The 56,431-nt window shown below is 64.9% G+C and carries 53 protein-coding genes (1 of these 53 cut by a window edge); 12 read left to right on the top strand and 41 right to left on the bottom strand.

What is annotated here, in order from left to right; all coding sequences use genetic code 11:
* The 8 genes from I6F24_RS33485 to I6F24_RS33520 all read right to left on the bottom strand — a co-directional run.
* Positions 1-1,149: Gfo/Idh/MocA family oxidoreductase (locus I6F24_RS33485; RefSeq protein ID WP_225156567.1), on the bottom strand; the 1,149-nt coding region annotated here is incomplete at its 3' end.
* Between the two features lie 113 nt (positions 1,150-1,262).
* Positions 1,263-2,108 (bottom strand): CmcJ/NvfI family oxidoreductase, encoded by an 846-nt coding sequence (locus tag I6F24_RS33490; protein WP_225150318.1) that lies wholly within the window; start codon positions 2,106-2,108, stop codon positions 1,263-1,265.
* Between the two features lie 332 nt (positions 2,109-2,440).
* Positions 2,441-3,379: an ABC transporter substrate-binding protein gene (locus tag I6F24_RS33495; protein ID WP_036006740.1), complete on the bottom strand. Its 939-nt coding sequence runs from the start codon at positions 3,377-3,379 to the stop codon at positions 2,441-2,443.
* Complete coding sequence (locus I6F24_RS33500; RefSeq protein WP_225141634.1) at positions 3,376-4,476, bottom strand: LLM class flavin-dependent oxidoreductase; 1,101 nt, start codon at positions 4,474-4,476, stop codon at positions 3,376-3,378. The genes I6F24_RS33495 and I6F24_RS33500 overlap by 4 nt, the downstream gene beginning before the upstream one ends.
* A gap of 20 nt (positions 4,477-4,496) precedes the next feature.
* Entirely contained in the window at positions 4,497-5,669 is a 1,173-nt protein-coding gene (locus I6F24_RS33505) for an acyl-CoA dehydrogenase family protein (protein ID WP_074448139.1), read from the bottom strand.
* Entirely contained in the window at positions 5,663-6,460 is a 798-nt protein-coding gene (locus tag I6F24_RS33510) for an ABC transporter ATP-binding protein (protein WP_109144910.1), read from the bottom strand. The genes I6F24_RS33505 and I6F24_RS33510 overlap by 7 nt, the downstream gene beginning before the upstream one ends.
* A complete protein-coding gene (locus I6F24_RS33515) occupies positions 6,454-7,476 on the bottom strand; it encodes an ABC transporter permease subunit (RefSeq protein WP_109144911.1) in 1,023 nt (340 codons plus the stop codon). Before I6F24_RS33515 ends, I6F24_RS33510 begins: the two co-directional genes overlap by 7 nt.
* Positions 7,454-8,554 (bottom strand): ABC transporter substrate-binding protein, encoded by a 1,101-nt coding sequence (locus I6F24_RS33520; RefSeq protein WP_036006711.1) that lies wholly within the window; start codon positions 8,552-8,554, stop codon positions 7,454-7,456. The genes I6F24_RS33515 and I6F24_RS33520 overlap by 23 nt, the downstream gene beginning before the upstream one ends.
* Before the next feature lie 476 nt (positions 8,555-9,030).
* On the opposite strand from I6F24_RS33520, the gene I6F24_RS33525 reads away from it, so the two are divergent.
* Positions 9,031-10,011: an ABC transporter substrate-binding protein gene (locus I6F24_RS33525; protein ID WP_225150316.1), complete on the top strand. Its 981-nt coding sequence runs from the start codon at positions 9,031-9,033 to the stop codon at positions 10,009-10,011.
* 318 nt (positions 10,012-10,329) lie between these two features.
* On the opposite strand, the gene I6F24_RS33530 is transcribed toward I6F24_RS33525, so the two are convergent.
* Positions 10,330-10,788 carry a hypothetical protein gene (locus I6F24_RS33530; protein ID WP_036006709.1) on the bottom strand — a complete coding sequence of 153 codons (459 nt, stop codon included), beginning with the start codon at positions 10,786-10,788 and terminating at the stop codon, positions 10,330-10,332.
* Between the two features lie 341 nt (positions 10,789-11,129).
* On the opposite strand from I6F24_RS33530, the gene glgC reads away from it, so the two are divergent.
* From glgC to I6F24_RS33545, 3 genes are all read left to right on the top strand, one after another.
* Positions 11,130-12,392, top strand: a complete 1,263-nt coding sequence (glgC, locus tag I6F24_RS33535; RefSeq protein ID WP_036006706.1) for a glucose-1-phosphate adenylyltransferase — start codon at positions 11,130-11,132, stop codon at positions 12,390-12,392.
* The gene (glgA, locus tag I6F24_RS33540) at positions 12,389-13,843 is read left to right on the top strand and encodes a glycogen synthase GlgA (protein WP_036025034.1); all 1,455 of its coding nucleotides are present in this window, start codon (positions 12,389-12,391) and stop codon (positions 13,841-13,843) included. The genes glgC and glgA overlap by 4 nt, the downstream gene beginning before the upstream one ends.
* A gap of 221 nt (positions 13,844-14,064) precedes the next feature.
* Positions 14,065-14,325: a SemiSWEET transporter gene (locus tag I6F24_RS33545; RefSeq protein WP_025037992.1), complete on the top strand. Its 261-nt coding sequence runs from the start codon at positions 14,065-14,067 to the stop codon at positions 14,323-14,325.
* Positions 14,326-14,499: 174 nt separating this feature from the next.
* Here I6F24_RS33545 and I6F24_RS33550 read toward each other — a convergent pair whose 3' ends face one another.
* The gene (locus I6F24_RS33550; protein ID WP_036006697.1) at positions 14,500-15,294 is read right to left on the bottom strand and encodes a class III extradiol ring-cleavage dioxygenase; all 795 of its coding nucleotides are present in this window, start codon (positions 15,292-15,294) and stop codon (positions 14,500-14,502) included.
* A gap of 154 nt (positions 15,295-15,448) precedes the next feature.
* On the opposite strand from I6F24_RS33550, the gene I6F24_RS33555 reads away from it, so the two are divergent.
* Positions 15,449-15,628, top strand: a complete 180-nt coding sequence (locus tag I6F24_RS33555; protein WP_036006694.1) for a hypothetical protein — start codon at positions 15,449-15,451, stop codon at positions 15,626-15,628.
* A 7-nt stretch (positions 15,629-15,635) separates the two neighbouring features.
* Here the strand turns inward: I6F24_RS33555 and I6F24_RS33560 are convergent, their stop codons facing one another.
* Positions 15,636-17,120 carry a carboxylesterase family protein gene (locus I6F24_RS33560; protein WP_036025044.1) on the bottom strand — a complete coding sequence of 495 codons (1,485 nt, stop codon included), beginning with the start codon at positions 17,118-17,120 and terminating at the stop codon, positions 15,636-15,638.
* Between the two features lie 79 nt (positions 17,121-17,199).
* Positions 17,200-17,448 (bottom strand): hypothetical protein, encoded by a 249-nt coding sequence (locus I6F24_RS33565; protein ID WP_036025032.1) that lies wholly within the window; start codon positions 17,446-17,448, stop codon positions 17,200-17,202.
* Positions 17,449-17,639: 191 nt separating this feature from the next.
* Between I6F24_RS33565 and I6F24_RS33570 the strand changes: the two genes are divergently transcribed.
* From I6F24_RS33570 to I6F24_RS33580, 3 genes are all read left to right on the top strand, one after another.
* Positions 17,640-20,327, top strand: a complete 2,688-nt coding sequence (locus I6F24_RS33570; protein ID WP_036025030.1) for an alpha/beta hydrolase fold domain-containing protein — start codon at positions 17,640-17,642, stop codon at positions 20,325-20,327.
* Between the two features lie 135 nt (positions 20,328-20,462).
* Positions 20,463-20,735, top strand: a complete 273-nt coding sequence (locus tag I6F24_RS33575; protein ID WP_036006682.1) for a hypothetical protein — start codon at positions 20,463-20,465, stop codon at positions 20,733-20,735.
* A gap of 84 nt (positions 20,736-20,819) precedes the next feature.
* The gene (locus I6F24_RS33580; protein WP_036006679.1) at positions 20,820-21,140 is read left to right on the top strand and encodes a hypothetical protein; all 321 of its coding nucleotides are present in this window, start codon (positions 20,820-20,822) and stop codon (positions 21,138-21,140) included.
* Positions 21,141-21,459: 319 nt separating this feature from the next.
* Here the strand turns inward: I6F24_RS33580 and I6F24_RS33585 are convergent, their stop codons facing one another.
* The 15 genes from I6F24_RS33585 to I6F24_RS33655 all read right to left on the bottom strand — a co-directional run bounded on the left by I6F24_RS33585 (position 21,460) and on the right by I6F24_RS33655 (position 37,635).
* Positions 21,460-21,615 (bottom strand): hypothetical protein, encoded by a 156-nt coding sequence (locus tag I6F24_RS33585; RefSeq protein WP_167361678.1) that lies wholly within the window; start codon positions 21,613-21,615, stop codon positions 21,460-21,462.
* 103 nt (positions 21,616-21,718) lie between these two features.
* Entirely contained in the window at positions 21,719-22,237 is a 519-nt protein-coding gene (locus tag I6F24_RS33590) for a septal ring lytic transglycosylase RlpA family protein (RefSeq protein ID WP_036025042.1), read from the bottom strand.
* 200 nt (positions 22,238-22,437) lie between these two features.
* The gene (locus I6F24_RS33595; protein WP_074448138.1) at positions 22,438-24,090 is read right to left on the bottom strand and encodes an NAD-dependent malic enzyme; all 1,653 of its coding nucleotides are present in this window, start codon (positions 24,088-24,090) and stop codon (positions 22,438-22,440) included.
* A 204-nt stretch (positions 24,091-24,294) separates the two neighbouring features.
* On the bottom strand, positions 24,295-26,619 hold the full coding sequence (locus I6F24_RS33600; RefSeq protein ID WP_036025029.1) for a mechanosensitive ion channel domain-containing protein: 2,325 nt from the start codon (positions 26,617-26,619) through the stop codon (positions 24,295-24,297).
* A gap of 768 nt (positions 26,620-27,387) precedes the next feature.
* Positions 27,388-28,425, bottom strand: a complete 1,038-nt coding sequence (locus I6F24_RS33605) for a patatin-like phospholipase family protein (RefSeq protein ID WP_036025026.1) — start codon at positions 28,423-28,425, stop codon at positions 27,388-27,390.
* Entirely contained in the window at positions 28,422-29,351 is a 930-nt protein-coding gene (locus I6F24_RS33610) for a polyphosphate kinase 2 family protein (protein WP_074448137.1), read from the bottom strand. The genes I6F24_RS33605 and I6F24_RS33610 overlap by 4 nt, the downstream gene beginning before the upstream one ends.
* Complete coding sequence (locus tag I6F24_RS33615; RefSeq protein ID WP_036025024.1) at positions 29,311-30,330, bottom strand: branched-chain amino acid ABC transporter permease; 1,020 nt, start codon at positions 30,328-30,330, stop codon at positions 29,311-29,313. The genes I6F24_RS33610 and I6F24_RS33615 overlap by 41 nt, the downstream gene beginning before the upstream one ends.
* The gene (locus I6F24_RS33620; RefSeq protein WP_036025021.1) at positions 30,327-31,208 is read right to left on the bottom strand and encodes a branched-chain amino acid ABC transporter permease; all 882 of its coding nucleotides are present in this window, start codon (positions 31,206-31,208) and stop codon (positions 30,327-30,329) included. Before I6F24_RS33620 ends, I6F24_RS33615 begins: the two co-directional genes overlap by 4 nt.
* 5 nt (positions 31,209-31,213) lie before the next feature.
* Positions 31,214-31,918, bottom strand: coding sequence for an ABC transporter ATP-binding protein (locus tag I6F24_RS33625; RefSeq protein WP_036025019.1), 705 nt, complete (start codon positions 31,916-31,918; stop codon positions 31,214-31,216).
* A 3-nt stretch (positions 31,919-31,921) separates the two neighbouring features.
* A complete protein-coding gene (locus I6F24_RS33630; protein ID WP_036037489.1) occupies positions 31,922-32,689 on the bottom strand; it encodes an ABC transporter ATP-binding protein in 768 nt (255 codons plus the stop codon).
* A gap of 12 nt (positions 32,690-32,701) precedes the next feature.
* Positions 32,702-34,024 carry an ABC transporter substrate-binding protein gene (locus I6F24_RS33635; RefSeq protein ID WP_036006653.1) on the bottom strand — a complete coding sequence of 441 codons (1,323 nt, stop codon included), beginning with the start codon at positions 34,022-34,024 and terminating at the stop codon, positions 32,702-32,704.
* 93 nt (positions 34,025-34,117) lie between these two features.
* The gene (locus I6F24_RS33640) at positions 34,118-34,822 is read right to left on the bottom strand and encodes an NUDIX hydrolase (RefSeq protein WP_225150314.1); all 705 of its coding nucleotides are present in this window, start codon (positions 34,820-34,822) and stop codon (positions 34,118-34,120) included.
* A 28-nt stretch (positions 34,823-34,850) separates the two neighbouring features.
* Positions 34,851-35,876, bottom strand: a complete 1,026-nt coding sequence (locus I6F24_RS33645) for an ABC transporter substrate-binding protein (RefSeq protein WP_036037483.1) — start codon at positions 35,874-35,876, stop codon at positions 34,851-34,853.
* Positions 35,877-36,028: 152 nt separating this feature from the next.
* Positions 36,029-36,817: an ABC transporter permease gene (locus I6F24_RS33650; protein ID WP_036006641.1), complete on the bottom strand. Its 789-nt coding sequence runs from the start codon at positions 36,815-36,817 to the stop codon at positions 36,029-36,031.
* Positions 36,817-37,635, bottom strand: a complete 819-nt coding sequence (locus I6F24_RS33655) for an ABC transporter ATP-binding protein (RefSeq protein ID WP_225150312.1) — start codon at positions 37,633-37,635, stop codon at positions 36,817-36,819. Before I6F24_RS33655 ends, I6F24_RS33650 begins: the two co-directional genes overlap by 1 nt.
* Positions 37,636-37,913: 278 nt before the next feature.
* Here I6F24_RS33655 and I6F24_RS33660 point away from each other — a divergent pair, with 278 nt between their 5' ends.
* Entirely contained in the window at positions 37,914-38,696 is a 783-nt protein-coding gene (locus I6F24_RS33660; RefSeq protein WP_109144921.1) for an ABC transporter ATP-binding protein, read from the top strand.
* On the top strand, positions 38,693-40,249 hold the full coding sequence (locus tag I6F24_RS33665) for an ABC transporter permease/substrate-binding protein (RefSeq protein ID WP_225150310.1): 1,557 nt from the start codon (positions 38,693-38,695) through the stop codon (positions 40,247-40,249). Before I6F24_RS33660 ends, I6F24_RS33665 begins: the two co-directional genes overlap by 4 nt.
* 70 nt (positions 40,250-40,319) lie before the next feature.
* Here I6F24_RS33665 and I6F24_RS33670 read toward each other — a convergent pair whose 3' ends face one another.
* Positions 40,320-42,032: a sulfatase-like hydrolase/transferase gene (locus I6F24_RS33670; protein WP_225127745.1), complete on the bottom strand. Its 1,713-nt coding sequence runs from the start codon at positions 42,030-42,032 to the stop codon at positions 40,320-40,322.
* A gap of 210 nt (positions 42,033-42,242) precedes the next feature.
* Positions 42,243-42,896, bottom strand: a complete 654-nt coding sequence (locus I6F24_RS33675) for a TetR/AcrR family transcriptional regulator (protein ID WP_036025007.1) — start codon at positions 42,894-42,896, stop codon at positions 42,243-42,245.
* A 105-nt stretch (positions 42,897-43,001) separates the two neighbouring features.
* Here I6F24_RS33675 and I6F24_RS33680 point away from each other — a divergent pair, with 105 nt between their 5' ends.
* The gene (locus I6F24_RS33680) at positions 43,002-43,622 is read left to right on the top strand and encodes a hypothetical protein (RefSeq protein WP_074448135.1); all 621 of its coding nucleotides are present in this window, start codon (positions 43,002-43,004) and stop codon (positions 43,620-43,622) included.
* Between the two features lie 226 nt (positions 43,623-43,848).
* On the opposite strand, the gene ilvC is transcribed toward I6F24_RS33680, so the two are convergent.
* The 8 genes from ilvC to miaA form a co-directional block, all read right to left on the bottom strand.
* Positions 43,849-44,868, bottom strand: coding sequence for a ketol-acid reductoisomerase (gene ilvC / locus I6F24_RS33685; protein ID WP_036006621.1), 1,020 nt, complete (start codon positions 44,866-44,868; stop codon positions 43,849-43,851).
* A gap of 133 nt (positions 44,869-45,001) precedes the next feature.
* The gene (locus I6F24_RS33690) at positions 45,002-45,604 is read right to left on the bottom strand and encodes a LysE family translocator (RefSeq protein WP_036006650.1); all 603 of its coding nucleotides are present in this window, start codon (positions 45,602-45,604) and stop codon (positions 45,002-45,004) included.
* Positions 45,605-45,612: 8 nt separating this feature from the next.
* Positions 45,613-46,488, bottom strand: a complete 876-nt coding sequence (locus tag I6F24_RS33695; RefSeq protein ID WP_036025003.1) for an EamA family transporter — start codon at positions 46,486-46,488, stop codon at positions 45,613-45,615.
* A gap of 49 nt (positions 46,489-46,537) precedes the next feature.
* Positions 46,538-47,233 (bottom strand): class I SAM-dependent methyltransferase, encoded by a 696-nt coding sequence (locus I6F24_RS33700; RefSeq protein WP_036006616.1) that lies wholly within the window; start codon positions 47,231-47,233, stop codon positions 46,538-46,540.
* 3 nt (positions 47,234-47,236) lie between these two features.
* Positions 47,237-47,779: an acetolactate synthase small subunit gene (ilvN, locus tag I6F24_RS33705; RefSeq protein ID WP_018640841.1), complete on the bottom strand. Its 543-nt coding sequence runs from the start codon at positions 47,777-47,779 to the stop codon at positions 47,237-47,239.
* Between the two features lie 22 nt (positions 47,780-47,801).
* The gene (locus I6F24_RS33710) at positions 47,802-48,773 is read right to left on the bottom strand and encodes a threonine dehydratase (protein ID WP_036006612.1); all 972 of its coding nucleotides are present in this window, start codon (positions 48,771-48,773) and stop codon (positions 47,802-47,804) included.
* Between the two features lie 4 nt (positions 48,774-48,777).
* Positions 48,778-50,553 (bottom strand): acetolactate synthase 3 large subunit, encoded by a 1,776-nt coding sequence (locus I6F24_RS33715; RefSeq protein WP_057026351.1) that lies wholly within the window; start codon positions 50,551-50,553, stop codon positions 48,778-48,780.
* A 327-nt stretch (positions 50,554-50,880) separates the two neighbouring features.
* Positions 50,881-51,822 (bottom strand): tRNA (adenosine(37)-N6)-dimethylallyltransferase MiaA, encoded by a 942-nt coding sequence (gene miaA, locus I6F24_RS33720; RefSeq protein ID WP_225137973.1) that lies wholly within the window; start codon positions 51,820-51,822, stop codon positions 50,881-50,883.
* A gap of 11 nt (positions 51,823-51,833) precedes the next feature.
* Here miaA and serB point away from each other — a divergent pair, with 11 nt between their 5' ends.
* Positions 51,834-52,739 carry a phosphoserine phosphatase SerB gene (serB, locus tag I6F24_RS33725; RefSeq protein WP_225137972.1) on the top strand — a complete coding sequence of 302 codons (906 nt, stop codon included), beginning with the start codon at positions 51,834-51,836 and terminating at the stop codon, positions 52,737-52,739.
* A gap of 143 nt (positions 52,740-52,882) precedes the next feature.
* Here serB and I6F24_RS33730 read toward each other — a convergent pair whose 3' ends face one another.
* The 4 genes from I6F24_RS33730 to hflK all read right to left on the bottom strand — a co-directional run.
* A complete protein-coding gene (locus I6F24_RS33730; protein ID WP_225147803.1) occupies positions 52,883-54,400 on the bottom strand; it encodes a Do family serine endopeptidase in 1,518 nt (505 codons plus the stop codon).
* 144 nt (positions 54,401-54,544) lie between these two features.
* Positions 54,545-54,751, bottom strand: a complete 207-nt coding sequence (locus I6F24_RS33735) for a DUF2065 domain-containing protein (protein WP_225147804.1) — start codon at positions 54,749-54,751, stop codon at positions 54,545-54,547.
* 72 nt (positions 54,752-54,823) lie between these two features.
* Positions 54,824-55,720: a protease modulator HflC gene (locus tag I6F24_RS33740; protein ID WP_036037453.1), complete on the bottom strand. Its 897-nt coding sequence runs from the start codon at positions 55,718-55,720 to the stop codon at positions 54,824-54,826.
* Positions 55,717-56,431 carry the 3' portion of an FtsH protease activity modulator HflK gene (gene hflK, locus I6F24_RS33745; protein WP_036024980.1) on the bottom strand. The gene runs 422 nt beyond the window's last position, so 715 of the gene's 1,137 nt are visible here — the last part of the coding sequence; the start codon falls outside the window, past its right edge; it ends in the stop codon at positions 55,717-55,719. Before hflK ends, I6F24_RS33740 begins: the two co-directional genes overlap by 4 nt.

Genomic DNA, 56,431 nt, shown 5'->3' on the forward strand with positions numbered 1-56,431 from the left:
CTCCTCCGCCGCCCAATATCCTGCGTAGTTCACCTTGATCGTCTCATAGGCCAGCGCGAGGTCCGACAGCGGCTGGCGGCCCGTCGCGACGCATTCCATGAAGTCCTGGATCTCCTGCAAATAGCCGCGCGTCCATTCCTCCTCGAGGCAGACATATTGCCAGCCGGTTTTGCGGTCGACCTTCTCGGTGATGTAGACGGAAGCGAGCTTCTCCTCGCTGGTCTGATAGCTCATCAGATGATTGTTGGGCGTGATGTTGGCAAACAGCGAGCCGCCGCTCGTATAGGTCTCGATCAGATTGCGCACGCCGCCCATGATCATGTCGCCGGAGAACACCGTCGCCTTGGTGCCGTCCGAGAAAGTGGCGGTGAGCGTGCCCCAGTCCTCGACATCGACGGGATTGGCCTTGATGTAGCTGCGCTCCTCCGGCTTGAGCCCGGCGGTGACGTTGCCGACATCGCCGGTGACGCTGGCCACATGGATGCGCTCGCCGCGCGCCTTGGCTTCGACCTGCTTCAGATACAGCACGGCCGAGAGGGGATGGCAGCCCATGCGGATCAGCGAGCCGCCGCCGGTCATCGCCCATTGCGCGGCATGCGCGGCGTGCGAGCCGGAATGGCTCTCCTCGCCCTTCATGAACAGAATCTTGTCCTTGGTCGCCTTGATGATCTCGGCGGTCTTGGTTACGGCCGGCGCGTAGATCCAGTCCTCGGCATACATGAAGAGCTTGCCCGTGCGCTCGATCGCGGCCCGCGTCCTGTCCATCTCTTCGATCACGCGTTCATACATCAGCGCCTTCGGCACGTGCTTGCCGATCGGCTGCTGATCGCCTTCGCGGCCGAAATAGCCGGCGAACGGCTTTTCGCAGATGACGTGCTTGCCGGACTGCATGGCGGCGACGATCATCTCGGCGTGAAGATTGGGCGGGGTGCAGATGTCGACGACGTCGAGATCGCGGTCGGCGATCAGCTCGGCGAAGCTGCGGTAAACACGCGGGATATTGTGATGCCCGGCAAACGCGACAACCTTGTCGCCGCGGGAAGCAACCGCCGCGACCTCGACGTCAACGCCATAGACGCGCCGGAACGCATACATGTGCAGCTCCGACACGAAGCCGCAGCCGACGAGTCCTACCCTGATCCTTGTCATAGCGCCCCCTTTGCATTGGGCGGCACTATAGCGCGCTCGGACGCCTAATCCACCGAGACCTGAACGACGCCCGCGCCCATGATGCATGGACCCGGCAGGGCCATCACACGTTGTTACTGCCGGTGGAACACCAGCGTGCGGACTTCGATGCTCTCGCGGGGCGCAGCATCGGCCGGCGTGGTCGGATCGACGAATGCGGTATGCGGCCCGAAACGGGTCCGGCCGTCGGTTGCGGAATCGTAGCACTTCAGCAGCAGCGCCTCATCCGGCGTCATCTCCGGGAAATAGAACCAGCGGTGGTTCGGATTGTATTTCACCGAATAGGTCTCGCCGCGGCGGTTGGGATAGATCAGGTCGGAAGCGACGAGGTCTTCCGGCTTGACCGTGGTGCCGTCGGCCATGGCGAGCGGTGAATCCCGCAAGGGACCGCGGATCGGCCGCCACAGATTGATCACCTGCACGCGCCCCTTCAGCAGCTCGTCGGCTTCATCAGGCAGATGCTCGCGGACGCGGTTGGTGCCGGACGCGATGGTCTGGTCGACATGGACGCGCGTGGCCGGCTGACGCGGGCCGCCGTCGCGCATATCAGGCGCGCCCGCGACACGCTTGCGCACAGTGTGGTCGAAGATGACGACACGGTCGGCCTTCAGCGTCGCGCGCAGAAAGGCTTCCACGGCGGGATAATAGACCGCCCTCACCTCGTCCTCGTTGTAGAAGTCCTTCACCTGCGTCGGGTGACGCACCAACGCAAAACCCTCTCGATCCAGCGAGAAGTTCTGCGCGATCAGCCGCGCATCGAAGATCGGCACCTTGTGCGGCTCCGGCAGCGAAGTGCTCTTGGGCTCACCCGGCGGCGGATCGAACGCGTAGGTACGGGGCTTGCCGTCGATCGGTGCGAGATAGTTGAGTTCGGCAGTGACGAAGGGAAGCGATTCGATTCTTGTTTCTTGCAGGCCCATGGCCGGTCTCCCGATGTGGTCGTCGGATTGATCTTTGCGGGAGTGCGCCGTGCCGCAAGAGCTGCGGTGCAAATAGCAATAAGGGTGTTGTCGCGAGCGCTATGGGCAGGAGGATTGTTTCGAGGAACGCGATCAAGTTGGAAGTTGTCTTCCTGCTTCACGGATGCTTGAGCGCTTGAGAGGTCTCGTGCCCCGGACGCAGCGCATCACGAAGTGGTGCGCTGCTGAGCCGGGGCCCATCTAACCAAACGCAATCGGTGCGCCATGGGGCCGGCTCAGCGCAGCAGCGTTTCACGCTGCAGCGCGTCCGGGACACGAGAGTTGCGTAAAGGCTACAACCCCACCTTCGCGATCGCGTCCGTGAACGAGCGATCGACGATCTCCGCGGCATCCAGCTTCTGCTTGATCAGGCCCCAGCGGAAATAGAGGTCGATCGTCGCCTGCTCGTCTTTGACCACGCCGTCATCGATCGGCGCGATCCTGATCTTGGCGCGTGACAGCCAGTTCTGCGGCACGGCGGTGGGGATGTTCATCAACCTGCCCCAGGTCGCGGCATAGCTGTCGATATTGTTTAGCGACCAGGCCCGCGCCGCGGTGAGGCGGCGGATGAAATCGGTCAGCTCGGCGCGCTTGTCCCTGATCGCGTCGGGCCGCGCTACCTGGAAGCTCAGCCCCGGCGTCAGCCCTTCCGAGGTGATGACGCGCCGCGACTTGAACAGCACCTCCTCCTGGCTCACATACGGCTCCCAGGTCGACCATGCATCGACCGAGCCTTGCGTGTAGGCGATCTTGGCGTCGGACGGCGCCAGGAACGCGATCTGGACGTCGTTCGCGCTCCAGCCGTTCTTCTCCAGCGCAGCAAGGATCAGCTGATGGCCGATCGAGCCGCGGCCGGTCGCGATCTTCTTACCCCGGAGATCGGCAAAGCTCTTGATCGGCGAATTCTCGGGCACGAGGATGGCGAGCCCCTCGCGCGTCTGCCGGATAGCAGCGATCGCCTTCACCGGCGCGCCCGACGCGGCGGCGAAGGTGAAGGGCGCATCGCCAACGAGGCCGGTCTCGATCGCGCCGGCGCTGAGCGCTTCCAGAAGCGGCGCGGCCGCCGGAAACTCCCTCCACTCGATCTTGTAGGGCACATCCTTGAGCACGCCGGCCGCTTCCATCACGGCCTGCGCATTGCCCTTCTGGTCCCCGACACGGAGCGTGGTTTGCGCAGCTGCGACTTCGAACGAAGCGAACAGCAGCGCGCCGGCCAACATGAGGCGGATCATTCTGCGGCCTCGCCGCGAACGGCCTGGCGCTTGGCGACCAGCTCGCGTGTCAGCGGGATCAGCTCCCGGCCGTATTCGATGCTATCGATCAGCGGATCGAAGCCGCGGATTAGGAAATGGCTGATGCCGAGATCGTAATAGTCACCGAAGACCTCCGCAACCTGCTCGGGCGTGCCGACCAGTGCCGTGGTGTTGCTGTTGGCGCCGGTCAGCTTTGCGATCTCGGTCCAGAGCCGCTTGTCGATGCGGCTGCCCTGATCGGCAAGCGCGAGCAGGCGCCGTGCGCCGGCGGTGGCATGCCCGTCAGCGGGCTTGCGATAGCCGGTCTTGTCCTGGAGCGCGGTGGCGCGCGCGAGAATTTCCTCCGCCTTCTCCCAGGCCTGCTTCTCGGTCGGTGCAATGATCGGCCGCACCGACAGGCTGAAGCGCGGCGTCGGCCGCCCCTGCCGCACCGCGGCGTTGTGCACGCGCGAGGTGATATCGCGCACCTGCGCGTAGGATTCGCCCCACAGCGCAAAGGTGTCGGCATGCTTGCCAGCGACGTCGATCGCCGCATCCGAGGCGCCGCCGAAATAGACGCGGATGCCTTCGGGGCGATACGGCTTCACCTGCGAGAAGGCGTTCTCGACCTGGTAGTACCTGCCCTTGTAGCTGAACGGCTTGTCGCTGCTCCATTGCAGCTTGAGCACGTCGAGGAATTCAGAGGTGCGGGCATAGCGCTCGTCCTTGTCGTCGAGCGTGTTGCCGTCTTGCCGCAGTTCGGTGGCGTTGCCGCCGGTGATGACATGGAGCGCGACGCGGCCGCGGGAAAACTGGTCGAGCACGGCGAACTGCCGCGCCAGCAATGTCGGGGCGGTAAAGCCGGGCCGCTGCGCGATGAGCACGTTGAGCCTCTCGGTGTGATTGAGTACGTGCTGGGCGACCTGGAGCGCATCGGGCGAGGTCGAATGAAACGCCAGCAGCGCGCGGTCGAAGCCGGCATTCTCATGCGCCTTCGCCACCGTCTCGATATGGGTCGGATTGAGCACCGGTCCTTCCCGGACGATGGTCTCGGACGAATTGTTGTTGCTGATGAAGCCGATGAACTCGATCGACATGATCGTCTCCCTGTTGATCCCTAGAGGCCGAGTGCGAGGCGGCCGAGGCCGATGCGCGTGGAATCATCCTGCGGCGTGTGCACGCGGCCGCACAGCACGTCGCGATAATGCCGCTCCAGCGGATTGGCGCGGCTGAGCCCGTGGTTACCGGTCAACGACAGCGCGTCCTCGACGACGGCAACGGCGTTGTTGGTCACGGTCAGCTTGATGACGTTGGATTCACCGGCAGAGAGATCGACGCCATCGTCGAAGTCGCGGGCAGCCGTGTCGATCAAACGTGCGTTGACCGCAAGCCGCGCCTCGATGGCCCCGACGATCTCCTGCGCGCGGGCTAAGGTCGCCAGCGGCGCGCCGAGGCTGGCAGGCACGCGCTGCTTCAGGAAATTGATCAGCCAGTCGCGCGCGGCGCGGGCAACGCCGTCGTAGATCGCGGCGATGAAGACGGTGTGCACAGTCTGCTGCGTAACGTCGAGCGTGCGCCAGTCCGCCGGCTTGCGCAAATCGACCTCGGCGTCGAGCGGGACCACGACGTCGTCGAAGATGACGTCGTGGCTGCCGCTGGCGCGCAGGCCGTGATGGTCCCAGGTCTGGACGATGCGCGTGCCCGGCAGGCCCGCCGGCACCAGGAACTGGCCGACGCGCGGCTCCGCCTCGTCGGTGCGCGCCCAGACCAGGTACCATTTCAGGATCGGCGATCCCGTCGAGTAGATCTTGTGGCCGGAGAGGCGCCAGCCGGTTTCGGTGCGCCGCGCGATCGTCGCCGGCAACCCTCCACGCGCAGGCGAGCCGAGCTCCGGCTCCACGCGCAGGGCATTGATAAGGGCGATGCCCTCAACACTTTCGCGCGCGAGCTTGCGCGACAGTCGCGCCGGCCAGTTCGGACTGCGCGCCATCACGAGATGATTGATGTAGTGCATCGACAGCACCAGCGCGGTCGACGGATCGGCCTTGCCGAGAATGCCGAGCACGCGCGCGGCATAGCGCGCGCCGGCACCGGCGCCGCCATGAACCGCCGGCACCGTCAGAGACAGCAAGCCTGCCTCCGAGAGCTCGCGAAAATTCTCGAAGGGAAAGCTGCCGAGCCGGTCGTGCTCGGCCGCGCGCGCCGCAAAGCTTGTGGCAAGCGTCGCGGCGCGGGCGATGTAGTCGGGCTCGCTGTGAGCCGTGCGGCCCTTGGCTATGGAGGTCACCATGTGGCGTCCAGCCCCAACAGCCCGAGGATCTGGCGGCGCAGCTCAGCCAAATACGGATCGCCGCGATGGCGCGGATACGGACGATCGACGCGGATATCGGCCTTCACCCGCGCGGGACGATCGCTGAACACGATGACGCGGTTGGCGAGCACCAGCGCCTCCTCCGCATCATGCGTCACCAGCAGTGTGGTGAACCCCTTGCGCTGCCAGAGCGCGACGAGCTCGGCCTGCATGGTGATGCGGGTCAGCGAGTCCAGTTTCCCCAGGGGCTCATCCAGGATCAGGATCTTGGGATCGTTGACCAGCGCCCGCGCCAGCGCGACGCGCTGCGCCATGCCGCCGGAGAGCTGGTGCGGATAGGCGTTGCGGAACGGCGAAAGCCCGACGAGGTCAAGCGCGTCATCGACGCGCTGGCGCTGGCTCCTCAAAATGCCCTGGGCCTCAAGGCCCAGGGCGACATTGTCCCAGACCGACCGCCAGGGAAACAGGGTCGGATCCTGGAACACGACGACGCGCGAGGGATGCGGGTTCCTGATGCGCTCCTCGTCCTCCCGCAGCCTTCCCGCCTTCGGCTTGTCGAGGCCGGCGATCAGCCGCAGCAAGGTCGACTTGCCGCAGCCGGACGGGCCGAGCAGCGCGACGAACTCGCCGGGCTCGACCGAGATGCTGACGTCGCTCAGCACCGGCAGCTCGGTCCCGTCGATGTCGAAGGCGTGGCTGACCTGCTCGATATCGAGCGCGGCGCCGGTGGCCGGATGCGTGACCGCTTCGGCGAGAGCTGTGGCTACCATTTGACGGTCCCCTTCTGCCAGACCAGGAGGCGATCGCGGATCGCAAACAGCAGCGTGATCGCGCCGGAGCAGAGCAGCGACATCACGATCAGCGCTGCATACATGTTGGCGTAGGCGGCCCAGCCCTGCGCCCATTGCAGGTACCAGCCGAGCCCGGCCTTAACGCCGATCATCTCGGCGACGACGAGCACGGCAAAGGACGAGCCGAGCCCCATGAACAGGCCGACGAAGACGTGCGGCAACGCGGCCGGGATCGCGACCTTCAGCACCAGGAACGAAGGCTTTGCCCCCAGCGTGCGCGCGACGTCGTAATAGGCGTTGCTGACGCTCGCGACGCCCGACCAGGTCAGCACGGTAACCGGGAAGCCCGTTGCCAGCGCGATCAGGAAGGTCGAGGCGCTCCAGCTCGACGGAAAGGTGAAGAAGGCGATCGGCAGCCAGGCGGTCGCCGGCAGTGGGCCGATGAAGCGCAGCACCGGATGCACCCAATATCCGACCGCGCGCGACCAGCCGATCGAGACGCCGGTTAGAAAGCCAATCGTGGCGCCGATCAGATAGCCGCCGAGCTGGAGCTTGATCGAGGCAAGGACGCTGTCGAGCAGCTTCGGCAGATCGTCGGTATAGACCTCGATGATCGCCTGCGGCGGCGGGAAGAACGGCAGCGGCAGCCAGGCGAATTTTGCCGTCGCGACCTCCCACACCGTCAGGAACACCCCGAGCGCGACCAGCCATGGCGCGCGCTTGTGCAGCGCCTGTCCTGCCGATCCCAGATAGTCGGCCCCGACGGTGCCGAACAGCGCGAGCGCCGCGATGATGAAGGCGGCGATGCCGAGTGAATGCGTGCGCGACCAATCGCCGACATCCTGCCACCACAGGCAGGACAGGCCGAGGGCGATCCAGGCGACGCTGGCGAGAACGCCGGCGCCGGACTCCCGGATCCAGCTCGCCAGCAGCGGCACGCGCGAGGTGCGCGGCGCGCCCGAGGCAAGGCCGTCAGACAGCGAATACGTCGACATAGATGCGCTCCGCGAATTTGGCGGTGTCGGTGCTCTGCTTGAAGACCTGCACGCTCTTGAGGTCGTCGGCGTAGGCCTTGAGCTCGCGCTTCAAGATCTCGCCGACGGGATGATGATGGTGGGTGTGGTAGCGCACCATGCCCTCGATATCGGCGAGCGTCGCCGCCTTCGGCGCATAGGGCTGGAACGATTTCGCCGCGAGCGTCGCATTCTGCGCGGTGAACATCGCAGCATCGAGCAGCGCCTGGGTGATGGCGCGCGCGACTTGAGGCTCTTCGCGCACGAGCGAGCCGCGCAGGCCGAGGATGCAGCAGCTCTTCTCGCGGTACTCCCCATCGAGATTTGAGGCGACCTCCTTGTACTGTGTGTCCTTGAGCCAGAGATAGGCGAGCGGATCGGACGACAGGAACGCCTGCACCTCGCCCTTCTCCACGGCAACGTTGAGCAGATTGCCGGGATAGGCGCGCCAGTCGACGTCCTTCACCGGATCGATGCCGAGTTTGGCCAATTGGATCGAGAAGAAGTTCTTGTCGGGACCGGCGAGATCGCCGACCGCGACGATCTTGCCCTTGAGGTCGGTCAGCTTCGAGACGCCGGAATCGGTGCGCGACAGCACCCGCATGCAGCCGCCATGGGTGCCCGCGGCGATCTTGACGTCAAAACCCTGCTCCAGCGGCTTCAGCCAGCGCAGTGCCATGCCGAGACCGGCATCGCTTTTGCCTGTCGCGATGGCCTCGAGCAGCTGGTCGGTCGAGCCGGAATAGTTGACGAGCTCGACGTCGAGATTATGCTTCTTGAAGAAGCCGTGCTCGATCGCGACCGGCACCGGCGCGAGGCAGACGGCGCCGGCATTCCACGACAGCTTCAGCTTGCGCGGCGCGCCAGTGAGCGCGGGTGCGTCAGAGGCCGTGCGGCACAGCGGAAACTCGGGGAAGTCGACACCCGGCGCGATGGCGCGCGGTGCGAAGGCCTGCGCACCCAGCGCGCCGAGCGGCGCTGCGAAGGCCGCCGCAAGCCCTGCCTGAAGCAGGTGGCGCCGGTCGAGTTTCGACCCGCTGCGCTGGTTATCGTTGTTCATCGGCCTGGCTCCTGCGCTGGCACGGCTCCGCCGTGTACGCAACGGGTCGCGTTGCGCATGTTCCGTGCGGAGCTGCGTCTAAGAGAAAATTGTTCCGTCGGCGCTTGGCGCGCCGTGTTGATGCGATGCGCAAATCATGCGGCGCGTTCGCGGCATCGTCAATGAAATGGATTTTCGAATGTTGCGCGAAGGGAAGACATTCTCTCCATCCGCGAATGGGCAAGCGATGAAAGGATTTTCGCAGATGCATAGGCACGCAGGGTCAACCGCGACTCCATCGCCTGCTGCATCCCTGTGCAGCGTCTGCCGCGCACGCTGCGCATTCTCGAAAGCGCCGGCCCGCTGAAACGTCATTGCCTGAAGCACGCACAATACGGTTGGCCATTTCATTGACGGCGCACCGCGCGCTCATAGACTTGATCGTCTCGCTGCACCGTTCGCTCACGCATCGTGAGCAACGCAACAAGACGGATCCAATGAGCATCAACTCTCACGACCATTCCATCACACGCCGGCTCGCCACCTCGCTGCTCGCCGCCGCCATCACGCTATCGACCGCTGCCGCATCGCTCGCCGCCGACATTGTCGTGCTGCGCGTCGGCGACCAGAAGGGCGGCAATCGCTCGCTGCTCGAAATCTCCGGCTATGCGAAGGACCTGCCTTACAGAATCGAATGGTCGGAATTCCCCGCGGCCGCGCCGATCCTCGAAGCGCTCAATGCCGGCGCGCTCGACGTCGGCTACACCGGCGATCTCTCGTTCCTCTCGGTCTATGCCGCGGGCGCGCCGATCAAGGCGATCGGCGGCACGCGCTCGGATGCGAAGACGCAGGCTATCCTGGTGCGTCAGGATTCGCCGATCAAATCGGCGGCCGACCTCAAGGGCAAGCGGCTCGCCGGCACACGCGGCGGCTGGGGCCAGTTCCTGATCGATGCGACACTGGAGAAGGCAGCGATCAAGCTGGAGGATGCGACCTTCGCGCCGCTCGGCCCGGTCGATGCCAAGATCGCGCTGCTCGCCGGCTCTATCGACGCCTGGGCGGTGTGGGAGCCCTACGTCTCGTTCGCGACGTTGAAGGACAAGGCTCGCGTCATCGCCAACGGCGAAGGGCTGACGCCGACCATCACCTTCATCGTCGCCTCCGACAACGCCATCGCCACCAAGCGCGCGGCGGTGCAGGATCTGGTGCAGCGCTTGAACAAGGCGCGACTGTGGTCGCTGGACCATGTCGCCGAATACGCCAAGAACACGGCCGAATTGACCAAGCTGCCCGAGGACGTGCTGCTGTCGGCCTACACCGCGCAGCGCACCGGCCCGATCGTGATCGACGAGAACGTGGTCAAGGAGGTGCAGGAAGCCTCCGACCGCGCGACGCGCTACGGCATCCTGCCGAAGAAGCTCGACGTCAGCAAAGCCGTCGACCGCAGCTTCACGGCTGCGGCCGCGGGATCGAACTAAACGATATGACCTTCGAACGGAGCCGCGGTGCCCGCTTTACCTCTCCCGCTTGCGGGAGAGGTCGGCGCAACGCGCCGGGTGAGGGCTTTCTCCTCTGGGGGGTTCGCGCTCGCGGAAACAGCCTCTCCCCGACCCTCCCCCGCAAGCGGGGGAGGGAGAGCACCATGTTCACGGCCACAGGAAAATCCAACATGGCAAAGGGCCGCCGAATGCGCAGGCTTCGCCTCAGGCCAGGCCCATTGCATCTCGCCGCGATCCTGCTCATGCATGTTGCATGCATGAGCCTGATCGTGTGGCTGTCATTCTAGCCGCGCGGTCTCACCAGTAGCCGCGGTAGTAGGGACGGTAGACACCAAACGGGCGGTGATAAACCCGGTACGGCCGGTAATAGCCATAGCTGTAATACGGACGGTACGGCCGATAATATCGCGGATAGACCGGTGCGTAGCCGTAGCCGCCGTAATAGGCGGGGGCGTAACCATAGCCGTAGCCCGGATATCCATAGCCGTAGCCGCCATAATAGGGCCGGCCATAATAGCCGTAGCCGTAAGGAGACCCCGCGGCGATGGCGCCGCCGATGAGCGCGCCGGCTGCGAGACCGCCCAGGGCAAAGCCCCAGCCGCTGCCGCGCCAATGCACCGGTGTGACATTGTCACCGGCCGCAGCCTTCATCGTCGCAACGTTGGTCGGCATCGGGGCCGCCGTGGCCTGCCCGATCTGGGCCACCATGACCACCCCGGCCAATGAACAGGCAATCGCCGTCTTCCAGATCCTCATCGTCCTACTCCCTGTCTGACCTTTCGCTTGGAAAAAGGATCGCAGCGTCATGATCGGACATCCTTGCGCCAAGTCAAAGCGTTGAATTTCAAAGCCTGGAGTTTGCGTGCACCGCACAAGACGCTTGCCTCCGTTCTGATCAACCGGTGCCCGGCGACGTCATCGCCTGTGACAGCCGCGCGACGGTGGCTGAGGCCCGATCACCCCGGCAAGGCATTAAGCTTCCCGTGCATTCGCAACCAACAACCACCTTCACGATTTACTATTCGTGCCATTACTATCGGTTCCAATGTGCGCGGCCGGGAGGCTTCTCGCGAGCGCCAGAGTTGTGGGAGGATCACATGAGTGCCGCGAGACCCGAGCCGCTTGCCCGTCAGGCGCTGGCGTTTGTCCTGGCCGGAGGACGCGGCAGCCGCCTGCTGGAGCTGACCGACCGCCGCGCCAAGCCGGCGGTCTATTTCGGCGGAAAGTCCCGCATCATCGATTTCGCGCTGTCGAACGCGGTGAACTCCGGCATCCGCCGTATCGCGGTGGCGACCCAATACAAAGCGCACAGCCTGATCCGGCACCTTCAGATGGGCTGGAACTTCTTCCGCCCCGAACGCAACGAGAGTTTTGACATCCTGCCCGCCAGCCAGCGCGTCTCCGAGAGCATGTGGTATGTCGGCACGGCGGACGCGGTGTACCAGAACATCGACATCATCGAATCCCACGCCTGCCGCTTCATCGTCGTGCTGGCCGGAGACCACATCTACAAAATGGACTACGAGGTGATGCTGCGCCAGCACGTCGAGAGCGGCGCCGACGTCACCGTCGGCTGCCTGGAAATGCCGCGGACCGAATCTTCCGGTTTCGGCATCATGCATATCGACGAGAACGGCTGGATCCAGGAGTTCCTGGAGAAGCCGAAGGATCCGCCGCCGATGCCGGGCAAGCCGGACGTCTCGCTCGCCAGCATGGGCATCTACGTGTTCGACGCGAAATTCCTGTTCGATCAGCTCAAGCGCGATGCCGAGGACCCGAACTCGAACCACGATTTCGGCAAGGACATCATTCCCTACCTGGTCAAGAACGGCCGCGCGATGGCGCACCAGTACTCGACCTCCTGCGTCCGCTCCGGCAGCGACACTCGCGCCTATTGGCGCGACGTCGGCACGGTCGACGCCTATTGGGCCGCCAATATCGACCTCACCGACGTGGTGCCCGAGCTCGACCTGTTCGACCGCGCCTGGCCGATCTGGTCCTATGCTGAGATCACGCCGCCGGCGAAATTCGTCCATGACGAGGAGAGCCGGCGCGGCCAGGCGGTGAGCTCGCTGGTCTCCGGCGGCTGCATCATCTCCGGCGCGTCGCTGCGCCGCTCGCTGCTGTTCACCGGCGTGCGCATCAACTCCTACGCCAATGTCGAGAATGCCGTGATCATGCCTTACGTGAGTGTCGGCCGCGGCGCCCGCTTGAGGAACGTCGTGATCGACCGCGGCGTCGAGATCCCGGAAGGGCTCGTCGTCGGCGAGGATCCCGAGTTCGACGGAAAGCGCTTCCGCACCACCGAGCAGGGCATCTCGCTGATCACCCAGCCGATGATCGACAGGCTCAATACATGACGCCTGTTCGCGTCCTCGCGGTCGCCTCTGAAGTCTATCCCCTCGTCAAGACCGGCGGCCTCGCAGACGTCGCCGGCGCGCTCCCGGTTGCGCTGAAGGCCCATGGCGTCGAGATGCGCACCTTGCTGCCGGGCTATCCCGACGTGATGCGCCTTTTGTCCGGCACAGAGGAACTGCGGCGCTGGCCGGATTATTTCGGCGGCCCCGGCCGGCTGCTGGCGGGCTCGCATGCCGGGCTCGATCTGTTCGTGCTGGACGTGCCGCATCTCTATGCGCGGCCAGGCAACCCCTATGTCACCACTGACGGCGTCGACTGGGCAGACAACGGCGTGCGCTTCGCCGCGCTGTCGCGCGTGGCGGCCGATATCGGCCACGGCCTCGTGCCGGCCTTCGTGCCCGATGTCGTGCACGCCCACGATTGGCAGGCGGGGCTCGCGCCGGCCTATCTGCACTACGACAATCGTCCACGGCCCGGCACCGTGATGACCATCCACAACATGGCCTACCAGGGCAAGTTCGCCCCTGAGCTGATCGGATCGATCGGCCTGCCCTGGCATGCCTTCAACGTCAACGAACTGGAATATTTCGGCGGCATCAGCTTCTTGAAGGCCGGCTTGAGCCTTGCCGATCGTATCACCACGGTATCGCCGACCTACGCGAAGGAAATCCAGAGCGACGAAGGCGGCATGGGCCTCGGCGGCCTGCTTCGTGAACGATCCAACGTGCTGAGCGGCATCCTCAACGGCATCGACACCGAGGTCTGGAATCCGCAAACCGATCCCCACATCGCCTACCGCTTCGGCGCGGAAGACCTGACCTTCCGGGCCGCGAACAAGGCGGTGCTGCAGCAGCAGTTCAACCTCGATTCCTCGGACGAAGCGCCGCTGCTCGGCGTCATCAGCCGGCTGTCGTGGCAGAAGGGGCTCGATCTCCTGATGGAGGCCATCCCGACCATCCTGCGGGAAGGCATGCAGCTCGCGCTGCTCGGCAGCGGCGACCGCGATCTGCAGGATGGCTACCAGGCCGCGGCCCGCGCCAATCCAAGCCGGATCGGCGTCGTGATCGGCTATGACGAAATCCTGGCGCACCTGATCCAGGCCGGCTCGGACGCGCTGATCGTGCCGTCCCGCTTCGAGCCGTGCGGCCTAACCCAGCTCTGCGCGCTGCGCTATGGCGCCGTGCCGATCGTCTCGCGCGTCGGCGGCCTCGAAGACACCATCGTCGATATCGGCGAGGCCGACGCGTCCGGCCACGATGCCACCGGCTTCAAATTCGCCCCCGTGACGGCGGATGCCCTCGCCGGCACGCTGCGCAAGGCCAACACCGCCTTCCACGACAAGCTGACCTGGCGCCGCCTGCAACGCAGCGGCCTTGCGACCGACGTCTCCTGGCGTAATCGCGCCGGCGACTATGCCTCGCTGTACCGCAGCCTCATGGAGGCGCGCGCGTGAGTCTGCAAGCCGGTCGCGTTTGATAGTGGCTTTCGTAGCCTATCCTTCGAGACGCCCGCCTCCAGCGGGCTCCTCAGTATGAGGACGGAGAACGCGGCAACAAGTTCGGTCCTGCTGAGCCTCATCCTAAGGAGGCGCGCAAGCGCCGTCTCGAAGGACGAGGCGCGCGCAGACTGCCGCCCGAAGCGTGACCGTCGTCGAATCCATGCTATAGAGCGCGCATGGACCCGCTCATGATCAAGCTGATCGGCTTTGCCGCCGCCACCTGCACCACCGTCGCTTACGCGCCACAAGCCATCAAGGTATGGAAGACCCGCTCCACCGGCGATATCTCGCTCGGCATGTTCCTGGTGATGGTGCTGGGCCTCGCGCTCTGGCTCATCTACGGCCTGCTCTCGGGCGATGGCCCCCTGATCGCCTCGAACGCCGTCACCATGCTGCTCGCCGGCGGCATCCTGGTGATGAAGCTGAGATACGGGTGAAGTTGCGACGCTCCTCTTCCTTCTCCCCTTGTGGGAGAAGGTGGCGCGAAGCGCCGGATGAGGGGTTCGCTCCACGAGTTCATTGCGCGAGATTCCGGCGGAGAGAGACCCCTCACCCGTCTCGCCGCTTCGCGGCGATCCACCCTCTCCCACAAGGGGAGAGGGTAGAAGAATTCATCCAAACACATACGAGGCCATCGCCACATGCGCGACCTCGTCGACGAAGACGCGCCGTCCGACGTCGCTTCCCGCAGCACCGGCCGCCACCATCAGCGGCAGCAGATGGTCCTCGCGCGGATGTGCAAGGCGTGCGCTCGGCGCATTCTCCCAATCGACCAGCATGGCATTGCGGCGCGCCGCATCGGGGTTGCTGATCGCCTCGTTCAGATAGGCCTCGAAATCATACGAGACGGGCTTGGACTCCGGACGGTTGAAGCCGCGCATGTTGTGATAGGTCAGGCCGCTGCCGACGATCAGGATGCCTTCGTCGCGCAAGGATGCGATCGCCTGCCCCACCTTGACGTGCTCGGCCGCGTCATAGCTGGACTTCAGCGACAGCAGCACGATCGGCATGTCGGCATTCGGATACATCAGCCCGAGCGGAACGAACGTGCCGTGATCGAAACCCTGGTCGGGATCTTCGCGGCAATCGAGGCCGGCATGCGTGAGCAGCGCCTTCACTTGCGCGGCAAGCTCGGGCTTGCCCGGCGCCGGATATTTGATGTGGTAGGTATGCTCGGGGAAACCGTAATAATCGTAGACCATCGGTGGATGCGGCGAGGTCGACACCGTGAAGGCGTCGGCTTCCCAATGCCCGGTGATGACCAGCACGGCCTTCGGCCTCTCGGGCAGAAGCTGCGGCAAGTTCGCGAACGCCTCGGCGGTCTTGGCATATTGCACCCGCCTGTCCTCCATGAAGGGCCAGGGGCCGCCGCCATGCGACAGGAACAGGGTCGGAAGTCGCGTCATCGGCTCGTCTCGTTGACAACAGGCACGTGCGAGCGGTCCGCACGATCGGCGATGAGCATAGGCAAAGCGGCATGGTTAGCAAGTCGTTAACGATTTGCCGCCCAGAATCCCCGCTGGGCCGAAGCAGTCGGCCTGAAGACAAGTGAGACGTACGATGAGGAAGTTTGCGCTGGGGGACGTCGTCAACAGTGACAAGGGCCGCCGCGGTGTCGTCCGCGCCGCCTTCAAGTCGCGGGATGGCCAGCAGTTCTATGCCGTCGAGAAGGACGGCGCGATGGATTATCTGGAGGAAGACCGGCTCAGCCCGGCGCCGCGCGTCGAGCTCGCGGCTTAAATCCGCTTCATCTCCTGCCCTCATTTGCGAGCCGGTCGAGACGATCCGCGATCGGATCGTCGCCGCTCGCGATGCCGTCGTTCGTGATCAGCAGCAGGCGATCGCCGCTGGCTGCGTCCCAGCGTGGCAGGTCGGGACCATGTAGGTCGGGACCATTGGGATCGCCACTTCGGGCGAAGTTTATCCAATAGGCGCGCATGCGGCCTGCGACCTCGCGGTCGCGCCGCGACAGGATGCCCGCACCGGGCACGCCTTCCGTACCGAAGATGAACTGCAGCTCGCGCCCGTGGCCGACGTCCGGATTGGCGCGCCTGGCCTCCGGCACATAGGCGAAGCGGTAGCGAAAGGTCGGCGCGCCGCCTGCCGCGTGCAGACGTGCCAGCAGCCGCACCGGCTCGGAAAAGACCTTGTCGGTGTAGATTCTTGCCGCGAGATCCGAAGGTCTGGTGAGATCGGGATAGAGCTTGCGCAATTCGCCGTCGCCCGCGCCCGGCGGCGCAAGCTCCCCCTTGATCGCGGTCTCGTTCTCCAGGCCGGTCTCGTCCTCGTTCGAGCCGATGATCAGGGGAATGCGGCTCTGGCGTCCGGCCGCAAAGCCCGCGGCGAGGTCCTCGGTCGCGAGACGTCCATCCATCATCGGTGCAAAGCTGTGCGGCGATGTCTCCAGCAATTGTTTCTCGGCGGCCAGCAGGCGCCGCGGCTCGACCGCGCGCAGATCCGTCTTCGGCGAAAGCGCGGCCACGAAGAGCCGGCCGATGGCCTCCGCCTCTTCCGCCGAACGCAGGCGCGCGCGGCCGGGCACCGATTGCAGAATGGCCTTGTGGAACAGATTGCGCGCTTGCGCGGACAGCATCAGCAGCGCAATCGATGTCGCGCCTGCATCGCTGCCGAACAACGTGACGTTATCAGGATCGCCGCCGAACGCCGCGATATTGTCGTGCACCCAGTGCAGCGCGGCGATCTGGTCCATCAGGCCGAAATTGCCGGAGCCGGCGTCCGACAGCGCGGGATGCGAGAGCCAGCCGAGCGCGCCGAGGCGATAATTCACGGTGACCACGATGAGGCCCGCCTGCGCCAGCTTGGCGCCAACGAACAGCGCATCGTTCGCGGTGCCCGTGACGAACGCGCCGCCATGGATGAACACCATCACCGGCAACGGGCCGTCGACCCCGAAAGGACGAAACACGTTCAGCGTCAGGCAATCCTCGCTCGCCGCCGGCAGCGCCGGCTGAAGGCACGGCGCGCCGTATTCGTAGGCGGTGCGCATCTCCGAGCTTTCGGTCGTCGGCTGCGGCGGTTGCCAGCGCAGCGCGCCGAGCGGCGGCGCCGCGTAAGCCAGCCCCTTGAACGAGGCCACCTCGCCTTCCACGGCGCCGAGCATCTGCCCTTCACGCGTCAGCGCGAATGGAAACTGCCCGACCGACTGGGCGAGGGCCGGGCCGGCGCCACACAGGACTGCAATAGCCGCAACGAATGCAAGCAGGGCCCGCATCTTCGCAACGATCTCGATGAAGGGTTTTGGCAGGTTATGTCCGAAGCCGTCGGCGAGGCAACCCTCGCGCGCCTTGAGCCTAACCGCCTTTGCCAATCAGCTCCGCGAGCGCGTGGCGCGCGACGATGCCGAGCTCGCCCAGGGTGGAGTGGCCCGCCCGTGCCGCCTCGATCAGGCGCTCGGCGATGAACCTGCGGCTGTCGTGATCGCCGCCATGCGGCAGTTGCCGGCACGTCTGCTCGAGGACGACGTCCATGTTCGCTCTGGTTCGCTCACTCAACTCTGTCATGACGCCCGGGCGGTACGCGTGGCTTGTAAGCGCAAGCATACACAGAAGGACGATGGCTGATTACCCCGGGCGATCACGGCCATGGTGCATCGCGGTGCGTGTGGTGCCGCAACCTTCGCGCGGTCACGAAGCCGCCGCAAACGACCACCCTAAGATTGCACTCGCTGTAATGACAAGCTGAGCCTGCGGCGATAGCCTGCCGCCAAAACAAGACATCCGGGAGGAATACCATGCCTGACGCAATGGTTGCCACACGTGCTTCCGATGGGCGCGGAACCGCTCAGCAGGTCGATGTTGCCGTGGTCGGCGCCGGATTTGCCGGCCTCTACCTTCTCCATCGCCTGCGCAAGACGGGGTTCTCGGCAGTCGGGCTCGACGAGGCCGGCGATGTCGGCGGCACCTGGTATTGGAACCGCTATCCGGGCGCGCGCTGCGACATCCAGACCATCGATTACAGCTACACGTTCGATCCGGAGCTCGAGACCGCCTGGACTTGGTCGGAGAAATACGCGACCCAGCCCGAGATCCTGCGTTACCTCGGCTTCGTCGCCGATCGCTACGATCTGCGCCGCGATATCCGTTTCAAGACCAAGGTCACCGAAGCCAGATGGGACGAAGCGTCGGAGCGCTGGCTCATCACCACTGACAATGGGCCACCCGTCTCCTGCCGCCATTACATCATGGCGACCGGTTGCCTCTCCGCGCCAAAGCCGCCGGAGATCGACGGCGTCAAGGACTTCAAGGGCGAGGTCTATTTCACCGGGCGCTGGCCGCATGACGGCGTCGATCTCACCGGAAAACGCGTCGCCGTGATCGGCACGGGCTCCTCGGCGATCCAGTCGATCCCTGTGATCGCCGAGCAGGCTGCGCATCTGACGGTGTTCCAGCGCACACCGAATTTCGCGTTGCCGGCGCATAACGGCCCTGCGCCCGCGGACCGCATGAGCCTGTTGCAGAGCGACCGCGCGGCCTATCGCGAGCAGGCGCGGCAGTCGATGGCCGGCGTGCCCTACCCGCAGCAGACGGTCGTGAGTTGGCAATTGAGCGATGCCGAGCGTCGCGAGCGGTTCGAGCGCGCCTGGGCGGCCGGCGACCTCGTCCACATCCTGACGCAGCTCTGGGCCGACCAGGCCGTAGACGTCGACGGCAACAAGATCGTCCAGGACCTGATCCGCGAGAAGATCCGCGTCGCCGTCAAGGATCCCGAGACCGCCGCGGCGCTGATGCCGGACGACCATCCTTTCGGCGCAAAGCGCCCCTGCCTCGAGACCAATTATTACGCAACCTACAACCGGCCGAACGTCACGCTGGTCAATCTGCGCAAGGAGCCGATCAAGGCGATCACCGCGAGCGGCATTTCCACGAACGGCCGCAGCTTCGACGTCGACGTCATCGTCTTCGCAACCGGCTTCGACGCCATGACCGGCGCGATCCGTGCCGTGCATCCGATCACCGGGCGCGGTGGCAAGTCGCTGTCCGATGTCTGGGCGCAGGGACCGCAGACCTATCTCGGCCTCACGGTCGAGGGCTTCCCGAACTTCTTCATGATCACCGGACCCGGAAGCCCGTCGGTGCTGTCGAACATGGCGGTGTCTATCGAGCAGCATGTCGACTGGGTGGTCGATCGCCTTGCGTCGCTGCGCGATGCCGGCTTCACCACGATCGAGCCGACCGAGACGGCGCAGGCCGGCTGGAACAGGCACATGGCCGACTGCTCGATGCTGACGCTGCACCGGCTCGCCAACACCTGGTACACCGGCGCCAACGTGCCCGGCAAGGTGCAGGGGCTGATGCCCTATACCGGCGGCGTCGGCCCTTATCGCAGCATCTGCGATGAGGTGGTCAGCCGCGGCATGCTCGGCTTCAAGCTCACCGGCCCCGATGGCGCCGTCCAATGCAATGACGGCGAGGTGGTGCGCCTGCAGCCGGACGTGCGGCTGGTGCTGAACCTGCTCGCCTCGCTCAACCTGCCGCCGATCGAGTCGATGGGCGCGCTCGGCGCCCGCGCCTTCGTCAACGAGTTCAACAAGGGCCGGCCTGCGGGGCGGCCGATCGGCGAGATCGTCGACGGCACCCTGCCCGTCGCCGACGGTGCGTTGCCCTACCGCGTCTACAAGCCGGCAACGCCGGGACCGCATCCGGTCGTGGTCTATTTCCACGGCGGCGGCTGGGTGCTTGGCGACGAGCAATCGGACGAGCCGTTCTGCCGCGACATGGTGCGGCGGACCGGCATGATGTTCGTCAGCGTCGGCTATCGCCACGCACCGGAGCATCGCTTCCCGACCGCGGCCGAGGACGGCTATGCGGCCACGCGCTGGATCGCCGAGCACGCCGCCGAGCTCGGCGGCAGACCGGGCCCGGTGCTGGTTGCAGGCTGGAGCGCCGGCGGCAACATCGCCGCCGTCACCTGCCAGCTCGCGCGCGACCGCGGCGGGCCAGCCATCGCCGGCCAGCTTCTGGTCTGCCCGGTCACCGACTGCAGCTTCGATCGGCCCTCCTACAACGAAAATGGGACCGCCTACTTCTTGACGCGCTCGCTGATGTACTGGTTCTGGGACCTCTATTGCTCGCCGGCGGACCGCACCGACCCGCGGGTCGCCCCGCTGCGCGGCAAGGTTGCCGGCCTGCCGCCGGCCCTCGTGGTCACCTGCGAGTTCGATCCGCTGCGCGACGAGGGCATCGCCTATGCCGAGGCAATGGCCGCAGCGGGCGTGCCGGTCGAGCAATTGAAGGCGCGCGGCCACTTCCACTCGTCCTTTGCGATGGTGGACGTGGTGATCACAGGCGTGTCGGGACGGGTGCAGATGGCGGAAGCCTTGCGGCGCTTCGCCGGACTGCCGCCCAAGGTCGGCAGCAGTGACGGTCAAGGAGATGGTCACGCCAGCCCGCGGCACGAGATCGCGGCCGCCGCGAGCTGATTCAGCCACGAGGCGGCCGGGAACCTTTTCCCGGCTGCCGCGTTCGGTGTCTGTGGCATTGAGTGCAGCGATAGGTGTATCGGCCCCGGCACGCGAGCACGTGTGCTGGGGTCGTGTTTTGCGTGAGGCAGGGCGATGGGGGACGTGGTCGGGGATTCAAAGGTCAATTTCGGCGCGCTTGCGGTGCTGCATAAATGGCCATCACTTGCCAATCAGCGCCAGCCTGACCGGGAGCCCTACCAGCTCATCGAAGGCACGCTCGACGATTGCATCTCGGCTTTCATGCAGAAACCGGCGACGACCCGGCACCTCTACGAGATCCGCACCGTAGCGCAGCCGCCGCTCGTCACCGAGATCCTCTCCCCCGAACACGTCCTCGAGCTGTCGCGCTTGAGAGAATTTCTCTGACGCCCTTCACAAGCGTGCGAGCAGGAACCTTCTTCCGGTTCTTCCCGTTGTCAGGGATCAAAGCAATGACGTGAGCGCCTCGAGATGTTTGACGCCGGCGTATCATCACCGATCGTGCCTTACGGAGCGGACCAGACCCTGTTCGTGGTGGTTGATCGCCGTGACGAGGCGACAGAAATCCGCATCGAGCGCAGCGATCTCGACACCACGATCGGCGAGCTCGTCGCCGGCTGCTTCAATGACCCGATCAAGGTGATCTCGTTCAACACGCTCGAGCACTGGATGAAGGATATCTCGTGCGACGTCGCCGGCGAGATCCGCGCACGCTGCGACATCTATGGAATAGAGCTCCCCGATTATCTCAGCGACTTCATCGAAAGCCATTCCCAAAGCGCGATGAAATGAAGCTCACTTGCCGAAAAGGACGGAGGTGCGCTCCCTCCCTGCTTGCGGGAATGACTATCGCATTTGGGAGTTTTTCTCTGCGGCCATCCTTCGAGACGCCCGCTTTGGGCGGGCTCCTCAGGATGAGGGCGGAGTGCGCGGCAGCAGTTTCAACGAGCACTGATGCTGATTAGCCTCATCCTGAGGAGGCGCGTCAGCGCCGTCTCGAAGGACGAGGCGTGCGCGCAGGCCGCCGCCACAAGTCATATCCGATAGCCCTGCGCTTGCGGGAGAGGGAGTGCACCTCCCTTGTAGCAATCAAACCTGATCGCATCGCGCATTAGTTGCGGCGGCGTTTGCCGGCGATGACCTCGATCTCGCGGCGGCGTTCGCCCGCGAAGGTCAGCAGCTTTTCGATCGTCAGCGTATCCGTGATCCGTTTGGCGAGCCGCTCGGCGCGCGCAGCCTGATCTTCGAGATGCTGGATCGTGTTCAAGCGTCGCCTCCCCCAAAGCCCCGAATTGTGCGGACAGCTATGGTGCTTGAGAAGCCGCTAACAGCCGGTTAAGCGCGCCCGCACGGTCGCGACGCGTGGCGCCCTATTGCACGACTTCGAGCCTGACATTGGTAATGCCCTTGTCGACCATGCCGAGCGCCTCGGCGGCCGACGGCGAGATGTCGACCACGCGTCCGCGCACGAAGGGCCCGCGATCGTTGACCCTGACCGTAACGAAACGGCCGGAGGAGGTCTCGGTAACGCGCAGCTTGGTGCCGAACGGCAGGGTGGGATGCGCCGCGGTCAATTCGTTCCTGTCGAACTTCTCGCCACTCGCGGTCTGCGTATCCGAATAGAAGCTGGCGATGCCGTGCGAAGCGGTTTGCTTTGCGTCGCGGGCGGGGACGCGCGCCCGGCTGATCGGGCGTGGATGCAGCGCCGCCACCCGGTGCGGGCGCTCGACCGCGGCTTGCCGGGTCGTTCCGGCGAGATCGGCTTTCTGACGGCCGACCGGCGATTGCGAGCAGGCAGCGAGCGATGCGGCGCCCAAGACCGCGAGCAATAACCGGCTCGAGCTCGCCAGCGACATCCGGGCAGTTTCGGCACTTGCAATGCGAGACATGATGCGCCCTCCGAACAACCCCAAGTTTCGGTGGGCAATGAGGGCAGAACCTTGTCGGAACAAAAGCGGCTCTGGGGCCGCCTTCGTTTCGCGCCAGCTGTGGCGATTCCACCACAGTGACCTGTTCAGAATCGGGACAGATCGGCGAAGGATCAGCCCGATACGGCCCGCGAGCCGCGGGTTTCGGCGCGGCCCGATCTCTAGTACTTCGGCTCGTACATCTGCGACTGGACCAGAGCCTTCACGTCATTGGGCGCGGGTCCGTCGGCGAGCGCGCGTTGATAGGCCACATCCGCAACCGCCGCCGCGATGCGCACGGAGACCTCGCGGATACGCGGCAGTGCCGGATAGAGGCTGCCCTGAGCGAGGTCCTCCTTGCCGACGCAATCGGCGAGCGCGTGGGCCGCCGCCATGAACATCTCATCGGTCACGAGGCGCGAGCGGCTGGCGATGACGCCGAGGCCGACGCCCGGGAAGATGTAGGAATTGTTGCCCTGGCGCGGCACGAAGCTGCGGCCGTTGAGCTTGACCGGATCATACGGACTGCCGCAGGCGAACAGCGCGCGTCCCTCCGTGTAGCGATAGGCATCCTCCGCCGAGCACTCGGCTTTCGAGGTCGGGTTGGAGAGCGCGAACACGATCGGCTGCTCGTTGAGCTCGGCCATCGCCTTGAGCACGTCGGGCGTGAAGGCGCCGCCGACCGCGGCGACGCCGATGATCGCCGTCGGCTTCAGCGTCTTGATGGCGGTGAGGAAGTCGGCGATCGGCGCCTGACCGGCATGGGCATAGCGGAGCTTATGGCCAGAAAGGCCTTCACGGCCGCTGACGACGAGACCGCGGGAATCCACCAGCCAGTTGCGGCGAAGCGCGTCCGCCTCGGACGCGCCTTCCGCCATCATGGCGGAGACCACGAGGTCGGCGATGCCGGTCGCCGCCTCGCCCGCGCCGAGGAACAGGATCTTCTGATCCTTCAGCTTGCCGCCGGAGATGCGCAGAGCCGAGAACAGGCCGGCGAGCGCCACCGCCGCGGTGCCCTGGATGTCGTCGTTGAAGACGCAAGCCTCGTCGCGATATTTGTGCAGCAGCTTGAACGCCGAATGATTGGCGAAGTCCTCGAACTGGATCAGCACGCCCGGGAACGTCTTGCGCGCGGCTTGCATGAACTCGTCGACGAAGCTGTCATAGGCCTCGCCCGTCAACCGCCGCTCGCGCAGGCCGAGATAATAGGGATCGTTCAACAGCTCTTCGTTGTTGGTGCCGACATCGAGCACGATCGGCAAGCACGCTTCCGGATGCACGCCGGCGCAGGCCGAATAGAGCGATAGCTTGCCGACCGGGATGCCCATTCCGTTGGCACCGAGATCGCCAAGTCCCAAAATGCGCTCGCCGTCGGTGACAACGATCAGCCTGGCCTGGTAGGGCCAGTTCTTCAGGATCTCCGCGATCTGGCCGCGGTCGCGCGAGGAGATGAACATGCCACGCGGCCGCTGGAAGATCAGGCCGTATTTCTGGCAGGCAAGCCCGACCGTCGGGGTGTAGATGATCGGCTGGATCTCGTCGATATTGTCGACGACGACGCGGAAGAACAGCGCCTCGTTGCGGTCATGCAGCGCGTTCAGGGCAACGTATTTTTCCAGGTCCGTCGGCAGCGTGCGCAGATTGGTGAGCACGCGCTGAGCCTGGGTCTCCATCGTCAGCACGCAGGGCGGCAACAGGCCGCGCAAGCCGAGTGCGGCGCGCTCTGCTTCCGTGAAGGCCGTGCCCTTGTTGAGCAGGGGGTCGCGCAGCAGCGTCATGCCGTGCGCGGTGTCGGATGATGTCGAATGGGCGCTGACCCGAGCAGGTCTATTCACGATTCCCCCAAGGAGTTTCTTATTGAACCACGACCATTGTCGGCCAGCGTTCAATCGAGATCAAGGAGACTCCGGCCGCGATCGTGATCTCGCACCGCAGCAGATTTTGCAAACGCCTGGCACTTGCGCGCGAAAAGGTTTAACGCGCCAACCGGGGCGCGCGTTGGCGGACCCAAATAAAGGCAGGCCGGAATTTGGGACTGCTTATCCCGCCGCCCGCCGGGGCGTCAGATTGGCAGCGCTGTCCGCCGGCGGCGCGATGTGCATCAGGATGGTCTGCACCGGCGATGCGACCTCGATCCCGTTCTGCTGGAAGCGCAGCTTCATGCGGCGGTTGAATTCGCGCTGGACCGGCCAGCGGCCGGCCTCGGTGCAGCGGATCTGCCCGACGATCGACACCATCGCGCCATCGACTTTGTCGACGCCCCACAGCTCGAGGTCGCCGCGGATGAGCGCGCGGAAGTCCGCTTCACGGCGCATCTCATCGACGATGTCCTTGAGGATCTGGCCGGCGCGGTCGGTGTCTTCCTTGTAGGCGACGTTGACGCTGACCGAAGCATTGCCGGCGCCGCGGCTGGCATTGGTGATGGTCGTGACTGCGCTGAACGGCACGATGTGCACGGCGCCGTCGCCCGCGCGCAGACGGATGGTGCGGATCGAGACGTTCTCGACGACGCCCGACAACCCCGACACGCTGACGCTGTCGCCGACCTGCACCGTATTCTCCAGCAGCAGGAACAGGCCGGTGATGAGATCCTGCACCAGCTTCTGCGAGCCGAAGCCGATCGCAATGCCGACGATGCCGGCGCCCGCCAGCAGCGGCGCGACGTTGACGCCGATCTCGCTGAGCGCGGTGAGGCCGACGATTGTCGCGATCAGGCAGAGCAGCCCTGTGCGCAGCATCGGCTGGAAGGTGCGCAACCGCGCGGCGCGGGCATAGTGCCCGTCCCGCGACAGCGTATTGATCTGGCGGTCTAGGAGCGCATTGCTGGCTTCCCAGATCGCCGCGGCGATGAGCACGGCAAGGCCAATGGTCACCACGGCCGAGATCAGCCGGCTGCCGATCTGGCCGCCATAGAACCAGACGATCGCGTCCACGCCCCAGACCTCGAGCACCGCCACGAAACCGATGAAGGCGATCACGCCGGATACGATCCTGCGGAGCAGCGGCAGATAGCGGTTGGCACGGATCTCGAGGCCGGGAAAGCGCTGGAGGATCTCCGGCTTGATGCGGAAACCGCGATCGATCAGGCTCAGCGTCAGCATGATGACGACACGTGCGACCAGCGCCACTGCGATGGTGCCGACGAAATATTGCAGCAGCAGCGAATAGCCGTTGCGGATGTTGAGCGCCCACACCGCCCAGAGCGCGAGGTCGAGCGCGATGGCAAGATAGTGCCAGCCGCCGGCGACGCGGTTGCGCAAACGAGCCGCGATCCCCTGCCGCTCGGCCGGGGCGCGGATGGCATCGGCGACCTGGCGGCGGCATTGCAGGACGATGACGGCGATGAAGAGGTGCACGACCAGCATCACCATGCGCAGCAGCGCGGCGTAGCCGGCGCGGTGCAGGCCGAGCAGCAGCGCCACATTGGCAAAGGCGATGCCGGAGACGCCGACGCCGACGATGCGGCGTGCCCAGATCTCGACATAGGCGGCGGTCTCCGCGCGCACCGGAAACAAGCCGAACGGCCCCGCCAGCGCCCGGACCAGGCAGATGAGCCCGCGCGAGAACGCATAGGCGTTGACGACGGCGAGGATCACGAGGCGGACGGTTGTCGGTTCTCCAATCTCCGTCCCGAGCAGCGCGGTGGCGACGCCGACGAAGACGAGCACGGGAAGCAGCTCGAGCACGAAACGGCCGAACACGAAGGGCAGGCGCAGCATGATCTGCCAGACCCGCGCAAGGCTGTGACGTCGCTCCTGCATTTCAGGTGCAGGCGTAACGTCGGCGACTGACGATGGCGGATCGGCAAGCGGCAACGCGGGTGCCGGCAGGCGCGCGGTTTGCGGCACGCGTCCCTCCAGGAACGCGACCGGCCGGCGGATCAGGCGGAAGATCACCCATTCGGCCAAGAGGGCGCAGCCGAGCACCAGCGCAAGCTTCCAGGCGATCTCGAGCAGAAGATTGTAAGCCGCGGGATCGTTCGCGGTGCGCACGATCCAGTAGTAGAACGCCGGAAAGTGCGTGAGCGTCCGCGCGATGCCGGCGATCTCACGCGAGATTTCGCCGATCTCCTCCGAGACCGTCAGCATGAGCTGCGCACCGAGGCCGTCGGCCGAAAGCGGGATCGGCGAATTCGGCTGCGGCGCGGCCTGTTGCGAACCAGACGCGTTGGCGATTGCACGGAGCGTATCGATCATCTGCGCGCGCTTCTTGTCGTCCTGAAGCGTGTCCAACGCACGCTTCGCCTCGTCAGGCGATAGCGCCGCGGCACCGTTCGCGGACGGCGCATCGGCGCGGGCGCAGGAGAGAGAAGAGATTGCAAGGAAAAGAGCGGCGAGAAGCGCCGGGACAAGCTTTTGCGACACGCAGATTCCCTGGAAAAGTGAATGTGCTCGCAGGTAGCGTGGCCGTCACCGCCGAAGCACATCCGTCATGTCGGATCGGCGCTATTCGCCCCCAGCCTGTGTCGGAAGTTGGCCTTTGGGACGACATTCTCTTGGCATTTGCCGCAATGCAGGATCGGGAGCTGATGTCTCCGTCAGTGCGCGCAAAGACCCGTTTGCGGATCAACCAGCAGGATTGAGACGAGCGGGGTGTCAAAAAAAATTGGTGCGGCGGCCTTCACGGCCATCCGACACGATCAAAATACAGCGCCGGGAAGGTAGGGGCTTTGCCTCACTGATGCAGCCCGCTAAACCTTGTCCCGGCGTGCCGTTCGCGGTTTCCGCCGCTATGCGATAGTCCGAACGAGCTCCATCGCAATTAACGCGGCTGGATTTGCGGAGGTGGTGTCATAGACCTCCCCTTGCTCATGAGGTGGACGTTGCGCGTCGCTTGTTTGCGACCGCTATGATGCTCCTCCTGCGTCGCAAAACTGTCAAGCGGGATCAATGATCTGACGATCACATTTGACGATCCGAGTTCCGCCGTGCAAATCGCTTCCGCGCGAAGTGAGGGATTTCCGAAGGCAGCCGGCATGGTGACATCATGCCCCTGTTTTGCCCGACGATGCAAACGAATTTCGTGAAATCCGCATCGCGGATGATGGGAGCCGATAAGCCATTGATTCCGCTATGCCCAGCTACTGTGCATGGGGTTGTTTTCGCACTTTTGGTCGATGGCCACCCGGCCAACTAGAGAAACATCTCCGCCAGGTCGACCGTCGAGGCCTTTCCGATCTGGTCGAAGTTTCGCGCCAGCCAGTTGCGCGCCGCCGCGCGGCCCTCATCGCGCAGGCGGCACAACAGGCTCCATTCGGGGTGGAACTGCGTGGCCGTGCCGAGCTGCGACATCAGCGCGTCGTTGCCGATCCAATGCATGTACATGCGGCTATGCTTGTTGCTGTCGAGCTCGCCGTCGTCGATCAGCCGGGTGGCGAAAGCGATCGCGCGCATCTCGCGCATCAAGGACGAATTGAAGCTGATCTCGTTGATGCGGTGGAGGACATCGGCGGCACTGGCCGGCAGCTCGTCGCGCCGGATCGCCGTCACCTGCACGATGACGACGTCGTGGCTGCCCTTGCGGTAGATCAACGGATAGATCGCGGGATTGCCGAGATAGCCGCCGTCCCAGTAATGCTCGCCATCGATCTCGACAGCCTGAAAATAGGGCGGCAGGCATGCCGAGGCGAGCACGGTGTCCGCCGTGAGCAGCGGGCTCTGAAACACCTTGATCTTGCCGGTGCGGACGTTGGTGGCGTTCAGAAACAGCTGCGGCGCCTCGGGCGAGGAATTGAGCCGGTCGAAATCGATCACGCGCTGCAGCAGCGCGCGGAGCGGATTGAAATGAAAGGGATTGAGCAGGTTCGGCGGCAGCGTATGCGTCAGCGTATGGATGAAGGCATGGACCGGATGATATTCCGGCGGCAGCTTCAGGGCCTGGATCCACTGGTTCAGCGGCGACATCAGATCGTACGCCATATCCATGCGCGAGACTTCGTACCAGAATGCGTGCAGGCTCTCCCGCGCGGCCTCCGCGCCTCCGTGCGCCATGCCCGAGGCCATCGCCACCGCATTCATCGCGCCGGCACTGGTCGCGCTGATCGCCTCGATCGCGAGCCTGCCGTCCTCGAGCACCTGGTCGAGCACGCCCCACACGAAGGCGCCGTGCGCACCGCCGCCCTGGAGCGCGAAGTTGACGTTCTTGCAGTTCGTGGTCCCGCCGGCTGTCACTTTGCTTGCCTCTTGCCTCCCGTGCCTTCTTTCTCCAGCGCCTTGCGCACCTGCTTGAACTCCTCCAGCGAGGCCTTGTCGGCACGGGGGAAGCGCAGGTCGAGCTTTTCCAGCTCGGCATTGATCACCGAGCCGATCACGACGCGGGCGAACCATTTGTGGTCGGCGGGCACGACATACCAGGGCGCATGGGACGTCGCCGTGTGCCGGACGATGTCCTGGTAGACCGCCTGGTAGCGCGGCCACAGCGCGCGCTCCCTGATGTCGTCCATGGAGAACTTCCACTGCTTGGCCGGATCGTCCAGCCGCGCGAGGAAACGCTCGCGCTGTTCTTCCTTGGACAGGTTGAGAAAGAACTTCAGCACCACGGTGCCGTTGCGGCAGAGATAGCGCTCGAAGGCGGAGATGTCCTCGAACCGCTCCTTCCAGATGTTCTTGGTGACGAGCCTTGGCGGCAGCTTCTGCTTGGCGAGAATCTCCGGGTGTACGCGCGTCACCAGGCATTCCTCGTAATGCGAGCGGTTGAAGATGCCGATATGGCCGCGCTCGGGCAGCGCGACTGCATGACGCCAGAGGAAGTCGTGGTCGAGCTCCTTGCTGCTCGGCGCCTTGAAGGCCGTGACCTCGCAGCCCTGCGGATTGATGCCCTCGAAGATCGCCTTGATCGCAGAATCCTTGCCGCCGGCGTCCATCGCCTGGAATACGATCAGGAGCGACCAGCGGTCCTGCGCGTAGAGCTTCTCCTGAAACGCGATCAGCCGCTTCTTGTTGGCATCGAGGATCGCGAGCGCCTTCTCCTTGTCGAGATCGCCCCTCTCGTCGGATTTGTGGTCCTTGAGGTGAAACTTGCCCGAGCCATCGTAGCGAAACGGCGTGATGTAGCGGTCAAGCTCCTGGGCGAGCGACTTGGACGGCTTTTTGCTCATGAGCGCGGGGCACCTTGCGTTGCAACTTCAATCGGTCGAGCAAGCTACCAAGGATGCCCTTGGGAAGGAATATGATGAAAAGCACGAGCAGCACGCCGTAGACGAGATTATCCCAGCCGACCGCCTTGGTGCCGAAACCGATGCGCAGCGTTTCCGCCAGCAGGATGGTGATGATGGCGCCGACGGTCGGACCTAGCGAGACGAACAGCCCGCCGACGATCGCGGCGAACACCATCTGCAGCGAGACTGCGATGCCGCTGACCGTGTCGGGCGTGATGAACATCTGGTACTGGCAGTAGATCGCGCCCGCCAGCGCCGTCATCAGCGCGCTGAGCAGCGTGATCTTCAGCTTCTCGGCGGTGACGTCGACGCCGGCCGCGGCGGCGGCATCCTCGTCCTCGGAGATCGCCTCCAGCGCATAACGCGCCATGCTGCGGTCGACCCAGTGCCAGACCACGATGCCGAACAGCCAGACCGCAAGCGCGATCAGGTACCAGGTGGTCTTGTCGTCGAATTGCAGCGCCAGCAGCCTGTTGCCGGACGCGCGGTTCGGGGTATAGCCGAGCGAGCCGCCGGTATAGTCGCGCGTCGCGGTGATGACCTGGAGCACGATGCCTGACAGCGCCAGCGTCACCAGCACGAAATAATGCCCGGTGATACGAAAGCGAAAGCAGGGATAGCCGACGATCATCGCCAGCGCACCGGCCGCCGCCATGCTGATGGGAATGCCGATCCAGGGCGACAATCCTGCGTGATTCCACAACAGCGCGGTAACGTAAGCGCCGATCCCCATGAAGCCGCCATGGCCGAGCGACACGAGGCCGAACCTCCCCATCATCGACCAGGACGTATAGGCGAACGACCAGATCAGGATCAGCACCAGGATGTGCAGATGATAGGGATCGCGATAGACGAAGGGCAGCGCGACCAGCGCCGCCAGCCCCACGCCCCATGCAGCAAGCCGCCCCTGCCCCATCATCGGCGCCTCGCAAGCAGGCCCGCGGGCCGGATGAACATCATGACGATGAAGAACGCGAAGGCCAGCACATAGCCCCATTCGAGGTCGGAGAACAGGCCCCCGAGCGAGATGATCTCGGCGAACACGAAGGCGGCGATGAAGCCGCCGATGAAATTGCCGAGGCCGCCGAGCACGCAGATCAGGAAGGTGATTGGCCCGAAGGACAGACCGACGAAGGGATGCACGTCGTATTGCAGCACCAAGAGGCAGGCGGCGAGGCCGGCGAGCGCGCCGCCGAGCGCCGACGTGATCAAGTAGATCCGCTTGGTGTCGACGCCCATCAGCGCCATGATCTGGCGGTCCTGTGAGATGGCGCGGATCGCAGTGCCGGTGAAGGTGCGCGTCATGAACAGATAGACCGCGACCATGCCGACCAGCGCGGCGGCGAACGAAAGCAGTCGTGCGTAGCTGAAATTCATGTCGCCGAAGGCGAGCACCGGCAGGCGGATGCCGAGATTTCGGAAGTCGATGCCGAAGGCAACGGTGGCAAAGCTCTGCAGCACGAACAGCACCCCGCCGGTCGCGAGCAGCTGATTGATCGGTGGCGCGGTCAGCAGCGGCGCAATGACGAGGTAGTGCAGCGCCGCACCAAGCACGGCGACCAGCATGATAGTGAGCGGGGCAGCGACGAAATAGCTGACGCCGTAATACTGCACCATGAAATACATGCCGTACATGCCGATCATGACGAGCTCGGCGTAGCAGATCCAGGTCACGTCGATGACGCCGAAGATCAGGTTGAGCCCGAGCGCAAGCAGCGCCAGCACGCCGCCGAGCAAGATGCCGTTGATGACGGCCTCCAGCAGGTAGATGTCGAATACGTCCAGGAACGCCTGCATGCCCCTCACACCCCGAGATAAGCTTCCTTGACCGTGTCGCTCGCCAGCATCTCGGCCGAGGTGCCGGACGCGCGGATCGTGCCCGCCTCGATCAGATAGGCGCGATCGACCACCTTCAGCACCTGCTGCACGTTCTGCTCGACGATCAGCACCGTCAGCCCGCTGGCGCGGATCCGCTTCACCAGCTCGAACACCTGCTGCACCACCACCGGCGCGAGCCCCGCCGAGGGTTCGTCGAGCAGCAACAGTTTCGGATTGGACATCATCGCGCGGCCGATGGCGCACATCTGCTGCTCGCCGCCGGACATGGTTCCGGCCATCTGGTGACGGCGTTCCTTCAGGCGGGGGAACAGGTCGAACACCACCTCCAGCCGCTCGGCGTAGTGGTCCCGCGCCTCCTTCATGAAGGCACCCATCTTGAGATTGTCGTCGACCGTGAGCTGCGGAAACAGCCGCCGGTTCTCCGGCACATGCGCAATGCCGAGGCTGACGATCTTGTGCGACGGTGTCGCGACGAGGTCGACGCCCTCCATCCTGATCGATCCGCGCGAGGGACGGATCAGGCCGGAGATGACGCGCATCAGGGTGGTCTTGCCGGCACCGTTCGGGCCGATCACGCCGACGGCTTCGCCGGCCTTCACGTCGAGGTTGACGTCGAACAGCGCCTGGAAGGTGCCATAGCCGGCATTGAGGCCGCGAAGCTCCAGCATCACCTAGCCCCCTGCGCGGCGGCGCGCTTCGGCGGCCGCGGCCTGCGTGGTCTCGGCGTCGGTGCCGAGATAGACCTCGATGACGCGCGGATCGCCCGCGACCGCGCTCGGCAGGCCTTCCGAGATCTTCTCGCCGTGATCGAGCACCATGACGCGGTCGACCACGCGCATCAGGACGCCCATGATGTGCTCGACCCAGATGATGGTGATGCCGAGCTCGTCGCGGATGTTGCGCAGCATGTCCGCAGCCTGGTCCATCTCGGCCTCGTCGAGACCGCCGAGGCTCTCGTCGGCGAGCAATAGCTTTGGCGCGGTGGCGAGCGCCTTCGCCAGCTCCAGCTTCTTCAGCCCCGCTGCGCCAAGCCCATCGACACTAGCATGGCGATCGGTCGGCAGGCCGACCATCGCCAGCGACCGCTCGGCCGCCTCCTCCGCCTTGGCGCGGCTGTGGCGGCCCTGGCCGTAGAAGCCGGCAAGCGCGACGTTCTCGAAAATGCTGAGGCGGCGGAACGGCCGCGGGATCTGGAAGGTCCGCCCGATGCCGCTGTTGATGATCCGGTGCGGCGCAAGGCCCGCAATCTCGTGCCCGGCGAACAGGATCGATCCGGAGGTCGGCGCCAGCGTGCCGGACAGCATGTTGAAGATCGTGCTCTTGCCCGAGCCGTTGGGACCGATCAGGCCGAGGATCTCACCCTGATCGACCCGGAACGAGACGTTGTTCACGGCGGTGAAGCCGCCAAACCGCTTCACCAATCCGCTGACTTCCAACACCGCAGAACCCCGCTATTGGTTGCTATAGGTGGTGCCCTTGGGCAGCGGCAGCACGGCCTCGCGCTGCGCTTGGCTCTTGGGCCACACCACATAGGACTTGTCGTCGACGTATTGGATCACGACCGGGAACGAGCGCTCGTTCTGGCCGGCCATTGGCGAACCCTCGCCGTGGAATTTGACGCCGAAGCCGAGCATGGTGCCGCCTTCGGGTATGTCGGTGTCCAGTGCTGCCTTGCGCAGGGAGTCGGGATCTACGCCGCCATACTTCTTGATCGCTCGCGGCAGCACGTCGTTCAGGAACAAATAGGTGTTGGACGCAGCCATGCCGACATGGGCCGAACGGATGGCGACACCCGGCTTGCGCTTGTCGAACTCCTCGCCGACCGCCTTGATGATCGGCGGCAGCTTCGGATCCATGCTCTTCTGGTTGGCGAGCCAGATCGAGATCGGATCGGTGTTGAAGACATAGTTTACGTCGGCGCCCAGGCCTTCCTTCAGCTTCTCATAGACCCCGTAGCCGGCGCCATGTCCTACCAGTGCGCCGAACTTCAGCCCTTGTTCGCGGGCTTGCCGGAGCAACAGGGTGATGTCGGGATTATAGCCGGTATGGAACACCACATCCGGCTTGGCCCGCTTCAGCTTGGTGACCAACGCAGACAGATCCGGGGCCGTCGCCGAATAGCCCTCTCTGAGCACGATGTTGAAACCGGCCTTCTTGGCACCGGCCTCGTTGCCTTTGGCAACGTCGACGCCGTAGGCGCCGTCCTCGTGGATGATGGCGACCCGCAGGTCCTTCGGGTCCTTGCCCAGCTTTTCCTTCGCATTCTGCGCGATGAAGTCCATCGTCATCATGCCGAACTGGTCGCCGGAGGCCTGCGGGCGAAACACGTATTTGTAGTTCTTGTTCTCCAGCACCGCCGACGAAATGCAGGTCGTGATCCACATGAACTTCTTCAGCTGCTCGACCCGCGCTGCCACTGGCACGCATTGCGCCGAGGAGAAGAAGCCGAGCAGCATGTCGACCTTTTCCTGCTCGATCAAACGGATCGCTTCATTGATGGCGATATCCGGTTTGCTCTGAGCATCGGCATAGATCGCCTCGATCTTGTAGCCTTCGACGTCTTTCGCGCTGTACTGATCCAGCATGATCCTTGCGCCGGTATATTGCAGCTCCGAACCGCCGCCGGCGAGCGGGCCGGTCAGATCGTAGATGACGCCGATCTTGAGCTTTTTCTCTTGAGCCTTGTCTTGGGCCGCGGCAGACACCGCCAAGCCCGTCGCTGATATCGCGACCAACAGCCCACGTACCAAGCGGGCAGCCATGCGCAGGCGCATCAAAACCTCCCTGGACGATTTGTGCATTGCATTCTTGGTGCAATTCTTCGGCCCATCACATGGGCTGCGCGCGGCGATGTCAAGCCTCGCGCATCAGCGCGCTGCGAACTGCTGCTCGACGAAGGCCGTGACAAATCGCGGCATGGACGGCCTGAGATCGCTGGTCCCGCGCACGAGATGAATGGCGGACAGCTCCGGCTCGATCTCGCGCGCAAGGTTGGCTTCGATCCTGGCGCGGGCCGCATCGCCCGGCATGTCCAGGTTGATGACCTGCAACATTGCGATCGTGGGGCCGGTAACCACGCAATGCCAGCCGGGCTGGATCCGATAATCGGCCGCGGTCAGGCCGGTCTCCTCGCCGACCTCGCGGACGACGCTGCCGGGAATGTCGAGCGCGCCGTCCCTGACATCGTCGAGATCCGGCGTTCCCGAGGGGAAATAAATGCGGCCCGCATTGGCGGTGTGGGGCGCCATCTCGCCCATGATGAAGGCGCCGTCGGAGGCGCGCAGCGCGCCCATGCCGAAGCCGTTGAACACGGCCTTGTCGGGAAAGCCCCAGTCGCGCCAGGCGAGGAAGCTTGCGAAATCCGTCTCGAAATAGGTCGCCGTCAGGTGACCGTCGTTGAACACGGCGTCACGCCCGAGCAGGACGCGGCCGTTCCAGATTTTCGGCCGCTCGCGCTGCTTCTCGGCGAAATGCGCCGCGATCTCGGCGCGCCGTTCCTCGGCGAACGGCCACACGATCGGCCGCACCGCAAGATCGAGCGTCGCGACGCGATGTATGACCGGTGACGTCATGACGCCTGATACCACGCCATGGCGTCGGCTATTTGGCGCTCCCCGTTGTCTTCTTGGCCTGCTCGACGAATTTGTTGGTGAAGGTCTTGCTGACGTCGATCTTGGCGTTCGCCACCTCGGGCGAGCCGACGCTGAACACTGCAAGCACGGCGTCGGCGCCCTTCGGGTCCATCTTGCCGGTCTCGGAATACATCGGGATCGTATTCTTCAGTGCGGCAAGATAGAGGTCCTTGTTCTTGCCGACGGTTTGCTCGGGCATCTTCGCCATGATCTCCTCCGGCGTATGCGAATGGATCCAGGCGAGCGTGGCGAGGATCGCATTGGTGAGCGCCTGCGCCTCCTTCTCATGGCCGTTGATCCAGGCCACGGTCGAATACAGCGCGCCGCCCGGATATTCGCCGCCGAACGTCTCCAGCGTATCCTTCTGGGTACGGGTGTCCGAGAGGATACGCAGATCCTTGTGGCTGCCCTGCAGCACGGTCACGGACGGATCGAGCATCACTGCCGCGTCGATCTGGCCCTGCTCCATTGCGGCCACCGCAGTGGCGCCGAGGCCCACCCCGATCACGGCGACGCTGGTGGGATCGAGCCCGTTCTTCTTGAGCATGTATTTCAGGAAGAAGTCGGTGGAGGAGCCGGGCGCACTGACGCCGACCTTCTTGCCGGCGAGATCCTTGACCGACTTGATGTCGTTGGTGCGCGAGGGCGCGACCACCAGGACGAGGCCGGGATAGCGGTCATAGACCACGAAGGATTGCAGCTCCTGCTTCTTGGCGGCGAGATTGACGCAATGGTCGAAATAGCCGGAGACCACGTCGGCGCTGCCGCCGAGCACGGCTTTGAGCGCATCCGAGCCGCCCTTGAGGTCGACGAGCTCGACACTGACGCCGGCCTTCTCGTATTCGCCGAGCTGCTTGGCCAATACCGTCGGCAGATAGCACAGGCAGGAGCCGCCGCCGACCGCGATGGTGACCTTGCTTTGCGCCGCGGCAAGCGAGGTGGTGAGCGTCAGCGCGAGCAGTGCGCCGGCGAGCCTGGCAATCGTGTTCTTCATTGGTTTCCTCCGTTCGGCCGGCGGCACCATAGAGCAGCGGGCCTGGCTTGAGAAGCTCCGCCTGAGCGGGCTGGCCATCAGCCCCTCGGCGCAGCTAGTACGCCCAACACACGTCCGCGATCGCATCGACGCGATCAAAATAGACCTGCTTCCTACCCCCGCCCGTCCGACGCGGCCGGCCGCCACACCAGGAGGCGCCGCTCCACCAAGGTGACGCCGAAATCGATCAGGATGACGAAGGCCGACAGCACGAACATGCCGGCGAACACGCCGGCGACATCGAAGATGCCCTCGGCCTGCTGGATCAGATAGCCGAGCCCGGCCGCCGATCCCAGATATTCGCCGACCACCGCGCCGACCACGGCGAAGCCGACGGAGGTATGAAGCGACGAGAACATCCACGACAGCGCCGACGGCCAATAGACATGCTGCATCAGCTGCCGCTCGCTCATGCCGAGCATGCGGCCATTGTCGAGCACGGTCCGGCTGACCTCTTTGACGCCCTGATAGACGTTGAAGAAGACAATGAAGAACACCAGGGTGACGCCGAGCGCGACCTTGGACCAGATGCCGAGCCCGAGCCACAGCGCGAAGATCGGCGCCAGCACGACACGCGGCAGGGCGTTGACCATCTTCACATAGGGGTCGAACACCGCGGCGACCAGCGGCTGGCGCGCGAACCAGAAGCCGACCAGGACGCCGCCAAGCGATCCGATCACGAAGGCGAGGATTGATTCCGCGAGCGTGATGCCGAGGTGCTTCCAGATCACGCCGGAGGCGAACCATTTCACGATCTGGCTGAACACGTCCAACGGGTTGGAAAAGAAGAACGGCGGCAGCAGGATCTTGCCGAACACGGGAACGGTCGACAGCACCTGCCACAGCACCAAGCCGACGACAGCGACCAGGATCTGCAGCGCAAACAGCGTCGTGCGCGACATCAGACCACCTCCGCCGCCTGAGTGGACTGTGCGTACCCCTTCATCACCTCATCCTTCAGCACGCTCCAGATCTCGCGATGGAGCGCATGGAATTCCTTGTCGAGGCGCACCTCGAAAATGTCGCGCGGGCGGGCCAGGCCGACGCGCCAGTCACCGATGATGCGCGAGGACGGCCCCGCCGACATGATCACGACGCGGTCGGCGAGCGCGATGGCCTCTTCGAGATCGTGGGTGACGAACAGCACGGCCTTGCGGTCGGCACTCCACAGATCGAGCAGCAGATTGCCCATGACCTGGCGCGTCTGCGCATCGAGCGGCCCGAACGGCTCATCCATCAACAGGATCTTCGGATCGCGGATCAGCACCTGCGCCAGCGCCACGCGCTTGCGCTGGCCGCCCGAAAGCATGTGCGGATAGCGGTTCGCGAAGGCGCCGAGGCCGACGGCGGTCAACCATTTCTGCGCCTGCGACAAGGCTTCAGCGCGCGGCGTGCCCTTGACCTCGAGTCCGATCGCGACATTGTCGAGCGCAGTCATCCAGGGGAACAGCGCATCAGCCTGGAACAAATAGCCGGCATCCCGATTCAGCCCCGCCAATGGCTGGTCGAAAATCCTGACGCTGCCCGCGGCGGGCTTGAGCAGGCCCGCCGCGACGTTGAGCAGCGTCGATTTTCCGCACCCTGTGGGCCCGACAATGGCGACAAACTCGCCCTGTGCCACCGCGAGATGGGCCTTCTCCACCGCCGTATAGACCCGGCCGTCCCCCAGCCGGAACGCAACCTTGGCATCTTCCAGCGCCACTGCCGTGGGCGTCGTCATGTGCTTCCTCCAACTCAGGCCGATGCCTTAGCCGCTCGTGCGGCCAAGTTCAATCAAGCCGCCAAGCGTGCTACGCATGGGGACTTGCCGTGCTCTCACCCTCCCCTGGAGGGGGAGGGTCGGTGCGCATGAAGCGAAGCGGAATGCGAACCGGGGTGGGGTGACGGTTTCTCCGCGTCGAATACTGCCCGCGTCGACAGATCACCCCACCCCGCTCGCGCTGCGCGCGATCGACCCTCCCCCTCGGGGAGGGTAAGAGAAAAGAGAGCTCTCCCACGATGTCTTCCAAGCTGGCGATCAGCTACCAGCACGTCACCAAGCGCTTCGGCTCCCTTGCAGCCGTCGATAACGTGTCGCTCGACATCGCGGCGGGCGAGTTTGTGGCGATCGTCGGCGGCTCGGGCTCGGGCAAGACCACGCTGCTGCGGCTCGCCAACCGGCTGATCGAGGCCGATAGCGGCACCATCACCGTCGAAGGCGAGGACGTGCAGAATGTCGATCCGGTCGCGCTTCGGCGCCGGGTCGGCTACGTCTTCCAGAGCGGCGGGCTGTTTCCGCATCTGAGCGTCGCCGACAATATCGGCATCACGCCGAAGCTGCTCGGCGAGCCGGCTGCGGCCGTTGCGGGCCGCGTGGACGAGCTGCTGGAGCTGGTGCAGCTCGACCGCGCAACGCATCGCGACCGGCTGCCCGAGGCGCTCTCCGGCGGCGAGCGCCAGCGCGTCGGCGTGGCGCGGGCGCTCGCGGCAAGGCCCCGCATCGTGCTTATGGACGAGCCGTTCGGCGCGCTCGATCCCCTCACCCGCGATGCGCTCGGCGACGACTATCGCGCGCTGCACCGCAAGCTCGGCCTGACCACCGTGATGATCACCCATGACATGACCGAGGCGATCCTGCTCGCCGACCGCATCGCGGTGATGCGCGGGGGACGATTGCTCGCGCAGGGTACGGCTGCGGAGCTCTCGAGCAGCAGCGACGATTACGTGCTCGAACTGTTGCGTACCCCGCGGCGCCAGGTCGAGCGACTGAATGCGTTGCTGCCGGTGGGCGGTGCGGCATGAGCCTCTTCACCGATCCGCGCTGGGGCGAGGCGCTGTCGCATCTGCCGGACTACCTCGGCAATCATGTGCGGGTGAGCCTCGCCGCCCTCGCGCTTGGCCTCGCCGTGAGCTTGCCGCTGGCGATCTTGACGCGCAATCGTCCGGCGCCACGCAGCATCCTGCTCGCGTTGGCCAGCATCGTGCAGACCGTACCCGGGCTGGCGCTGCTCGCGCTGTTCTATCCGCTGCTGCTGCTGGCTGCATCCGTCACGCTGGCCTGGTTCGGAATATCCTTTTCGGCGTTTGGCTTCCTGCCGGCGATGCTGGCGCTGGCGCTCTATTCGATGCTGCCGGTGCTGCGCAACGGCATCACCGGCCTCAACGGCATCGATCCCGCGCTGATCGAGGCTGCCGAGGGCGTCGGCATGACCGCGCGGCAATCGTTGCTGATCGTCGAGCTGCCGCTCGCGCTGCCGGTGATGATGGCCGGCATCCGCACCGCGGCGGTGTGGGTGATCGGCACCGCGACGCTGTCGACGCCGATCGGGCAAACCAGCCTCGGCAATTACATTTTTGCCGGCCTCCAGACCCAGAACTGGGTGTTCGTGCTGTTTGGCTGCGTGGCTTCCGCCCTGCTCGCGCTTGCGGTCGACCAGCTGCTCGGCCTGATCGAGAACGGCCTGCGCCGCCGCAGCCGCGTGCGCAGCGGCCTCGGGGCGCTCGGAATCGCGGCGCTAGTCGCAGCAACGCTGGTGCCGACCATGGGGCGCTCGTCGTCAGGCTACGTGGTCGGCGCCAAGACCTTCGCCGAACAATATGTCCTGTCGGCGTTGATGAGGGACCGCCTCCAGGCGGCGGGCCTCGCGGCGACCGCGCGCTCCGGCCTCGGCTCCAGCGTGATCTTCGGGGCGCTGAAGGCCGGCGACATCGATCTCTATGTCGACTATTCCGGTACGCTCTGGGCCAACCAGCTGCATCGCACCGACATCAAGCCGCGCGCAGAACTGGTGGCGGAGTTGAAGACGGCGCTCGCCAAGGACAACATTATCCTGCTCGGCGAGCTCGGCTTCGAGAACGCCTATGCGCTGGTGATGCCAAGACGACGCGCCGATGCGCTCGGCATCCGAACCGTCGCAGATCTCGCCGCACATTCGGCCACGCTGTCGATTGCCGGCGACTACGAGTTTTTCTCACGCCCCGAATGGGCTGCCCTGCAGAAGGCCTATGGGCTGCAGTTCCGCGCCCAGCGCCAGATGCAACCGGACTTCATGTATGCGGCCGTCGCCAGCGGCGAGGTCGACGTCATCGCCGGCTACACCAGCGACGGCTTGATCGCCAAATACGAGCTCACGGAGCTCGACGACCCCAAACGCGCGATCCCGCCCTATGACGCCATCCTGCTGCTTGCGCCGAAGCGCGCCGGAGACGAGCGACTGCAGGCGGCGCTCAAGCCATTGCTCGGCAAGATCGACATCGCCACCATGCGCGAGGCGAACCTGCGCGCCAGCGGCAATGATGCGAATTCATCGCCCGATGCTGTGGCGAAGTGGTTGTGGGAGAAGATCAAACAGTAGGTCCGCCGCCGCTTGATGAGCACCTCAGGGGTGACGGTCGAAGAGTTGCGTCCGCGATCCAAGCGAGAGGCTACAGCCCCCGGATCATCCCCGCGTCGATCAGCAGCCGGTTCAGCCGCCGCGCCTCGGCGCCATCCTTGCAGCCGTAAAAGATGCCTTTGCAGCGGAGCATGATCTCCTTCTGCTCGGCAAAGGACGGGTCGAGCGGGATGCCGGCGGCTTCCTGAACCACCAGCGGCAGATAGGGACCGTCAATCGTGTCCATCACGGCCTGGCTTCCGACCGGTTCGAAATTGATGGCGTCGATGGCATAATAGGTCGCGTAGAGGCGCGGATCGTAGGCGTCGAGCTTCTTGCCGATGGCGCCCTCGTCGAGCCCGGGCTCGAGGATGGCAGCCGCAAACTCCGGCTGATGATCGCCGTAGCGCACGATCAGGAATGGCTCGCCGGGAAAGGTCTTCTTCAAACCGGCAACGAACGCCTTGTACTGTTCGGCGCTCATAGTCTGGCGGCGCAGATATTCATCGATGGACGGCACATTGCCCGGCGCGCGCCAATTCGGCAGCAGATCGGGACGGAAGCGGGTCTCCCAGGGGAAGTGGTTGGCACCGAGATAGATGAAGGCGAACAGCGGCTTGTTCGGCGGCTGCTGGCCGATCAGCTGAAGCGCCTTGTCGTAGAAGAAGCTGTCGGGCTCGACACCCTTGGCGCCCAGATCCTTGGAATCGAGGAAGCGCTCGATTCCCGTCGTCATCTGGAAGCTGCGCGCGCCCATGAAGCCGCCATGGGCGGGATAGAGCGACAGCGTGTCATAGCCGCAGCGGCGCAGCGCCAGCGGCAGGCCGCGCTCGACCCGGTTCGAGGCGATGCGCGTGACGAAATAGGCGAAGCGGCCGAATGAACGCGAGGAAAGCCCTGCGAGCACGTTATACTCGGTGAACCAGCTCGGCCCGCCATTGCTCTCGGCGAGGAACGTGCGCTGCTTGCCGTCCCACGATTTGAAATAGTCGCCATAGCGCGGCGGCACCTTGATGCCCTGGGCGGCGCGGATGTCGAAGCTCGATTCATCATGGATCATGATGATGTTGGGCCGGCGGCCAGCCGGGTGGCAGGCATCGACCAGCGGCATGTTGAGCCGCTCGCCGGTCGAAGCAGACGCCTCCATGAAGCCGTATTGCGCAAAATCGGAGACGGCCGTGACGCCCGAGCGGAAGAATTTCGAGAGATAGCCGTCGTCGTAATAGCCGCGCCAGGCCTCGTCCGGGTGATAGAGCGAATAGCAGACCAGGGCGGCAAGGCAGGCGAGCTTGCAGGCGAGCGCCGGCAGGCGGCGGATGCGGAACGGATCGAGCCACCACAGCGCATACATCAGCGGCAGCGTGACCAGACCGGCCAGGATCACCGACCAGCGTAAGTTCGGGAAGATCGTGAACAGGAACGCGACGGAGTCGCGGTCGATCATCATCAGGTCGATGAAGTTGACCGTCATCTGCACGACGTCGTGCTTGAGCCGCGACAGCAGCACCAGCACGACCACCATGGTCAGCGACAGCGCACCCGACAGCGCGGGGCGACGCAGCAGCGTGATCCAGAAGAAGTTGAGGATGCCCCAGGCCAGCGCGAAGGACAGGCGCGAGCCGAAATCGGTCTCGGTCTCGTACATCAGGGCGAGTGCCGCCAGATGCGGCGCTGCAACCGCGAGCAGCCGCCAGATGCCGAGCGCGGCGACGCTCGCCAGCACGGCCGTCGTGGCAGAAGGACCTGGATTGGGCGCGGACGCCATCGACGACACGCAACTTCTGGTCCGGCGCGGTGATGCCAAGCCTGGCTGGCCGACCCAAAAACAGCCAGGGCGTCCGGAGCAGCCGGAAGCCTGCACCGTGTCATAAAACTGTAACGGAATGATCAAGGAGAGGCAACGCGCGGCGCGGTCCGACCTTCGCTTAATGTTAGCGGGCTGCGCCGTACGGCATCGACCAGAGCCGCTGGCCCGCTAGGGCTTTGCGATACCTGCGATGAACAGGTCGATCACCCCCTCCGCCATCCGCTCGATCTCGCCCTCCCCGACGCCCCAGCGCGGGAAATGGCCGTCGAGATTCATCCGAGCGAAACCGTAGACGAGGGCGCGCCCGGCGACCTGGATACGCTTGAGGTCGGCCGACCGCAGCAGGCCTTGCTCTGCCGCGTCGACCAGCATCTGCTCCGTTAGCGCGATCAGCTCGGCGTTGTCTCGTGTCAGGTCCGGCGAGCTGCCATGGGCAAAATAGCGCCCGGTCGAGATGATCTCGAAATGCGCGGGATTGCGCATGGCCCAACGCAAATAGGCGAGACCGAAGGCGCGGAAGCGGGCGAGCGGGTCGGCGGCCGGAGCCTCGCGCAGCGCCGCATCGATCTCGGCGCGAAAGCGCCGCTGCGCCTCCTCGGCCGCGGCCGCCATGAGCGCATCGCGGTTGGGAAAGTGTCGGAACGGCGCCCCCGGCGACACCGCGGCCCGGCGCGCGGCCTCCCGCACCGAGACTTCGGCGCCTTCCGCTGCGAGTTGCAGCGCAGCATCGATCAACACGCGGCGGAGGTCGCCGTGATGGTACGGCCGGGCTTCGGTGGCAGGGCGGCGGGCGCGCGGCTTGGACGGCTGATGGACAGGCATGGATCTTTCTAGCCTCACCCGAACGTGAATGTAAGCAATGATTACACCGTTGACGGCGCCTTCAACGCCAAATGTAATCGATGATTACATAGAGAGGAGATCGCCATGTCCGAACGTCGAAGCTGGCTCGAAGGCTGGCGCCTGCTGGCCGTTCTCTGCGTGAGCCTCGTCGCACTCAGCCTATGGATCGCCTCGATGCGGCAGTTCGAGGTCGAGGGCGTTCGGATGGTGATCCGCTTCACGGCGCGAAGCTCGCTCCTGTTGTTCTGCCTCGCGTTCAGCGCCGCGGCGCTGGCGCGGCTGTGGCCCAATGCCTGGACGCGCTGGCAGAAGCGCAACCGCCGCTATCTGGGCCTTAGCTTCGCGGCCTCCCACGCCATCCACGCGGTGGCGATCATGACGTTTGCCGGGATGGATCCGGCCGGATTTGCCGAGGCCACCTCGGCAGCCTCCTACGTCTTCGGCGGCATCGGCTACGGCTTCATCATCGCAATGGGCGCGACATCGTTCGACCGCACCGCCGCACTGATCGGCCCGCGCGCCTGGCGGGCCCTGCACCTTGTGGGCGGCTATTACCTCTGGCTCCAGTTCATGGTCTCGTTCGGCAAGCGCGTGCCGACGATGCCGCTCTATGCCGCCTTCCTGCTTCCGCTGCTCATCGTGCTGGCGCTGCGCATGATTGCGATGGCCTGCGATCCGCGTGGGCAGACCGTCCCGGCGAGCTGATGCGACGCCGTATTTGGCAGCAGCCGAGCCGCTCAACTGCGCTTCAGGCCGCGGAAAGAATGAGCGAGCGATGTCTCGCCGAGACGAAAAGAGCGAGACCGCTGTTTGCGATCTCGCTCGACCATAGCCGCCAAGGTCCAAGATTTGGCTTGGCGAGCGAAGCTTGAATTTCGCTCGTCATTCCGGGGCGCGCGCTGAGCGCGAACCCGGAATGACGGCGCAGACGTCAGTTCTTGCTCTTGTCGACCAGCGCGCCCTTCTTGATCCAGGGCATCATGTCGCGCAGCTTCGCGCCGACTTCCTCGATCGGGTGCTCGGCGAGCTTGGCACGGGTCGCCTTGAACGAGGTCTGGTTGACCTTGTTCTCGAGCATCCAGTCGCGGGCGAACTTACCGCCCTGGATGTCGGCCAGAACCTTGCGCATCTCCTTCTTGGTCTCGTCGGTGATGATGCGCGGGCCGGTGACGTACTCGCCGTACTCGGCGGTGTTGGAGATCGAGTAGTTCATGTTGGCGATGCCGCCTTCATAGATCAGGTCGACGATCAGCTTCACTTCGTGCAGGCACTCGAAGTAGGCCATCTCCGGCGCGTAGCCGGCTTCGACCAGGGTCTCGTAGCCGCCCTTGATCAGCTCGACCAGGCCGCCGCACAGCACGACCTGCTCGCCGAACAGGTCGGTCTCGCACTCTTCCTTGAACGTGGTCTCGATGATGCCGGCGCGGCCGCCGCCGATCGCGGAGGCGTAGGACAGGCCAAGGTCATGGGCATTGCCCGAGACGTCCTTCGCAATTGCGATCAGGCAGGGCACGCCGCCGCCGCGCTGATATTCCGAGCGCACAGTGTGGCCGGGGCCCTTCGGCGCGATCATCAGCACGTCGAGGTCGGCACGCGGATCGAGCAGGTTGAAGTGAACGTTGAGGCCGTGCGCGAACACCAGGGCAGCGCCCTTCTTCATGTTGTCGTGCAAGTGCTCGCGGTAGATGTCGCCCTGGAGCTCGTCCGGGGTCAGCATCATGACGAGGTCGGCCCATTTGGCAGCTTCCGCAACTTCCAGCACCTTGAAGCCGGCGGCTTCCGCCTTCTTCGCCGAAGCCGAACCCTTGCGCAGCGCAATGGCGACTTCCTTTACGCCGGAATCCTTCAGGTTGAGCGCATGGGCGTGACCCTGGCTGCCGTAGCCGACGATGGCGACCTTCTTGCCCTTGATCAGGTTCAGGTCGGCGTCGCGATCGTAATAAACACGCATAGGTCGTTTCCTCGTTCAGGGCCGAAATCGGCCAATGGTCAGTGTCCGAAGGGTGAAATTTGCGGATTTCGGGGGCTGTCTAGAGCATTTTCAGCCCTGAGGGAAACCCGTTTCTGCATGGAAATCCGCGACATCATGCATCCATGAAAACGGGGTAGAGGGAGGCCAGCAGCAGGATCGCCATCAGGATGTTGAAGGCGCGGACCAGCCGCTCGGAAGTCAGAACCGGCCGCAATGCGGTACCGAATAGCGCCCAGACTACCGTCGAGACCGTGCCGACGACGAGGCTGATCACGGTCTGAATGGCGATGTTGAGCGGGAATTGGGCGATCGCCGCATAGGCAGTGATGGTGCCGATCACGATCACCCAACCCTTGGCATTGATCCACTGGAACATGGCCGCGCCCCAGAAGGTCATGGGGCCGCGGCCATTCTCCTCGCCCGGCTTGGCCGGACCGGCCATGGCGATCACAGCGGCGAGATAGATCAGATAGGCGGCACCGGCATATTTCAGGATGGTCTGGAGGATCGGATAGGCCAGGAACACGGAGCCGAGCCCGAGGCCGACCGCGGCGACCATGAAGGCGAAACCGAGCACGATGCCGACGATGTGCGGGATGGTGCGCCGGAAGCCGTAGGTCAGGCCGGAGGACAGCAGCATGATGTTGTTCGGCCCGGGCGTGAAATACATCACGACCATGAAGACGAGGAAGGCGTAGAGCAGCGAGTAGGTCATCATCACCCTCACGCAGTCTTCGGTAGAACTTGCGGGCGCTTCGCCAGCACCATCACGGCGATCCCAAAGATCACGGTCAGCATGCCGGCGAGGCGCAGCGGCCCGAACCGTTCGCCGAACACGATGCTGGAGGCCGCCGAGCCCACGAACGGCACCAGCAGTGCGAACGGCACCACTTGTGCAGCCGGATAGTCGCGCAAGAGGCGGCCCCATAGCCAATAGGCGATGCTGGTGGAAATGCCGCCGAGCATCAGCATGCAGAGCGCCGATGTGAGCGACATGTGCGTCAGCGACGTCCAGGTCGGCGCCGGACCGTTGGCGATCAGCGCCAGCACGAACAGCGGCACGGCCGAGGCGAGGCAGAGCCAGGCGAAGAGATCGAACATCGGCACGCCGCGGGCACCGCGCAGCAACAGATTGCCGATGGCGAAGCTGAGCGGCGAGACCATCAGAACCGCGAAGGCGCCGACGCTGAAATCATAGCCGACGGTGCCGCAGATCATCAAAAGGCCCGCCGCGGCAACGACGATCCCCAGGGTCTGCACCGGCGTCGGCCGCTCACCGAACGCGAGCACGGCAAAGCCGATCGTGAACAGCGCCTGGCTCTGCACCACGACGGAGGTCAAACCCACCGGCACGCCGTGGGCGATACCGTAAGCCTGAGACAGGAACTGGCCGAGGAACAGCGTGAAGCTGATCGCGATCAGCAGTGACCAGGCGACCTTCGGCTTGGAAATGAACAGGCACGGCACCGCGGCGATGGTGAAGCGCAACGCCGTCATCAGCTCCGGCGACAGCTCGTCGAGCGCGATCCGGCTCGCCACGAAGGCAAGCCCCCAGATGATCGCCACCATGACGGCGATGAGGATGTCGGCCGGCTTCATTGTTGTTTCCGGTTCTGCTTTGTCTCGCAGCCCTGTTTGTTGTTCTGGTCTAGCCTTGCTCGCCGGCTTTCGGTTTCCGCAGCAGATACGTGCCGTGCATCGGCGCGTGGTAGTCGGCCGCGACCAGGGTGAAGCCGACGTCGGTCAGCATCCGCTCCATCACCCAGCCGAAGGTGGAATATTCATCGCGCATGTGAGTCACCACGCCCTCGCGGGAGAAATCGTGGTTCTTGATCTGGAAGTCGGCCCATTGCTCGACGTCACGCTCGATCGCGTCGGGCATCGATGAGTAAACGATGTCGCGGAGATAAAATGTCGCCCCGGGCTTGAGGGCGCGAAAAATCCGCGACATCGCCACCGCCTTCCAGAAATCCGGCAGGTGGTGCAGCGTGAACTCGCTGACGATGAGATCGTAGGATTCCGGCCGGTAGGCGAAGCTGAGCAGGCCGGCGGATTGGGTGCGCACGGGCGCCTTGCGGTCGCGGGCGTAGATCTCGGCGAGCGCCAGCATGGCCGGGGAAATGTCGATGGCGTCGACGTCGGCCCCCATCAACGCCGCTTCGGTGGCGAGCACGCCGTTGCCGCAGCCGATATCGGCGATGCGCCAGCCGCGCTGGACCCCGAGCATCTTCAGCGCGGCGCGCGCGCGCAGATCGGCATCGTCATGGTTGTCGTAGATCGAGGCCACAGCGGGCTCGATCCCCATCCGGTTCCGCTCGTTGTAGTACCAGTCGCGCGCCAACATGGCTCACATCCCTTCAGGCCCGCGACCTATCGCGGCAACACCCGTGCGCGACACCTCGACGAGGCCGAGCGGGCGCATCAGATCGATATATTGATTGATCTTGTCCGTATTGCCTGTGATCTCGAACACAAAGCTCTCGGTGGTGGCGTCGATCACACGGGCGCGGAACGCGTCCGCCAGCCTGAGCGCCTCGACCCGATGCTCGCCCTGCCCGCGCACCTTGACCATCGCCAACTCGCGCTCGATCGAGCGCTTGGTCTGGGTCATGTCGACGACCTGGTACACCGGGATCATGCGGTCGAGCTGGTTCTTGATCTGCGCGATCACCATCGGCGTGCCCGTGGTGACGATGGTGATGCGCGACAGGTGCTTCTGGGCCTCGGTCTCCGAGACCGTGAGGCTCTCGATGTTGTAGCCGCGCCCCGAGAACAGGCCGATGACGCGCGCGAGCACGCCTGGCTCGTTCTGCACGAGCACCGCAAGCGTATGCGTCTCGTTGGGATCGTGACGGTCCTCGATGAAATAGGCGGATGCGGGCTGGTTCATTGTCGTCCCCTCTGTCTCTCCGTCACGCCGTCGCCGGCGCATCCGTCCCGACCCAACGGCGGAACAGATCGAAATCGATATTGCCGCCGGACAGCACGAGACCGACGCGCTTGCCCTTCAGCTTGCTCTTTTCCTGCAGCGCCGCCGCCAGCGCGGCAGCACCGGCGCCTTCGGCGAGATTGTGCGTGTCAGTCCAATAGGCGCGGATCGCGAGCGCGATCTCATCGTCCGTAACCTGGACGATGCGCGAGGCGCCCTTGCAAACAAGCGCAACAGCTTCCGCGTCCGGAAAGCGTGTCGCCACGCCATCGGCCAGCGTATCACTGGTCTCGGTCGTTACGACCTTGCCGGCCGCGAACGAAAGTGCATATGACGGCGCCTCGGTCGATTGCACACCGATGATCTCCGTCTTCAGGCCCAGCAAGTCGCGCACCAGGATGCAGGCGCTGATACCGGAGCCCTGCCCGATCGGAACGTAGAGCACGTCGAGATCGGGCACCGCGCGGAACAGTTCCAGTGCGTAGGTCGCCACCCCCAGCACGAGGTCAGGGTGGAACGACGGCACCATGTGCAGGCCTTCGAACTGCGCGCGGCGCCCGGCTTCTTCGCGCGCCAGCTGGAAATCGTCGCCGTGCTCGACCAGATCGGCGCCGAACGCGCGCATGGCATGGTTCTTCTCAACCGAATTGCCTTTTGGCACATAGATCACGGCGGGCACGCCGTGACGCCGCGCCGCGAAAGCAAGACTCTGGCCATGATTGCCGCGGGTGGCCGAGATGATGCCCGGCACGTTCGGCCGCTCTCGCTTCAGCCGATCGAGATAGACCAGGCCGCCACGCACCTTGAAGGCGCCGGTCGGCGTGTGGTTCTCGTGCTTGACCACGACCGCGGTGCCGAGCCGGCGGCTGAGCAACGGCCAAGCATGCGCCGGCGTCGCCGGCACCGCCTGCCCCACGATCGCATGTGCGCGCTCGAGTTCGTTCAGGTCGAACATGGCGTCACACCAACGCCTTGCCGCCGGCGAATGCCTTCGCAGTCGCCTCGTCGTTGGCCTGCTCCGGCAGCAGCATCTCGTTGTGGGCCTTGCCGGAGGGGATCATCGGGAAGCAGTTTTCGAGCGCCGCGACGCGGCAGTCGAACAGCACCGGGCGCTTGACCGAGATCATCTCCTTGATGGCGCCATCGAGATCGGCCGGCTTGTGCACCTGAAGCCCGACGGCGCCGTAGGCCTCCGCGAGCTTGACGAAATCCGGCAGCGCTTCGGAATAGGAATGCGACAACCGGTTGCCGTGCAACAGCTGCTGCCACTGGCGCACCATGCCCATGTACTGGTTGTTCAGGATGAAGATCTTGATCGGCAGCTCGTACTGAACCGCCGTCGACATCTCCTGCATCGTCATCTGCACCGAGGCATCGCCGGCAATGTCGATGACGAGGCTGTCGGGATGGGCCACCTGAACGCCGACCGCGGCCGGCAGGCCGTAGCCCATGGTGCCGAGACCGCCCGAGGTCATCCAGCGATGCGGCTCCTCGAAGCCGTAGAACTGCGCCGCCCACATCTGATGCTGGCCGACCTCGGTCGTGATGTAGGTATCCTTGCCGCGCGTCTGCTCGAACAAGGCCTGGATCGCGTGTTGCGGCAGGATGACGTCGCTGCTCTTCTTGTAATAGAGCGAGTTGCGGGCGCGCCATTGCGCAATCTGCTGCCACCACGACTTGATGTCGGGCTTCTTCGCCTCCGCCTTGAACACCTGGAGGATGTCGCCGAGGACGTTGCCGCAATCGCCGATGATCGGCACGTCGACGCGGATGTTCTTGTTGATCGAGGACGGATCGATGTCGATGTGGATCTTCTTCGAGCCGGGCGAAAACGCATCGACGCGGCCGGTGATGCGGTCGTCGAAGCGCGCGCCGACGCACAGCATGACGTCGCAATCATGCATGGTCATGTTGGCCTCATAGGTGCCGTGCATGCCGAGCATGCCGAGCCAGTTCTTGCCCGACGCCGGATAGGCGCCGAGGCCCATCAGCGTCGAGGTGATCGGGAAGCCGGTGACCTCAACCAGCTCGCGCAACAGCTGGGTCGCCTCGGAGCCGGAATTGATGACGCCGCCGCCGCTGTAGATCACGGGACGCTTGGCGTTCGCGAGCAGCGAGACCGCCTTGCGGATCTGCGTCGCATCGCCCTTCACGCGCGGCGCGTAAGAGCGGTGCACGTCGGACTTGCGCGGGGGATGGTAGGTGCCGGTGGCGAACTGCACGTCCTTGGGAACGTCGACCAGCACCGGGCCCGGACGGCCCGAGGTGGCGACGTAGAAGGCCTCATGCAGCACCTTGGCGAGATCGTTGACGTCGCGCACCAGCCAATTGTGCTTGGTGCAGGGACGCGTGATACCGACGGTGTCGCATTCCTGGAACGCGTCGTTGCCGATCAGATGCGTCGGCACCTGGCCGGAGATACAGACCAGCGGAATGGAGTCCATCAGCGCATCCGTCAGCGGCGTCACCATGTTGGTGGCGCCGGGGCCGGAGGTCACGAGCGCAACGCCCGGCTTGCCGGTGGAACGCGCATAGCCCTCGGCGGCATGGCCCGCGCCCTGTTCGTGGCGGACCAGGATGTGCTGGACCTCGCTCTGCTGGAAGATCTCGTCATAGATCGGAAGCACCGCGCCGCCGGGATAGCCGAAAATGTCGGTCACGCCGTGATCGATGAGTGCGCGGACGATCATCGCGGCGCCGGTCATCTGGTTCGGATCGTGGCTCTTGTCGCTCATTGGCTTGCTCCGGATGCGCTGTTGTCAGCGGCTTCATTCGTGTCGGGTTCGGGAAATAAAAAAGGCCCCGAAGAGGGCCCATGCACACCGCCTGTCATGTGGATGGCAGCTAGCCACCCCCGGCGGTGTGCCTGGGTACGACGGCGATAAGGAGTTTGGTAATAATGTTACGCATGGCGGCGCTCGGCTTCCCAAAGGTTGCGCGAAACATAGCGGCCAAACCTTGGATGTCAAGGCAATGCGGCCGTTCCCGCGCGATTTCGGCAGTGTAGCGGTGTTCCCCGGGTTCGGCGAGAGGTAAATTCGGGAACCCGGCACAAAAGCGCGTCAGTCGGTGCGCCGTTCCGCCGGCACGGCCGCGGCGAGCCATCCGCTCGCTTGCTCCGGCCTCACCCATTCGAAGTCCGGCAGCTGGTGCCGGAACCAAGTGAATTGCCGCTTGGCGTAATGGCGGGTATCGGCGCGGCCAATGCTGGCGGCCTCCTCCAGGCTGAGCTCGCCGCGCAGGTGCCGGATCAAGGATGGCACGCCGTGGGCCTTCATGGCCGGCAGCAGCGGATCAAGATGCCTGGCGGCGAGCCGCTCGACCTCCTCGAGCGCGCCGGCGCCCAGCATGGCATCGAAACGGGCATCGATGCGGGCATAGAGCTCGTCACGCTCGGGCGCGAGGAAGACCGCGCGAAATCTGTCCTTGGGCAGCAGCGGTGGCTGTCCCTCCCGCTGCCAATCGAGCAGCGAACGGCCGGTTGCCTCGATCACCTCGAGCGCGCGGGCGATGCGGGTGCGGTCGCGCAGGTTCAATCGCTCGGCCGCGCGCGGATCGCGGACTGCGAGTTCCGCGTGCAGCGCTTCGACGCCGTTCCGTTCCAGCCGCGCGCGCACATCCTCGCGCAGCTCGGCGGGGATCGGCGGCACCGCGGAGAGACCTGTGGTCAGCGCCTTGAAATAGAGCCCGGTGCCGCCGATGAAGATCGGCAGCTGTCGCTGCGCCCTCGCCTCGTCGAGCGCCTTCGCCGCATCGCTTACCCAGGCACCGGCCGAGAAATTCACGGCGGCATCGACGTGGCCATAGAGACGATGCGGCACGAGCGCCTCGTCCGCCGCGGTCGGCCGCGCCGTGATGATGCGGAGGTCACGATAGACCTGCATGGAATCGGCATTGATGACGACGCCGCCGGCGGCACGCGCAAGCTCCAGCGCCAGCGCCGACTTGCCGCTGGCGGTCGGGCCTGCGATAAGCACGGCCTTGCTCGAATACCCCTCGCTCACGAAAACCTCAAATGTCCCTCGTCGCCACGCTGATCTGCAACCCTGACAATCCCGCGCTCGACTCGACCATCGTCGATGGCGCCCGCGCCGTGCTGCCGCAGGCGGCGCCCGCGCACTGGCTGTTCGACGGGATTGCGGTCGACATCCCCTTCGGCGCGGACAGTAACCTCGAAGGCGACCGCAACGCCATCGAGCAGCGGCTCCGCGAGCTCCGCGGCGATTTGCCCATCGACATCGTCGTGCAGCCTGTCGGCTTCCGGCGCAAGAAGCTTTTTCTCGCCGACATGGATTCCACCATGATCGGCCAGGAATGCATCGACGAGCTCGCCGATTTCGTCGGGGTCAAGGCGCATGTCGCTGCCATCACCGAGCGTGCGATGCGCGGCGAGATCGAGTTCGAGCCGGCGCTGCGCGAGCGCGTCGCGCTGCTCAAGGACCTGCCCGCCAGCGCGGTCGACGAAGTCCTGGCCAAGCGCATCACGCTGACGCCGGGCGGCCGCGAGCTGGTCGCCACCATGCGCGCGAACGGCGCCTATACCTGCCTCGTCTCTGGCGGCTTTACGCTATTCACGAGCGCGGTCGCCGCCAAGATAGGTTTCCAGGAGAACCGCGCCAACGAGCTCGTCGTGCGCGACGGCAAGTTCACCGGGGAAGTGAAGGAGCCGATCCTGGGCCGCGCGGCGAAGCTCGCGACCTTGGTGGACCTGATGGAATCGTTCGATCTCGACGACATCGACTCGGTCGTGGTCGGCGACGGCGCCAACGATCTCGCGATGATCCAGGCCGCGGGTCTGGGCGTGGCCTATCACGCCAAGCCGGCGGTGGCTGCCACCGCGGCCGCGCGGATCGATCACGGCGATCTCACCGCGCTGCTCTATGCGCAGGGGTATCGGCGCGAAGAGTTCGTGGAGGGGTAAAGCCTCCCCTCTCGCTGTCATCGCCCGCGAAGGCGGGCGATCCAGTATTCCAGAGACAGCGAACTAGAACCGAGAAGCCGCGGCGTACTGGATGCCCCGCCTTCGCGGGGCATGACAGTTGAATGTGGCGCGAACAGCGCCCACTACTGCACGCTCAGCGCGACGAACCGCAGCTCGCCCTCGCCGTTCGAGACCAGCAGCAGCACCGATTTCTTGCCATCCTTCTTGAGCTGGTCGACCCGCTTCTGGATGTCGGCGCCGCTCGACACCGCCTCCTGCGCCACCTCGACGATGACGTCGCCGGCGGACAGACGCTTATCGGCGGCGTCCGAATTGGTGTCGACATTGGTGACGACCACGCCCTTGACGCTGTCCTTGATCTTGTAGCGCGTGCGCAGATCCTTGCTCAGCGTAGCAAGATCGAGGCCCAGCGCTTTCTGCGTCACCGGCTTCTCCGGCGCCGGCTCGTCGGTCTTCACCGCGGCCTGCACCTTGTCGGGATCCTGGAGGCGGCCGAGCGTGACCTTCTTGATCTCTTCCTTGCCCTTGCGGATGATGACGACGTCGACCTCCTTGCCGACCGCGGTGTCGGCGACGACGCGGGACAGATCCTTCGGGTCCTTGACGTCCTTGCCGTCGAACTTGACGACGACGTCGCCGGGCTCGATGCCGGCGGGCTTGGCCGGGCCCTTGTCGTCGACACCGGCGACCAGCGCGCCCCGCGCGGGCTTGATGTTGAGGCTTTCGGCGATCTCGTCGGTGACGCTCTGGATGCGCACGCCGAGCCAGCCGCGGCGCAGCTCGCCGAACTGGCGGAGCTGGTCGACGACGCCCACCACCGTCTTCGACGGCACGGCAAAGCCGATGCCAATGGAGCCGCCGGACGGCGAGATGATCAGCGTGTTGACGCCGATGACGTCGCCGTCGAGATTGAACAGCGGGCCGCCGGAATTGCCGCGGTTGATGGATGCGTCGGTCTGGATGTAGCTGTCGTACGGCCCGGAGGAGATGTCACGGTTCTTGGCCGAGACGATGCCGGCAGTCACCGTGCCTCCCAGGCTGAAGGGATTGCCGATTGCGACCACCCAGTCGCCGAGGCGCAGCTTGTCGCTGTCGCCGAACTTGACCGCGACCAGCGGCTTCGTCGGCTTGATCCTGAGCACAGCGAGATCGGTCTTCTTGTCGACGCCGACCAGCTCGGCCTTGATCTTGGTGCCGTCGTTGAGGATGACGTGGATCTCGTCGGCGTCCGCAATGACGTGGTTGTTGGTGACGACGACGCCCGCGGTGTCGATGATGAAACCGCTTCCGAGCGAATTGGTCTTGCGCGGCGCGCTGTTCTCGCCGCCCTTGCTGCCGCCGCCGGGCCCTCGGCGGTTCTTGAAGAAATCGTCGAAGAACTCTTCGAAGGGTGAACCGGGCGGCAGCTGCGGCATCGAGTTGCTGCCCCCGCCCTTGGCTTCGACGTTCTGCGAGGTCGAGATGTTGACGACCGCGTCGATCACCTTCTCGGCGACGTCGGCGATGCCATCCGGTCCACGCGCATGGGCCGGCGCGCCGAACGCGCTGCAAGCACCGATGGCGAGCGCAACCAGCCCAAGTCGAACACCAAATCGCGCGCGGCGGCGCGAGCAGGACGGGGCATTGGTGGCAGCGGTCATTGTGATCTCCAGGCGAAAGGGATTCGGCGCCAGACTGCGCTCGAACGGGGGCGCGGCGCAAGCGCGGAGCTTATCGGGCCTCAAGAGCCCGATAATACGGCGAAAACCAGTCTGGCGCCTTCACTTTGGCGTTGGGCCGAAGGCCTAAATCGGGCGCCGCATAACCCAGATCAGGACCAGGCCGGCCACGGCCGAGCCGATCCCGACCGCCCGCAGGATGCTGTCCGGCGTGGCGATGGCGCTTTTCATGGCTTTGCGCATCCAGTTTGGACTGGCCGCGAACATCAAGCCTTCGAGGACGAACAGGATGCCTAGGCCGATGAGGAAGTCGGCGAACGCAATGGACCTCATCGGAATGGAACCTCCCGCTATGCTGTTCTTGTCTGGACGAAGGGCGGCGAAATCCGCCGCCCTTTGTCTGGCTTACGGCTTCGCCTGCGTCTCGGTTGGCGTCCTGCCTGAGGGGCTACCGAAGTACCGGAAGAAATCCGACTCCGGCCGGAGCAGGAAGCGGGTATCGTTCGCACGCAACCCGTTCTCATAGGCCGTCATCGACCGGTAGAAGGCGAAGAAGTCGGCGTCCTTGCCGTAGGCTTCTGCAAACAGGCGGTTGCGTTCGGCATCGCCCGCACCACGGGTCTGCTCAGCCTGCGAATTGGCCTCAGCGATGATGACGGTCGCCTCGCGGTCGGCCCTGGACCTGATCTCCTGGGCCTTCTGCCCACCCTGTGCCCGGAACTCGGCGGCCTCGCGCTCACGCTCGGTCTTCATGCGCAGGTAGACCGCCTGGCTGTTCTGCTCCGGCAGGTCGGCGCGGCGGATCCGGACGTCGACGACCTGAATGCCGTAGCCATCGGCCTCGCGGTCGAGCTGGTCGCGAATGCGCAGCATCAGCTTCTCGCGGTCGTCGCGCACCACGTTGATGAAGGTCACCTCGCCGAGCACGCGGCGCAGCGCCGCGTTCAGGAGCGTGGTGAGCTGGATGTTGGCGGCCTGGATCGAGCCGACGCTCTGATAGAAGCGCAGTGCGTCCTTGATGCGGTAGCGCGCGAAGGCGTCGACCACGAGCCGCTTCTGGTCGGAGGCGATCGCCTCCTGCGACGGGTTCTCCAGATCGAGAATCCGCTTGTCGATGTTGATCACCGAGTTCCAGGGCGCCTTGAAGTGCAGGCCGGGCGCGGTGACGACGTCGACCGGCCTGCCGAACTGGAGCACGATCGTCTGCTCGGTCTGCTGCACGGTAAACAACGACATATAGCCGACGATCACGACGAACAGGAGGGCGAGCAGCGTGACAAAACCTGTGACTGGAGACTTCATCGGGTGCCTCCGCTCGACTGCGGACCAGTCGTAGGTGTCCGCTTTGGCGCCAGTTCGGGAAGCGGCAGATAGGGCACGACGCCCTGGCCCGAGGGGCCACCATCATAGACGAGCTTGTCAGCCCCGCCGAGCACGCGCTCCATCGTCTCCAGGTAAATCCGTTCACGCGTCACGTCGGGCGCCTTCTTGTATTCCTCGTAAACCTTCAGGAACCGCGCGCTCTGGCCCTTGGCCTCGGCGACAGCCTGTTCCCTGTAACCTTCGGCATCCTGCTGGATCTTGGCCGCGCGTCCACGCGCCTGGGGGACAACCTGGTTGGCATAGGTCTGCGCTTCGTTCTGCAGCTGCTCCTGATTGGCGCGGGCCGCCTGGACGTCGCGGAAGGCGTCGATCACCTGCGCGGGCGGATCGACCTTCTGCATCTGCACCTGGGTGATCTGAATGCCTGCACCATAGCTGTCCAAAGTCCTCTGGATCAGCTCGTGCACGTTCTGCTCTGTGACGTTGCGCGCTCCGGTTAGGATCGGCTGGATCTGAGACCGGCCGATCACCTCGCGCATCGCACTCTCGGCGACCGCCTTCACGGTACCCTCGGGGTTCTGGATGTTGAAGAGGAAATCACCGACACCGTCCGGCTTGATGCGCCAGAGCACGGTGAAATCAACGTCGACGATGTTCTCGTCGCCGGTCAGCATCAGGCTCTCTTCCGGC

It is taken from the genome of Bradyrhizobium sp. BRP23, from assembly GCF_020194135.1.
Lineage (GTDB): Bacteria > Pseudomonadota > Alphaproteobacteria > Rhizobiales > Xanthobacteraceae > Bradyrhizobium > Bradyrhizobium yuanmingense.

What these genes read in the sequence shown, in the direction of transcription:
- glgA (WP_036025034.1), top strand. Translation starts at nt 12,389, where the DNA reads ATGACGCCTGTTCGCGTCCTCGCGGTCGCCTCTGAAGTCTATCCCCTC.
- I6F24_RS33700 (WP_036006616.1), bottom strand. Translation starts at nt 47,233, where the DNA reads ATGTTGGCGCGCGACTGGTACTACAACGAGCGGAACCGGATGGGGATC.
- I6F24_RS33555 (WP_036006694.1), top strand. Translation starts at nt 15,449, where the DNA reads ATGAGGAAGTTTGCGCTGGGGGACGTCGTCAACAGTGACAAGGGCCGC.
- I6F24_RS33635 (WP_036006653.1), bottom strand. Translation starts at nt 34,024, where the DNA reads ATGCGCCTGCGCATGGCTGCCCGCTTGGTACGTGGGCTGTTGGTCGCG.
- I6F24_RS33625 (WP_036025019.1), bottom strand. Translation starts at nt 31,918, where the DNA reads ATGCTGGAGCTTCGCGGCCTCAATGCCGGCTATGGCACCTTCCAGGCG.
- I6F24_RS33735 (WP_225147804.1), bottom strand. Translation starts at nt 54,751, where the DNA reads ATGAGGTCCATTGCGTTCGCCGACTTCCTCATCGGCCTAGGCATCCTG.
- I6F24_RS33525 (WP_225150316.1), top strand. Translation starts at nt 9,031, where the DNA reads ATGAGCATCAACTCTCACGACCATTCCATCACACGCCGGCTCGCCACC.
- I6F24_RS33520 (WP_036006711.1), bottom strand. Translation starts at nt 8,554, where the DNA reads ATGAACAACGATAACCAGCGCAGCGGGTCGAAACTCGACCGGCGCCAC.
- I6F24_RS33565 (WP_036025032.1), bottom strand. Translation starts at nt 17,448, where the DNA reads ATGCTTGCGCTTACAAGCCACGCGTACCGCCCGGGCGTCATGACAGAG.
- I6F24_RS33675 (WP_036025007.1), bottom strand. Translation starts at nt 42,896, where the DNA reads ATGCCTGTCCATCAGCCGTCCAAGCCGCGCGCCCGCCGCCCTGCCACC.
- I6F24_RS33615 (WP_036025024.1), bottom strand. Translation starts at nt 30,330, where the DNA reads ATGATGGGGCAGGGGCGGCTTGCTGCATGGGGCGTGGGGCTGGCGGCG.
- I6F24_RS33690 (WP_036006650.1), bottom strand. Translation starts at nt 45,604, where the DNA reads ATGACCTACTCGCTGCTCTACGCCTTCCTCGTCTTCATGGTCGTGATG.
- I6F24_RS33730 (WP_225147803.1), bottom strand. Translation starts at nt 54,400, where the DNA reads ATGACCGCTGCCACCAATGCCCCGTCCTGCTCGCGCCGCCGCGCGCGA.
- I6F24_RS33530 (WP_036006709.1), bottom strand. Translation starts at nt 10,788, where the DNA reads ATGAGGATCTGGAAGACGGCGATTGCCTGTTCATTGGCCGGGGTGGTC.
- I6F24_RS33515 (WP_109144911.1), bottom strand. Translation starts at nt 7,476, where the DNA reads ATGTCGACGTATTCGCTGTCTGACGGCCTTGCCTCGGGCGCGCCGCGC.
- I6F24_RS33670 (WP_225127745.1), bottom strand. Translation starts at nt 42,032, where the DNA reads ATGGCGTCCGCGCCCAATCCAGGTCCTTCTGCCACGACGGCCGTGCTG.
- I6F24_RS33640 (WP_225150314.1), bottom strand. Translation starts at nt 34,822, where the DNA reads ATGACGTCACCGGTCATACATCGCGTCGCGACGCTCGATCTTGCGGTG.
- I6F24_RS33665 (WP_225150310.1), top strand. Translation starts at nt 38,693, where the DNA reads ATGAGCCTCTTCACCGATCCGCGCTGGGGCGAGGCGCTGTCGCATCTG.
- I6F24_RS33620 (WP_036025021.1), bottom strand. Translation starts at nt 31,208, where the DNA reads ATGCAGGCGTTCCTGGACGTATTCGACATCTACCTGCTGGAGGCCGTC.
- I6F24_RS33680 (WP_074448135.1), top strand. Translation starts at nt 43,002, where the DNA reads ATGTCCGAACGTCGAAGCTGGCTCGAAGGCTGGCGCCTGCTGGCCGTT.
- I6F24_RS33560 (WP_036025044.1), bottom strand. Translation starts at nt 17,120, where the DNA reads ATGCGGGCCCTGCTTGCATTCGTTGCGGCTATTGCAGTCCTGTGTGGC.
- I6F24_RS33575 (WP_036006682.1), top strand. Translation starts at nt 20,463, where the DNA reads ATGGGGGACGTGGTCGGGGATTCAAAGGTCAATTTCGGCGCGCTTGCG.
- ilvC (WP_036006621.1), bottom strand. Translation starts at nt 44,868, where the DNA reads ATGCGTGTTTATTACGATCGCGACGCCGACCTGAACCTGATCAAGGGC.
- I6F24_RS33740 (WP_036037453.1), bottom strand. Translation starts at nt 55,720, where the DNA reads ATGAAGTCTCCAGTCACAGGTTTTGTCACGCTGCTCGCCCTCCTGTTC.
- I6F24_RS33645 (WP_036037483.1), bottom strand. Translation starts at nt 35,876, where the DNA reads ATGAAGAACACGATTGCCAGGCTCGCCGGCGCACTGCTCGCGCTGACG.
- I6F24_RS33510 (WP_109144910.1), bottom strand. Translation starts at nt 6,460, where the DNA reads ATGGTAGCCACAGCTCTCGCCGAAGCGGTCACGCATCCGGCCACCGGC.
- glgC (WP_036006706.1), top strand. Translation starts at nt 11,130, where the DNA reads ATGAGTGCCGCGAGACCCGAGCCGCTTGCCCGTCAGGCGCTGGCGTTT.
- I6F24_RS33695 (WP_036025003.1), bottom strand. Translation starts at nt 46,488, where the DNA reads ATGAAGCCGGCCGACATCCTCATCGCCGTCATGGTGGCGATCATCTGG.
- I6F24_RS33545 (WP_025037992.1), top strand. Translation starts at nt 14,065, where the DNA reads ATGGACCCGCTCATGATCAAGCTGATCGGCTTTGCCGCCGCCACCTGC.
- I6F24_RS33490 (WP_225150318.1), bottom strand. Translation starts at nt 2,108, where the DNA reads ATGGGCCTGCAAGAAACAAGAATCGAATCGCTTCCCTTCGTCACTGCC.
- serB (WP_225137972.1), top strand. Translation starts at nt 51,834, where the DNA reads ATGTCCCTCGTCGCCACGCTGATCTGCAACCCTGACAATCCCGCGCTC.
- ilvN (WP_018640841.1), bottom strand. Translation starts at nt 47,779, where the DNA reads ATGAACCAGCCCGCATCCGCCTATTTCATCGAGGACCGTCACGATCCC.
- I6F24_RS33655 (WP_225150312.1), bottom strand. Translation starts at nt 37,635, where the DNA reads ATGACGACGCCCACGGCAGTGGCGCTGGAAGATGCCAAGGTTGCGTTC.
- I6F24_RS33590 (WP_036025042.1), bottom strand. Translation starts at nt 22,237, where the DNA reads ATGTCTCGCATTGCAAGTGCCGAAACTGCCCGGATGTCGCTGGCGAGC.
- I6F24_RS33715 (WP_057026351.1), bottom strand. Translation starts at nt 50,553, where the DNA reads ATGAGCGACAAGAGCCACGATCCGAACCAGATGACCGGCGCCGCGATG.
- I6F24_RS33660 (WP_109144921.1), top strand. Translation starts at nt 37,914, where the DNA reads ATGTCTTCCAAGCTGGCGATCAGCTACCAGCACGTCACCAAGCGCTTC.
- I6F24_RS33570 (WP_036025030.1), top strand. Translation starts at nt 17,640, where the DNA reads ATGCCTGACGCAATGGTTGCCACACGTGCTTCCGATGGGCGCGGAACC.
- I6F24_RS33650 (WP_036006641.1), bottom strand. Translation starts at nt 36,817, where the DNA reads ATGTCGCGCACGACGCTGTTTGCGCTGCAGATCCTGGTCGCTGTCGTC.
- I6F24_RS33500 (WP_225141634.1), bottom strand. Translation starts at nt 4,476, where the DNA reads ATGTCGATCGAGTTCATCGGCTTCATCAGCAACAACAATTCGTCCGAG.
- I6F24_RS33610 (WP_074448137.1), bottom strand. Translation starts at nt 29,351, where the DNA reads ATGAGCAAAAAGCCGTCCAAGTCGCTCGCCCAGGAGCTTGACCGCTAC.
- I6F24_RS33495 (WP_036006740.1), bottom strand. Translation starts at nt 3,379, where the DNA reads ATGATCCGCCTCATGTTGGCCGGCGCGCTGCTGTTCGCTTCGTTCGAA.
- I6F24_RS33550 (WP_036006697.1), bottom strand. Translation starts at nt 15,294, where the DNA reads ATGACGCGACTTCCGACCCTGTTCCTGTCGCATGGCGGCGGCCCCTGG.
- I6F24_RS33505 (WP_074448139.1), bottom strand. Translation starts at nt 5,669, where the DNA reads ATGGTGACCTCCATAGCCAAGGGCCGCACGGCTCACAGCGAGCCCGAC.
- I6F24_RS33580 (WP_036006679.1), top strand. Translation starts at nt 20,820, where the DNA reads ATGTTTGACGCCGGCGTATCATCACCGATCGTGCCTTACGGAGCGGAC.
- I6F24_RS33710 (WP_036006612.1), bottom strand. Translation starts at nt 48,773, where the DNA reads ATGTTCGACCTGAACGAACTCGAGCGCGCACATGCGATCGTGGGGCAG.